The 57,100-nt window shown below is 63.2% G+C and carries 49 protein-coding genes and 1 pseudogene (1 of these 50 cut by a window edge); 27 read left to right on the top strand and 23 right to left on the bottom strand.

The genetic code is table 11. The features are described from left to right. A protein-coding gene (locus HHL14_RS30445) for a bestrophin-like domain (RefSeq protein WP_169501314.1) crosses the window boundary here: on the top strand, positions 1-767 show its 3' portion. 40 nt of this gene lie to the left of the window's left edge; the window shows 767 of its 807 coding nt (coding positions 41-807); its start codon lies beyond the left edge, outside the window; the stop codon is at positions 765-767. Then, positions 764-2,050: a cation:proton antiporter gene (locus HHL14_RS30440; RefSeq protein WP_169501313.1), complete on the top strand. Its 1,287-nt coding sequence runs from the start codon at positions 764-766 to the stop codon at positions 2,048-2,050. Before HHL14_RS30445 ends, HHL14_RS30440 begins: the two co-directional genes overlap by 4 nt. Positions 2,051-2,098: 48 nt before the next feature. Here HHL14_RS30440 and HHL14_RS30435 read toward each other — a convergent pair whose 3' ends face one another. Then, a complete protein-coding gene (locus tag HHL14_RS30435; protein WP_169501312.1) occupies positions 2,099-2,443 on the bottom strand; it encodes a hypothetical protein in 345 nt (114 codons plus the stop codon). Positions 2,444-2,725: 282 nt separating this feature from the next. Between HHL14_RS30435 and HHL14_RS30430 the strand changes: the two genes are divergently transcribed. Together HHL14_RS30430 and HHL14_RS30425 are read left to right on the top strand one after the other, a co-directional pair. Next, positions 2,726-3,004: a DUF1488 family protein gene (locus HHL14_RS30430; RefSeq protein WP_169501311.1), complete on the top strand. Its 279-nt coding sequence runs from the start codon at positions 2,726-2,728 to the stop codon at positions 3,002-3,004. Positions 3,005-3,019: 15 nt separating this feature from the next. Then, complete coding sequence (locus tag HHL14_RS30425; RefSeq protein WP_169501310.1) at positions 3,020-3,811, top strand: phosphate/phosphite/phosphonate ABC transporter substrate-binding protein; 792 nt, start codon at positions 3,020-3,022, stop codon at positions 3,809-3,811. A 34-nt stretch (positions 3,812-3,845) separates the two neighbouring features. Here the strand turns inward: HHL14_RS30425 and HHL14_RS30420 are convergent, their stop codons facing one another. The 4 genes from HHL14_RS30420 to HHL14_RS30405 all read right to left on the bottom strand — a co-directional run bounded on the left by HHL14_RS30420 (position 3,846) and on the right by HHL14_RS30405 (position 9,672). Next, positions 3,846-5,915 (bottom strand): acetyl/propionyl/methylcrotonyl-CoA carboxylase subunit alpha, encoded by a 2,070-nt coding sequence (locus tag HHL14_RS30420; protein WP_169501309.1) that lies wholly within the window; start codon positions 5,913-5,915, stop codon positions 3,846-3,848. Between the two features lie 52 nt (positions 5,916-5,967). Next, positions 5,968-6,756, bottom strand: coding sequence for an enoyl-CoA hydratase/isomerase family protein (locus HHL14_RS30415; protein ID WP_169501308.1), 789 nt, complete (start codon positions 6,754-6,756; stop codon positions 5,968-5,970). A gap of 55 nt (positions 6,757-6,811) precedes the next feature. Continuing rightward, a complete protein-coding gene (locus tag HHL14_RS30410; protein ID WP_169501307.1) occupies positions 6,812-8,419 on the bottom strand; it encodes a carboxyl transferase domain-containing protein in 1,608 nt (535 codons plus the stop codon). A 71-nt stretch (positions 8,420-8,490) separates the two neighbouring features. After that, the gene (locus HHL14_RS30405) at positions 8,491-9,672 is read right to left on the bottom strand and encodes an isovaleryl-CoA dehydrogenase (RefSeq protein ID WP_169501306.1); all 1,182 of its coding nucleotides are present in this window, start codon (positions 9,670-9,672) and stop codon (positions 8,491-8,493) included. Between the two features lie 253 nt (positions 9,673-9,925). On the opposite strand from HHL14_RS30405, the gene HHL14_RS30400 reads away from it, so the two are divergent. The 3 genes from HHL14_RS30400 to HHL14_RS30390 all read left to right on the top strand — a co-directional run bounded on the left by HHL14_RS30400 (position 9,926) and on the right by HHL14_RS30390 (position 13,389). Next, positions 9,926-10,714, top strand: coding sequence for a TetR/AcrR family transcriptional regulator (locus HHL14_RS30400; protein WP_169501305.1), 789 nt, complete (start codon positions 9,926-9,928; stop codon positions 10,712-10,714). Positions 10,715-11,242: 528 nt separating this feature from the next. After that, entirely contained in the window at positions 11,243-12,022 is a 780-nt protein-coding gene (locus HHL14_RS30395; protein WP_329601762.1) for a DUF72 domain-containing protein, read from the top strand. 248 nt (positions 12,023-12,270) lie between these two features. After that, entirely contained in the window at positions 12,271-13,389 is a 1,119-nt protein-coding gene (locus tag HHL14_RS30390; RefSeq protein ID WP_329601761.1) for a 3-deoxy-7-phosphoheptulonate synthase, read from the top strand. A 239-nt stretch (positions 13,390-13,628) separates the two neighbouring features. On the opposite strand, the gene HHL14_RS30385 is transcribed toward HHL14_RS30390, so the two are convergent. Next, entirely contained in the window at positions 13,629-13,907 is a 279-nt protein-coding gene (locus tag HHL14_RS30385; RefSeq protein WP_042324988.1) for an HU family DNA-binding protein, read from the bottom strand. 348 nt (positions 13,908-14,255) lie between these two features. Here HHL14_RS30385 and HHL14_RS30380 point away from each other — a divergent pair, with 348 nt between their 5' ends. After that, the gene (locus HHL14_RS30380; RefSeq protein WP_206002594.1) at positions 14,256-14,687 is read left to right on the top strand and encodes a hypothetical protein; all 432 of its coding nucleotides are present in this window, start codon (positions 14,256-14,258) and stop codon (positions 14,685-14,687) included. 284 nt (positions 14,688-14,971) lie between these two features. Next, positions 14,972-16,945, top strand: a complete 1,974-nt coding sequence (locus HHL14_RS30375; protein WP_169501304.1) for a putative bifunctional diguanylate cyclase/phosphodiesterase — start codon at positions 14,972-14,974, stop codon at positions 16,943-16,945. Positions 16,946-17,060: 115 nt separating this feature from the next. Here the strand turns inward: HHL14_RS30375 and HHL14_RS30370 are convergent, their stop codons facing one another. Next, positions 17,061-17,774 (bottom strand): DUF899 family protein, encoded by a 714-nt coding sequence (locus tag HHL14_RS30370; protein ID WP_169501303.1) that lies wholly within the window; start codon positions 17,772-17,774, stop codon positions 17,061-17,063. 328 nt (positions 17,775-18,102) lie between these two features. Between HHL14_RS30370 and HHL14_RS34025 the strand changes: the two are divergent. Then, positions 18,103-18,285 (top strand): annotated as a pseudogene (locus HHL14_RS34025) (LysR family transcriptional regulator); the annotation flags it as partial. A 53-nt stretch (positions 18,286-18,338) separates the two neighbouring features. Here HHL14_RS34025 and HHL14_RS30360 read toward each other — a convergent pair. Then, positions 18,339-18,944: a peroxidase-related enzyme gene (locus HHL14_RS30360; RefSeq protein ID WP_169501302.1), complete on the bottom strand. Its 606-nt coding sequence runs from the start codon at positions 18,942-18,944 to the stop codon at positions 18,339-18,341. A 235-nt stretch (positions 18,945-19,179) separates the two neighbouring features. Between HHL14_RS30360 and HHL14_RS30355 the strand changes: the two genes are divergently transcribed. The 7 genes from HHL14_RS30355 (at position 19,180) to HHL14_RS30325 (ending at position 26,787) form a co-directional block, all read left to right on the top strand. Then, positions 19,180-19,596: a cupin domain-containing protein gene (locus tag HHL14_RS30355; protein WP_169501301.1), complete on the top strand. Its 417-nt coding sequence runs from the start codon at positions 19,180-19,182 to the stop codon at positions 19,594-19,596. A 707-nt stretch (positions 19,597-20,303) separates the two neighbouring features. Beyond that, positions 20,304-21,323, top strand: coding sequence for a DedA family protein/thiosulfate sulfurtransferase GlpE (locus HHL14_RS30350; RefSeq protein WP_169501322.1), 1,020 nt, complete (start codon positions 20,304-20,306; stop codon positions 21,321-21,323). A gap of 435 nt (positions 21,324-21,758) precedes the next feature. After that, positions 21,759-21,962: a hypothetical protein gene (locus tag HHL14_RS30345; protein ID WP_169501300.1), complete on the top strand. Its 204-nt coding sequence runs from the start codon at positions 21,759-21,761 to the stop codon at positions 21,960-21,962. Positions 21,963-22,274: 312 nt separating this feature from the next. Beyond that, positions 22,275-23,066 carry a gamma-glutamyl-gamma-aminobutyrate hydrolase family protein gene (locus HHL14_RS30340; protein ID WP_169501299.1) on the top strand — a complete coding sequence of 264 codons (792 nt, stop codon included), beginning with the start codon at positions 22,275-22,277 and terminating at the stop codon, positions 23,064-23,066. A 34-nt stretch (positions 23,067-23,100) separates the two neighbouring features. Continuing rightward, entirely contained in the window at positions 23,101-24,435 is a 1,335-nt protein-coding gene (locus tag HHL14_RS30335; RefSeq protein ID WP_169501298.1) for a glutamine synthetase family protein, read from the top strand. 55 nt (positions 24,436-24,490) lie between these two features. After that, a complete protein-coding gene (locus tag HHL14_RS30330) occupies positions 24,491-25,939 on the top strand; it encodes an aspartate aminotransferase family protein (RefSeq protein ID WP_169501297.1) in 1,449 nt (482 codons plus the stop codon). Positions 25,940-26,052: 113 nt separating this feature from the next. Beyond that, positions 26,053-26,787 carry an alpha/beta fold hydrolase gene (locus HHL14_RS30325; protein ID WP_169501296.1) on the top strand — a complete coding sequence of 245 codons (735 nt, stop codon included), beginning with the start codon at positions 26,053-26,055 and terminating at the stop codon, positions 26,785-26,787. An 80-nt stretch (positions 26,788-26,867) separates the two neighbouring features. Here the strand turns inward: HHL14_RS30325 and HHL14_RS30320 are convergent, their stop codons facing one another. The 4 genes from HHL14_RS30320 to HHL14_RS30305 all read right to left on the bottom strand — a co-directional run bounded on the left by HHL14_RS30320 (position 26,868) and on the right by HHL14_RS30305 (position 31,221). Next, complete coding sequence (locus HHL14_RS30320) at positions 26,868-28,058, bottom strand: MBL fold metallo-hydrolase (RefSeq protein ID WP_230413277.1); 1,191 nt, start codon at positions 28,056-28,058, stop codon at positions 26,868-26,870. A gap of 129 nt (positions 28,059-28,187) precedes the next feature. Then, entirely contained in the window at positions 28,188-29,534 is a 1,347-nt protein-coding gene (locus HHL14_RS30315; RefSeq protein ID WP_169501294.1) for a metal-dependent hydrolase family protein, read from the bottom strand. Between the two features lie 23 nt (positions 29,535-29,557). Then, on the bottom strand, positions 29,558-30,343 hold the full coding sequence (locus HHL14_RS30310) for an alpha/beta fold hydrolase (protein WP_169501293.1): 786 nt from the start codon (positions 30,341-30,343) through the stop codon (positions 29,558-29,560). Continuing rightward, the gene (locus HHL14_RS30305; protein WP_169501292.1) at positions 30,340-31,221 is read right to left on the bottom strand and encodes a fumarylacetoacetate hydrolase family protein; all 882 of its coding nucleotides are present in this window, start codon (positions 31,219-31,221) and stop codon (positions 30,340-30,342) included. The genes HHL14_RS30310 and HHL14_RS30305 overlap by 4 nt, the downstream gene beginning before the upstream one ends. A gap of 148 nt (positions 31,222-31,369) precedes the next feature. On the opposite strand from HHL14_RS30305, the gene HHL14_RS30300 reads away from it, so the two are divergent. Continuing rightward, positions 31,370-32,083 carry a FadR/GntR family transcriptional regulator gene (locus tag HHL14_RS30300; protein WP_169501291.1) on the top strand — a complete coding sequence of 238 codons (714 nt, stop codon included), beginning with the start codon at positions 31,370-31,372 and terminating at the stop codon, positions 32,081-32,083. Between the two features lie 56 nt (positions 32,084-32,139). Here the strand turns inward: HHL14_RS30300 and HHL14_RS30295 are convergent, their stop codons facing one another. Further along, a complete protein-coding gene (locus HHL14_RS30295) occupies positions 32,140-36,594 on the bottom strand; it encodes an autotransporter outer membrane beta-barrel domain-containing protein (RefSeq protein WP_230413276.1) in 4,455 nt (1,484 codons plus the stop codon). Positions 36,595-37,283: 689 nt separating this feature from the next. On the opposite strand from HHL14_RS30295, the gene HHL14_RS30290 reads away from it, so the two are divergent. Then, complete coding sequence (locus tag HHL14_RS30290; RefSeq protein ID WP_169501289.1) at positions 37,284-38,015, top strand: DUF2278 family protein; 732 nt, start codon at positions 37,284-37,286, stop codon at positions 38,013-38,015. 110 nt (positions 38,016-38,125) lie between these two features. Here the strand turns inward: HHL14_RS30290 and HHL14_RS30285 are convergent, their stop codons facing one another. From HHL14_RS30285 to mdlC, 5 genes are all read right to left on the bottom strand, one after another. Beyond that, on the bottom strand, positions 38,126-39,262 hold the full coding sequence (locus HHL14_RS30285; protein WP_169501288.1) for a porin: 1,137 nt from the start codon (positions 39,260-39,262) through the stop codon (positions 38,126-38,128). Positions 39,263-39,472: 210 nt separating this feature from the next. Beyond that, the gene (locus HHL14_RS30280) at positions 39,473-40,885 is read right to left on the bottom strand and encodes an MFS transporter (protein ID WP_169501287.1); all 1,413 of its coding nucleotides are present in this window, start codon (positions 40,883-40,885) and stop codon (positions 39,473-39,475) included. A gap of 181 nt (positions 40,886-41,066) precedes the next feature. Then, on the bottom strand, positions 41,067-41,990 hold the full coding sequence (locus tag HHL14_RS30275) for a ketopantoate reductase family protein (protein ID WP_169501321.1): 924 nt from the start codon (positions 41,988-41,990) through the stop codon (positions 41,067-41,069). A gap of 26 nt (positions 41,991-42,016) precedes the next feature. Beyond that, positions 42,017-43,468: an aldehyde dehydrogenase gene (locus tag HHL14_RS30270; protein WP_169501286.1), complete on the bottom strand. Its 1,452-nt coding sequence runs from the start codon at positions 43,466-43,468 to the stop codon at positions 42,017-42,019. Positions 43,469-43,502: 34 nt separating this feature from the next. Beyond that, positions 43,503-45,170, bottom strand: coding sequence for a benzoylformate decarboxylase (gene mdlC, locus HHL14_RS30265; protein WP_169501285.1), 1,668 nt, complete (start codon positions 45,168-45,170; stop codon positions 43,503-43,505). Between the two features lie 104 nt (positions 45,171-45,274). Here mdlC and HHL14_RS30260 point away from each other — a divergent pair, with 104 nt between their 5' ends. Next, the gene (locus tag HHL14_RS30260; protein ID WP_169501284.1) at positions 45,275-46,192 is read left to right on the top strand and encodes a LysR family transcriptional regulator; all 918 of its coding nucleotides are present in this window, start codon (positions 45,275-45,277) and stop codon (positions 46,190-46,192) included. Between the two features lie 334 nt (positions 46,193-46,526). Here HHL14_RS30260 and HHL14_RS30255 read toward each other — a convergent pair whose 3' ends face one another. Continuing rightward, a complete protein-coding gene (locus HHL14_RS30255) occupies positions 46,527-46,745 on the bottom strand; it encodes a hypothetical protein (RefSeq protein WP_169501283.1) in 219 nt (72 codons plus the stop codon). Positions 46,746-46,848: 103 nt separating this feature from the next. On the opposite strand from HHL14_RS30255, the gene HHL14_RS30250 reads away from it, so the two are divergent. Further along, positions 46,849-47,313, top strand: coding sequence for a hypothetical protein (locus tag HHL14_RS30250; RefSeq protein WP_169501282.1), 465 nt, complete (start codon positions 46,849-46,851; stop codon positions 47,311-47,313). Between the two features lie 19 nt (positions 47,314-47,332). Continuing rightward, entirely contained in the window at positions 47,333-48,733 is a 1,401-nt protein-coding gene (locus HHL14_RS30245) for an alkaline phosphatase family protein (protein ID WP_230413275.1), read from the top strand. A 146-nt stretch (positions 48,734-48,879) separates the two neighbouring features. Here HHL14_RS30245 and HHL14_RS30240 read toward each other — a convergent pair whose 3' ends face one another. Beyond that, complete coding sequence (locus tag HHL14_RS30240) at positions 48,880-49,026, bottom strand: hypothetical protein (RefSeq protein ID WP_169501281.1); 147 nt, start codon at positions 49,024-49,026, stop codon at positions 48,880-48,882. Between the two features lie 91 nt (positions 49,027-49,117). On the opposite strand from HHL14_RS30240, the gene HHL14_RS30235 reads away from it, so the two are divergent. Together HHL14_RS30235 and HHL14_RS30230 are read left to right on the top strand one after the other, a co-directional pair. After that, positions 49,118-50,128 (top strand): DUF2891 domain-containing protein, encoded by a 1,011-nt coding sequence (locus tag HHL14_RS30235; RefSeq protein ID WP_169501280.1) that lies wholly within the window; start codon positions 49,118-49,120, stop codon positions 50,126-50,128. A gap of 91 nt (positions 50,129-50,219) precedes the next feature. Beyond that, complete coding sequence (locus tag HHL14_RS30230; RefSeq protein ID WP_169501279.1) at positions 50,220-51,461, top strand: cystathionine gamma-synthase family protein; 1,242 nt, start codon at positions 50,220-50,222, stop codon at positions 51,459-51,461. A gap of 64 nt (positions 51,462-51,525) precedes the next feature. On the opposite strand, the gene HHL14_RS30225 is transcribed toward HHL14_RS30230, so the two are convergent. The 3 genes from HHL14_RS30225 to HHL14_RS30215 form a co-directional block, all read right to left on the bottom strand. Further along, the gene (locus HHL14_RS30225; protein ID WP_169501278.1) at positions 51,526-51,882 is read right to left on the bottom strand and encodes a BON domain-containing protein; all 357 of its coding nucleotides are present in this window, start codon (positions 51,880-51,882) and stop codon (positions 51,526-51,528) included. Positions 51,883-51,989: 107 nt separating this feature from the next. Beyond that, complete coding sequence (locus HHL14_RS30220) at positions 51,990-52,595, bottom strand: LysE family translocator (protein ID WP_268966664.1); 606 nt, start codon at positions 52,593-52,595, stop codon at positions 51,990-51,992. Positions 52,596-52,722: 127 nt separating this feature from the next. Next, positions 52,723-53,313 carry a hypothetical protein gene (locus tag HHL14_RS30215; protein ID WP_169501276.1) on the bottom strand — a complete coding sequence of 197 codons (591 nt, stop codon included), beginning with the start codon at positions 53,311-53,313 and terminating at the stop codon, positions 52,723-52,725. A gap of 196 nt (positions 53,314-53,509) precedes the next feature. On the opposite strand from HHL14_RS30215, the gene HHL14_RS30210 reads away from it, so the two are divergent. From HHL14_RS30210 to HHL14_RS33875, 3 genes are all read left to right on the top strand, one after another. Next, on the top strand, positions 53,510-54,199 hold the full coding sequence (locus HHL14_RS30210; RefSeq protein ID WP_329601759.1) for a cysteine hydrolase family protein: 690 nt from the start codon (positions 53,510-53,512) through the stop codon (positions 54,197-54,199). Between the two features lie 61 nt (positions 54,200-54,260). Further along, positions 54,261-55,421: an IS30 family transposase gene (locus HHL14_RS30205; protein ID WP_169501274.1), complete on the top strand. Its 1,161-nt coding sequence runs from the start codon at positions 54,261-54,263 to the stop codon at positions 55,419-55,421. Between the two features lie 168 nt (positions 55,422-55,589). After that, positions 55,590-56,252, top strand: a complete 663-nt coding sequence (locus HHL14_RS33875) for a glutathione S-transferase family protein (protein WP_169501273.1) — start codon at positions 55,590-55,592, stop codon at positions 56,250-56,252. Positions 56,253-57,100: the final 848 nt, after the last annotated feature.

The following is a 57,100-nucleotide window of genomic DNA, read 5'->3' as shown; positions in this document are numbered from 1 at the left end:
TGTTTCTGATTTCGTTTGGCGTGTTGTCCTGCGCGAGCTATTTCGGTGCCCTCGTGATCGCGCGCTTACGTCGTCCCGAAGCGGGCGGTGCCGAAGACGTGCGGATGATCCTCGGCGCGACGCTCACGCTGCTCGGCCTGATCATCGGCTTCACGCTGTCGATGGCGATCGGCGGCTACAACACGCGTCAGAGCAACGAGGCGGCCGAGGCCGCGGCGATCTCGACCGCCTTCAACCGCGCCGACCTGCTGCCCGCCGCCGAGACGAGCGAATTGCGCTCGGTACTCACGCGCTATCTCGACGCGCGACTGCAGTTCTACCGCGCTCACGACCGCGTGCAACTGCAGAACGTCGACGCGCAAACGAAGCGGCTCTCGCACGAGATGTGGAGCGTCGCCGTGCGCGGTGCCGCCGCGCAGCCAACCCCGCCCACCACGCTCGCGGTCGCCAGCGTCAACGACGTGCTGACCTCGTATTCGAACACCCAGGCCGGCTGGCGCAACCAGATCCCGGTCGCCGCGTGGGCGCTGATGGTCGCCATCGCGATCTGCTGCAACGTGCTGATCGGCTACAGCGCGGGCAACCGTCGACACCGCGCGTCGCTGATGGTGCTGCCGTTCGTGATCTCCGTGTCGTTCACGCTGATCGGCGACGTCGACGTCCCCGGGCGCGGCGCGATCCGCGTGGCCCCCGTCAATATCGAACGCGTGGCCGGCCTGCTTGGCTCGGCGAGCGTGCCCTCCGCTCCGACCTCTATCGCACCATGAGCATCTTCCAGATTACCGGTGCGCTGTTCACCATCGTCGCGCTGTTCGGCGTCATCAACTATCGCTTCATCAAGTTGCCCGACACGCTCGGCATTACCGCGGTCGGGCTCGTCGTGTGTCTCGGCATTTCGGCGCTCGGCTTCTACTATCCGGCAATGGCGATCGCCGCGCGCAAGATCGTCGAGCAGATCGATTTCGCCGACATCGTATTTCACGGGCTGCTGAGCCTGCTGCTGTTCGCCGGCGCGCTGCACGTCGATCTCTCGAAGATGCGCACGCAGCGGCGCGCGGTGCTGATGCTCGCGACCATCGGCGTGCTGATCTCGATCGCGGTGGTCGGCTTCGGCTTCTACTATGCGGCGCAATGGCTCGGTCATCCGGTCAGCCTGATGTGGTGTCTCGCGTTCGGTGCGCTGATTTCGCCGACGGATCCGATCGCGGTGCTCAGCGTGCTCAAGCGCGCGGCCGCGCCGGAAAGCCTCGAAACCAAGATCACCGGCGAGTCGCTGTTCAACGACGGGACCGCGGTCGTCGCGTTCGTCACGCTGGTCGGACTCGCGACCGGCGCGAACGAGTTTTCGACCAGCGCGATCGCCTTCGACCTGTTGCGCGAAGTGGCCGGCGCGCTGGTGCTCGGCGCGGTGCTCGGCTTCGGTGCGTCGCTGCTGCTGCGCGGCATCGACAGCTATCCGGTCGAGATCCTGATCACGCTCGCGCTCGCCACCGGCGGCTACAGTCTCGCCGAGGCGCTGCACGTGTCGGCGCCGCTCGCGGTCGTGATCATGGGGCTCGTGATCGGCAATCACGGCGCGCTGACCTCGATGTCGGAGAAAACGCGCGGGCATCTGTTCAACTTCTGGGACCTGCTCGACGAGTTGCTCAATCTCGTGCTGTTCGGGCTGATCGGGCTGGAGATCATCGCGCTGTCGCTGCATATCGAGATCGTCTGGCTCGGGCTCGCGGCGATTCCGGTGGTGCTGCTCGCGCGCGGCATCAGCGTCGCGATCCCGCTGCTCGCGCTGCAGAACTTCCGCCGCCTCAATCCGCACTCGACGGTCGTGCTGACATGGGGCGGACTGCGCGGCGGCATTTCGATCGCACTCGCGCTATCGCTGCCCGACTTTCATGGACGCGAAATGTTCATCGGCGTGACCTACCTGGTCGTCGTGTTCAGCTTGCTGGTTCAGGCCACCACGCTGGGGCCGCTGATCCGCCGGCTCAATTTCTCGCGTGTGCCCGCGAAGCCTGCGCCGGCGGCGCTGCCACCCACCGCCAACGAGTGAAGTCGAACGGGGCGATGACGGCGCTCGCCGCCTGGCGGCGTCACGTCATTACGTCATCGCCAGCAGGAAACGCGCGACGATCGTAAAGTGGAGACTTGCGCAGATCGACAGCAGGGTCGCGAGCGTCAACATCAGCGTGAGCGCGCCGGACATGGAAAGCCATGCGAGGCCCGCGAACTTGATGGGAAAATCTCCGACAAAGCAGAGGTGGACCGCGCGTCGACGGTGCATGACAAGCGGTAGCCCCGCCCGGATTGCGCGCCGGATGACGCATGGCCTCGCGCAGCGCGCAGTAGCAATAGCAGCCACAGCAGCCTTAAACACTTTTATCGCAGCGCTTAATGCTTTTTTAGCACCGTTTTTTCGTGCCTTTTTCAGCCCTGATTTAAGCATCTCCTGAGCAGCGCCGTCTTTCCCGTCGGCCCGAGGTGCGCTTCGGCAAGTCCGGCGGCAGCTTCGGTCGTCCTCGGCTTCCTTTCCGGCTACGGTTCCTCAGCGTGGCCCTGGCCCCGGCTCGTTGCGAGCCGCCCGGCCGGCTTCTGGCGTGCTTTCAGCCAGCCTCCGGTTTGCCGCGCGCGGCGGCACTGGGCATTTTGCCGTCAATGCCGGTTCTCCCACATACCTGGCACGCGCGGTTTGTCATTCTGTAGATTCGGGCGTCCGAAGGAGTTCGCCATGTCGGTCTATGTCGATGAAGGGTTCCGGCCCTGTGTGACGGAATGCGCGACAGTCGCGTTCCGCGTGTGCTGCGACGATCGTGCGCAGGTTTTCGAAGTCAGCGCCGACGCGCTGGTGGCGTTCTGCGGCGCGGCGAGCCGGCGCAAACAGGATCTGCTGGCCGCGTTCGAGGGCGCGCAGGAGGACATCCTGTCGGTCGCCGCGGAAAAATGGCAATTCATGCCGACCGAATCGGTGCAGCTCGGTCTCGACGAATTCAGGTTGGTCAGGCATTAGGGCAAAATCGCGTCCATGAACTGGATCGCCGCCCTGCCGATGTACAACGTCACACCCGCGCTCGACCTCGAATGGCGCGAGTGGCTCGACGACGTGCTGCGGCGGGTCAAGCCCGCCTGCCGCATCGTCGAACCGGACGAAGAGCTGCACGGCTTCTGGCGGCGTCCGAACCTGCTGATCTCGCAGACCTGCGGTTATCCGCTGATGCAGGGCCTGCACGAACAGGTGCAGTTGATCGCGACGCCCTGCTTCGACGCGCCCGGCTGCGATGGCGCCCATTATTCGAGCGTGCTGGTCACGCGCGCCGACGCGCGCTTCGACACACTCGCCTCGTGCCGCGGCGCGCGCGCCGCCTACAACGAGGACGATTCGAACAGCGGAATGAACGCGTTTCGCCACGCGGTCGCGCCGCTTGCGCGCGCCGGCATGTTCTTCGGCACGGTGCTACGCACCGGCTCGCATCTCGGCTCGCTGCGCGCGCTCGCCGACAATCGCGCGGATGTCGCCGCGATCGACTGCGTGACCTTTGCTTTCGTATCCGACGTGCTGCCGGAACTGGCGCGACGCGTGCGTGCGATCGGCACGACGGCCGCGTCGCCGGGCTTGCCGTTGATCGCCGCGGCCAACGTGCCGCACGCGACCGTCACTGCACTACGCGACGCGCTGAACGAAACCCTCGCGATCCGGCCTGAGCGCGCAAAACGTCTGCGTTTAACGGGTTTTTCGACGCTGCCGCTCATCGACTATGCGCGTATCGGCGAACTCGAAAGCGAAGCGCGCGCGGCGGGTTACGCGCGGCTCGCGTGAGTCGGTTCACAACCACCCCACGCGCACCGTCAGATCACTGCACGTCCAGCACCAGTAGCTGCGCACCGTCGGTGACCTGATCGCCCACCGCATACAGCACCTCGGTCACCGTGCCCGCGGTCGGCGCGCCGATCGTGTGCTCCATTTTCATCGCCTCCATCACGAGCAGCGGCGTGCCCTTCTCGACCACCGCGCCCGGCTCGACCAGCACCGCGATCACCTTGCCCGGCATCGGCGCGGTGAGACGGCCTTCGCCGCCTTCGGCATCGGCCGCATGCGCGAGCAGGTTCTGCCATTCGAACGCGAGCGCTTCGCCATGGCAGAACACGTGGAACCGGTCGCCGTCGACGAACACACGACCGCTCACGCGCGCATCGCCGATCGTCGCGCGGAATTCGTGCGCGCCCGCGCCGGCCGACCACGTGAACGCCTCGCGCACGCCGTCGTGTTCGAGCGTTTGCGCGGGCGTTTGCGACGAGGTCTGCCCACCGCCGTTGCGCGCGAAAACGACCGTGAACGCGGCGGCGCCGTCGTCGTGCGCGGCGTCGTCGATCATGCGCCAGCCGAGCGTTTGCGTATAACCGCTATTGAGCCGCCAGTGCGACAGCGCATCCCACGGCGACGCGCCATGCGCGGTGCCGCCCTCGCGCGTGAGCAGCGCCGCGCACGCCAGCGCGAGCGCTTCCCTGAACGGCTTTTTCCCCGGCGCAAACAGCGCATCGTGATGCCGCTCGATCAAGCCAGTGTCGAGATCGCCGCTCGCGAACGGCTCGCTCGCAACGATGCGCTGCAGAAACTCGACGTTCGTATGCGGCCCGACCACCTCGCACGCATGCAGCGCCCGAGCGAGCCGTGCCAACGCCTCTTCGCGCGTCGCGCCGTGCACGATCAGCTTCGCGATCATCGGATCGTAGAACGGCGTGATCGTGTCGCCCTCGCGCACGCCGCTGTCGATGCGCACCGGCGCCTTGCGGCCCGGCTCGCCCAAACCGGCCGCGTCGATCGCGAACTCGACGCCTTCGGGCATGCGCAGATGCTTGAGCGTACCCGTCGACGGCAGGAAGCCGCGCGCCGGATGCTCGGCGTAGATGCGCGCCTCGATCGCGTGACCGTCGAGCTTCAGTTGCTGCTGCGTGAGCGGCAACGGCTCATCCGCCGCGACCCGCAACTGCCATTCGACGAGGTCCTGCCCCGTCACCATCTCGGTGACCGGATGTTCGACCTGCAGGCGCGTGTTCATTTCCATGAAATAGAACTCGCCGGTCGGCGTCATGATGAATTCGACCGTGCCCGCGCCGACGTAGTTGACCGCGCGCGCGGCAGCCACCGCCGCTTCGCCCATCGCGCGCTTCACGTCCGCATCGAGCCCCGGCGCTGGTGCTTCCTCGAGCACCTTCTGGTGACGCCGCTGCACCGAGCAGTCGCGATCGAACAGATAGACCGCGCCGCCGTGCCGATCGGCGAACACCTGCACTTCGACGTGACGCGGCCGCATCAGATACTTTTCGATCAGCACGCGATCGTTGCCGAAGCTGCTTGCCGCTTCGCGCTTGCACGACAGCAACGCTGCCGCAAAGTCCGCGCTGCGTTCGACCACGCGCATGCCCTTGCCGCCGCCGCCCGCGCTCGCCTTCAGCAGCACCGGATAACCGATCGCGTCCGCTTCGCGCTGCAGCAGTTGCGGGTCCTGGTCGTCGCCATGATAGCCGGGCACGAGCGGCACCGCGGCCGCGTGCATCAACGCCTTGGCGGCGGCCTTCGAGCCCATCGCAGCAATCGCCTCGACCGGCGGTCCGATAAAGACGATGCCGGCCGCCTCGCATGCATGCGCGAAGTCTTCGTTCTCCGAAAGAAAGCCGTAGCCCGGATGCACGGCCTGAGCGCCGGTCGCGCGCGCGGCCTCGATAATGCGCTCGATGCGCAGATAGCTTTCCGCCGCGGTCGAACCGCCGATATGCACCGCTTCGTCGCACGCGGCGACGTGTTTCGCGTTGGCGTCCGCGTCCGAATAGACGGCCACGCTCGCGATGCCGAGCCGTTTGCAGGTCGCGGCGACGCGGCAGGCGATCTCGCCCCGGTTGGCAATCAGGATCTTGTTGAACATGAGGGTCTCGATGAAATAGGCGGTAGCGCGCGATGGTGATTGGTGAGGCGCGTCAGTTGCGCCAGCCCGGCGAGCGCTTTTCGAGGAACGACGCGACGCCTTCACGGCCTTCCGCGCCGGCCCGCGTTTGCGCAATACGCACCGCCGTATCCGCGATCAGCGCTTCGTTCAACTCGCGGCCCGCGATGTCCTGCACGAGCCGCTTGCATGCGCGCACCGCTTGCGGACCGTTCGCGCACAGCGTTTGCGCGAGTTGCGCGACGGTCGCGTCGAGTTGCTCCGGACTGCTCACCGACTCGCTGACCAGACCGAGGCGCAGCGCCGTCGCGCAGTCGAACGCTTCGGCGCTGACGAAATAGCGCCGCGCAGCCTGCTCGCCAAGCGCGCGAATCACGTATGGCGCGATCGTCGCAGGAATCAGGCCGAGCCGAGCTTCGGACAGGCAGAAGTGCGCGGAATCCATCGCGACGACGATATCGCACGCGGCGATCAGGCCCATGCCGCCCGCGTACGCATCGCCGTTCACGCGCGCGATCACCGGCTTGTTGCAGCGATACACGGCCGACAGCATGCCGGCCAGCCGCATCGCGTCGGCACGATTTTCATCGTCCGAGTAGCCGGCCATCTTCTTCATCCAGTTCAGGTCGGCGCCCGCGCAGAACGCCTTGCCGCTCGCGGCAAGCACGACCGCGCGGATGTCGTCGCGCGCGTCGAGTGCGGCAAACGCGGCGGTCAGTTCCGCGATCATCGTTTCGTTGAACGCGTTGCGCACTTCCGGACGATTCAACGTGAGCGTCGCGACCTGGCCGGCCACCTCGAGCTTCAGCGTTTCGTATTGCATGCGTCGCACTCCCTTGCGTCGTGTCGTTGCGTCATACGTGATGGCATCGCCGCGCTCACATTCTGAACACGCCGAAGCGCGTGTCTTCGATCGGCGCGTTCATGCTCGCCGACAGACCGAGACCGAGCACGTCGCGAGTCTGCGCCGGATCGATCACGCCGTCGTCCCACAGCCGCGCGCTCGCATAGTACGGATGCCCCTGATGCTCATATTGCTCGCGGATCGGCTGCTTGAACGCCTCTTCTTCTTCCGCGCTCCAGTTGCCGCCCTTCGCTTCGATGCCATCGCGCTTGACGGTGGCGAGTACCGAGGCCGCCTGCTCGCCGCCCATCACCGAGATGCGCGCGTTCGGCCACATCCACAGGAGGCGCGGCGAATACGCGCGACCGCACATGCCGTAATTGCCCGCGCCGAACGAGCCGCCGATGATCACCGTGAACTTCGGCACCTTCGCCGTCGCCACCGCCGTCACCATCTTCGCGCCATTACGCGCGATGCCTTCGTTTTCGTACTTGCGACCCACCATGAAGCCGGTGATGTTCTGCAGGAACACGAGCGGAATCTTGCGCTGGCAGCACAGCTCGATGAAGTGCGTGCCCTTCAACGCCGACTCGGAAAACAGAATGCCGTTGTTCGCGATGATGCCGACCGGATGGCCCCAGATATGCGCGAAGCCGCACACCAGCGTGGTGCCGTAACGCGCCTTGAATTCGTCGAAGGCCGAGTCGTCGACGATACGCGCGATCACCTCGCGGATATCGAACGGCTTGCGCGTATCGACCGGAATCACGCCGTAGAGGCTCTGCGGGTCGTAGCGCGGCGGCTTCGGCTCCTGCAGCACGAGCGGCGCCGCTTTCGCGCGATTCAGGTTGCCCACGATGCTGCGCGCGATCGCGAGCGCATGCGCGTCGTTCTGCGCGAGATGATCGACCACGCCCGACAGCCGCGTATGCACATCGCCGCCGCCGAGGTCTTCCGCGCTGACGACTTCGCCGGTCGCGGCTTTGACCAGTGGCGGCCCGCCGAGAAAAATCGTCCCCTGGTTCTTCACGATGATCGATTCATCGCTCATCGCCGGCACATACGCGCCGCCCGCGGTACACGACCCCATCACGACGGCGATCTGCGGAATGCCCGCGGCCGACAGATTCGCCTGGTTGTAGAAGATGCGGCCGAAGTGATCGCGATCGGGAAACACGTCGTCCTGGTTCGGCAGATTCGCGCCGCCGGAGTCGACCAGGTACACGCACGGCAAGCGGTTTTCGCTGGCGATTTCCTGCGCGCGTACGTGCTTCTTCACGGTCACCGGATAGTAGGTGCCGCCCTTCACGGTCGCGTCGTTGCAGACGATCACGCACTCCTGCCCGGCGATGCGGCCGATGCCGGTGATCACGCCGGCGCCCGGCGCGTCGTCGTTGTACATGCCGTACGCGGCGAGCTGCGACAGCTCGAGAAACGGCGTGCCCGGATCGAGCAGTTGCGCGATACGCTCGCGCGGCAGCAGTTTGCCGCGGCTCGTGTGCTTGTCGCGCGCGGCCTGGCCGCCGCCTTGCGCAAGCTGCTCGATTTTCGCGCGCAGATCGGCGACGAGCGCTTCGAGCGCCGCCGCGTTCGCGCGAAATTCGTCGGAGCGCGGGTTCAGCTTTGATTCGATGATCGGCATGTCGTGGCTTCTCCGGAGTGCCGTTTTTCTGAAGGCTTTAGAGGCTCGTAGGGGCTCGCGCCCGCGCCTGCTTACAGCGTCTCGGCGAACAGCTCGCGGCCGATCAGCATGCGGCGAATCTCGCTCGTGCCCGCGCCGATTTCATAGAGCTTCGCATCGCGCCACAGACGCCCGACCGGATACTCGTTGATATAGCCGTTGCCGCCGAGAATCTGGATCGCCTCGCCGGCCATCCACGTGGCTTTTTCAGCGGTGTACAGAATCACGCCCGCGCAGTCCTTGCGCACCTGGCGCACATGCTCGTTGCCGAGCGTGTCGAGCTGACGGCCGACCGCGTACAGATACGCGCGGCACGCCTGCAACGTCGTGTACAGATCGGCGACCTTGCCCTGGATCAGCTGGAATTCGCCGATCGACTGGCCGAACTGCTTGCGGTCGTGGATATACGGCACGACCGCATCCATCACCCCGACCATGATCCCGGTCGGGCCGCCCGCGAGCACCGCGCGCTCGTAGTCGAGGCCGCTCATCAGCACCTTCACGCCGCCGTTCAACTGCCCGAGGATGTTCTCTTCCGGCACTTCGACGTCCTGGAACACCAGTTCGCCGGTGTGCGAACCGCGCATGCCGAGCTTGTCGAGCTTCTGCGCGACGGAAAAGCCCTTCATGCCCTTCTCGACGATGAACGCGGTAATGCCGCGGGAATTCGCTTCGGGATCGGTCTTCGCATAGACGACCAGCGTGTCGCAGTCCGGGCCGTTGGTGATCCACATCTTGGTGCCGTTCAGCACATAGCGATCGCCCTTTTTCTGCGCGCGCAGCTTCATGCTGACCACGTCCGAGCCGGCGTTCGGCTCGCTCATCGCGAGTGCGCCGACGTGTTCGCCGGACACCAGCTTCGGCAGATACTTCTGCTTCTGCGCGTCCGTGCCGTTGCGGTGGATCTGATTCACGCACAGATTCGAATGCGCGCCATACGAGAGCCCAACCGATGCCGACGCGCGCGAGATCTCTTCCATCGCGATCATGTGCGCGGTGTAGCCCATGTTCGCGCCGCCGTATTCCTCGGCGACCGTCATGCCGAGCACGCCGAGATCGCCGAACTTCTTCCACAGGTCCATCGGAAACTGATCGGTCCGATCGATTTCCGCCGCGCGCGGCGCGATTTCTTTGGCGGCGAACGATGCAATGCTGTCGCGCAGCATTTCGATCTCTTCGCCGAGCGGGAATTGCAAACCGGGCAGATTGGGCATGGCGGTGTCTCCAGTGTTCGTGGGCGGCCGTTCGTCGCCTGACGACGCGGCGCGAATCATGAATCGTGTCAACGCGCATTTCACGCCAGATTGACGTTAGCGTCAATAGATATTTTTGAGTGTTACTCAGAAATTCGACGAAACCACCCGATGGGCATGATTCGGTGCTAGGATCGCGTTCATCGGGTATCGAAGCATGATTGAAGCGTTCTGCTTTACCCTCCTCGCTGAAACAAATCTGAATTCGACTCATATGATGGCTGCCGAACAGGCCGGACTCCCCGCGTCGCGCCGCCAGCCGGCCGGACGCAAGTCGCAGCAGCGCGTGAAGGAAATTCTTCAGGCCGGCCGCGACGTGTTCTCCGAAAAGGGCTACGAACGCGCGACGACCGCCGAAATCGCGCAGCGCCTCGGCATTTCGGAGGCGACCGTGTTCAGCTACTTTCGCGGCAAGCGCGAGCTGTGCGCACGCGTGATCGGCGACTGGTACGACGAGATCATCGGCGCGATCGAGGCGGGCCTGCCGCGCGACGGCAGTGTGCGCCAGCAGTTCGCGTTCATCGTGCGCATGCATCTGCGGCTGATGCTGGTGAACGGCACCGATCTGTGCGCGCTGGTGCTGTCCGAAGGGCGCGCGCGCCATCACGAACTGAATGAAGCGCTGACCGAATTGCAGCGCCGCTATACCGCGCCGCTGATGCGCGTGCTCGCGCAGGGCCAGCAAAGCGGCGAGATTCGCACGGACATGCCGCTGCGTCTGCTGCGCTCGATGGTGTTCGGGCCGATGGAGCACGTGCTGTGGGACGCGACGCTGACGAGCCGGCAGATCGATATCGACGCCACCGCCGATCAGCTGATCGACGTGCTCTGGACCGCGCTGACGCCGCCGGACCTGGCGCTCAACGCATTGCAGCGCTTCAGGATGGATGTCGCGGAAGCGAACCGGCGCTTCGAAGAGGCCAGTGCGGCGGCTGACGCAGGCAGCGGCAAAGCCGAAGCCACCGGCACGGGCAAGGCCGCGCGCCGCACCAAAAACGGCTAATCTACGGGCTTCCCCGCCGCAGTCGACCGCAGACGAAGGAGAGCCCAAGTGCCCGCAGCGAAAAGCGCGAAACCCGGCAAAACGCGAAGCGAGAAGGCAGCCGCGGAGCCAGGCGTGAAAGCGGCCGCGAAGGTCGCGGTGAAGTCGCCGGCGAAGGCAACCGCAAAATCACCGGCAAAAACGGCTGCGAGGCCGCCTGCGAAAACGCCCGTGAAGCCGCCCGCGAAGGTAGCAGCCAAGTCCGCTGCGAAGCCGTCGGCAAAGACACTCGCCAAAGCGCCCGTGAAGTCCGCCGCAAAAACGCCTGCCAAGGCGATAGACAAACCACCCGCAAAGGCAGCGCCGAAGCCGCCTGCGAAGTCCGCCGCGCAGCCACCCGAAAAAGCTGACACCAGGCAGGCCAAGGCCAGAACAAAAGCCGCGCAAGCTGCTCCCGCGTCGAGTGCCGCGAGCGAAACCGCCACGCCCAGTGAGACCAAAGCCGCCACCGCAAGCACCCACACCAAGCCCAAAACCACCGCCTCGCACATCCGCATCGGTATCGGCGGCTGGACCTACGCGCCATGGCGCGGCCCGTTCTATCCGGACGGCCTCACGCAAAGCCGCGAACTCGAATACGCGAGCCGGCAACTGACCTCGATCGAAATCAACGGCACGTTCTACGGTTTGCAAAAGCCGGCCAGCTATCAGAAGTGGGCTCAGGAAACGCCCGACGATTTCGTGTTCTCGCTGAAAGCGCCGCGCTATGCGACGAACCGCAGAGTGCTCGCCGAGGCCGGCGAAACCATCGAGCGCTTCTTCGCGAGCGGCGTGCTGCTGCTCGAGCAGAAGCTCGGACCCATCAACTGGCAGTTCGCGCCGACCAAAAAATTCGACCCCGACGATTTCGAGGCCTTCCTGAAGCTGCTGCCCGAGAGCATCGAAGGACAGTCGATACGGCATGCGGTCGAGGTGCGTCACGAGTCGTTCAGGACACCGGAATTTATCGCGCTCGCGCGCCGCTACAAAGTCGCGATCGTGCTCGCGGCCGACAGCGACTATCCGCAGATCGCCGACCTCACCGCGCCGTTCGTGTACGCGCGCATCATGGGCACCCGCGAAACGGAAGCCCACGGTTATTCGACTAAAGCGCTCGACGCCTGGGCCGACCGCGCGCGCCAGCTCGCGGCCGGCACCACGCCGAACGATCTGGAAACCTGCGCCGCGCCAGCCGTCAGCGCGACCGCGCGCGACGTCTACCTGTACGTGATCAGCGGCTTCAAGGAACGCAATCCGGCCGCCGCGATCGCCCTGCTGCAAAGGCTCTGAGCCCGCACGCTGCCCGCCGGCATGCCGGCGCCCGGCGCGAGTGTCATAATCGCGCCAGCGCAGCCGTGCGCGATCCGCTCAGCCCCTCGCCAGACTTCGCATCGCGTGTGATGCGAAGTCATGCGAAACCCCGCCGAGAACCCGCACGGCGCACGTCAAACCCATGCAGCGCCCGCGCGCGTTAGTCGCGACGGGGCGCGCAGGCAGGCGGCCACGCCGCCTCCCCCACACCGATTGCGGAGAATATCTTGAGCGCCCTCGACAACCCGTTGCACGATCAGGAAGTCGGCTCGGCCGACGCCACCCAGGACACCACGCGCATCGACGACGTGCGTATCGGCGCGGTCCGTCCGTTGATTTCGCCCGCGCTGCTGCAGGACGAACTGCCGGTGCCGCCCACCGTGCAGACGCTGGTCGAAAAGACCCGCGCGGAAATCGCCGACATTCTGCACGGCCGCGACGACCGCCTGGTGCTGATCACCGGCCCGTGTTCGATTCACGATCACGACCAGGCGATCGAATACGCGCGCAAGCTGAAGGCCGCCGCCGATCACTACAAGGACGATCTGCTGATCGTGATGCGCGTGTACTTCGAAAAGCCGCGCACGACGGTCGGCTGGAAAGGCTATATCAACGACCCGCGTCTCGACGGCAGCTTCCGCATCAACGAGGGCCTGCGTCTCGCGCGGCAATTGCTGCTCGACATCAACGGCCTGGGGCTGTCGACCGCGACCGAATTCCTCGATCTGCTAAGCCCGCAGTACATCGCCGATCTGATCGCGTGGGGCGCGATCGGCGCGCGCACGACCGAGAGTCAGAGCCATCGGCAGCTCGCTTCGGGCCTGAGCTGCCCGATCGGTTTCAAGAACGGCACCGACGGCGGCGTGCAGATCGCGGCGGATGCGATCGTCGCGGCGCGCGCGAGCCATGCGTTCATGGGCATGACGAAAATGGGCATGGCCGCGATCTTCGAAACGCGCGGCAACGACGAAGCGCACGTGATTCTGCGCGGCGGCAAGAAAGGACCGAACTACGATGCCGCATCGGTGCAGGCCACCTGCGACGCGCTACGTTCGGCGGGACTGCGCGAACAGGTGATGATCGACTGCTCGCACGCGAACTCGAACAAATCGCACACGCGGCAGATTGAAGTCGCGCAGGACATCGCACGGCAACTGGCGGAGCACGAGCGCCGCATCATCGGCGTGATGCTCGAGAGTCATCTGGAAGAAGGCCGTCAGGATCTGAAGGCCGGGGTGCCGTTGCGTTACGGCGTGTCGATTACGGATGCCTGCGTGAGCTGGGCGCAGACCGAGCCGGTGCTCGCCACGCTCGCCGAGGCCACCCGCAAGCGTCGCGCGGGCTGACATCGCGGGGCTGCCGCGCACTACGGCAGCGGCTCCAACCATTCGATGCGATCGACGAGGATAGAGCCTGAAAAAACGCCTGGCCGGATCAGCCAGGCACACGCGCCGCGCCAACGTTCGGCAAACCCGCATGGCCGAAGTTGGGCAGCGCGTGATTCCTCACGCCCGACGTATCGCTTGTGCGCGCCTGGCCTGCGCTGCGCACCGCGAATGCTCCGTCCGGCGTAAAGCGCGTTGCATTACGACGCGTTGACGGCTTCCTTGAATGCCTTGCCCGCGGTGAACTTCACCGTCTTGGCTGCGGCGATCTGGATTTCCGCGCCCGTCGACGGATTGCGGCCCACGCGTGCTGCGCGCGCGCCGGTCGAGAAAGAACCGAAACCGACGAGTTGCACCGTATCGCCGCTCACGACGGCCTTGGTCACCGCTTCGACGATCGCGTCGATGGTCTGGCCGGTGGCCGCTTTGCTTTCGCCCGTCGCTGCGGCGACTGCATCAATCAGTTCCTGTTTGTTCATAGCACTTCCCGTATGGTAATCATGGAATCGGCGCCCTTCTGAGGCGCCGGGACCGACACACTAACGCATAGCCCCACCTTCGCGCAAACCCTTGGTGTAAGGCTTGTATCAACGCCGACGCGCCAATTTGACGTTTTTGCGACGCAAAGTGCCATAAGAATCGTGGGCTTATGTGCGCGCGCCGCTTCGCACGCGTTGGCCTCGCATCACAATCCGTTGCAATTTCAGTGCTTTAGAGCCGGCCCGCGCGTGTGCCGGCGGGCTTTGCACACGACGGTGGCGCCGACTGCGGCAGCAGGCGCGGACTTTGCGGCTCTTAGCACAAGTTAACCTTCGCAAGCATAAAAAATGAAAAATCGTCGCTTCGCCACCCACGCGGCACGCCTTATCCAGAGTCTTATCCCGCCCTTCATACTCCTCACCGCGCTTGCCCCGCGCGCCGCCAGCGCGGCCGATAGTGCGGGCGACGGCGCGTGTGCGACCCTCGTCGGCGCCACCCGCTCCGGCGCCGCGCAAGGCTTTTCGTTGCGCGACGGCGAACCGGTCGACCTGGTCGGCGGCACGAAAACGGTCCACGGCACACTACGAGTATTCAGCGACGGCGACGCTTTTCGCGCCTACTGGCAGCCCGATCGCAGCGTGGAAAAATATGTGCTCGCGAACGCCGGCACGGAGGCGGTGCGGCTCGTCTCGACGCCCCCGCAAGGCGCGCCCGCGCCGAACGGCCAGCCCGGCACCGCGATGCCGCCGCAACGCGTGCTGTCCTGCCCCGCGCTTTGAGCGTGCGCGGCCCTCTTCCCTGATTCGTTTTTCTTGATTCGTTTTGCTTGACTCGCTTCCCTTTGCGCGCGATCAACCGCCGCAACAATTCGGCACAAACGACGGATTACGCGTCGCAGAGCCTTTGTCACAAGGTAGTACTTACCGCATCCATATATCCCAAAAATCGGAGAGGCCAGCGACTTCTCCGCCCCTCTTTTTAGCCGCCTGTCGCGCACTCAAGTTAATTCGCATAAAGCCGATATCAAAGCAGCGCTTAGCGCGCAAACGATAAAGGGGCGGTAATGGTCTGGCTGGCAAGATTGAAGGAGACGCTATCGGTCGAACAACGCGACCCGGAGCTGATGCGTGCGCAGTTGCAGGCATTCAGCCGGCAGATTCCGCTTCTCTATTTCATCCTGCTCGTCAATACGGCAGCGGTTGCGGCCACGCATCTGGACAGCGCGCCGGCGTGGCTGTCGCTGTATCTTCCCGCGCTGCTCGGCATGTTGTGTCTGCTGCGCTGCGTGCGCTGGTGGCGCGTGCGCCATCGTTCGCTGACGGCCGAAAAAGCGGTCCGCGAGATGCGCCACCTCACCTGGCTCGCCGCGCTGTTCGGGATCGCATTCAGCGCGTGGTCGCTGCTGCTGTTTCCGTACGGCAGCGCGTATCAGCAATCGCAAGTCGCGTTCTATATGGCGACGACGCTGGTCGGCAGCGTGTTCTGCCTGATCCATCTGCGCGTGCCGGCGTTGCTGTTGCTGTGCATCGTGATCCTAAGTTTTTCGGTGTTCCTCGTGTTCACCCGCTATCCGGTGTTCATTGCGATGGCCGTCGACATGACGCTGGTCGGCGTCGCGCTCGCGGTCGTGATCCAGCTCTACTGGCGGACCTTCGCCGATGCGATTCACGCGCAGCGCGAGCTGCAGGCGAGCCAGCACAACACCCAACGGCTCAGCGACGACAACTACCGACTCGCGAGCATCGACAGTCTGACCGGCCTGCCGAACCGGCGCAGTTTTTTCGCGTCGCTGCGCGCGATGGCGGAACAGACGCGCGCGACCGGCGGCGGCTTTAACGTCGGACTGATCGACCTCGACGGCTTCAAGCAGGTCAACGACATCTACGGTCACGCGAGCGGCGACCTCGTGCTGCAGGAAGTCGGCACGCGACTGCTGTCGCTCGGCGAGGGCGGCCTGCTGTTCGCGCGACTCGGCGGCGACGAATTCGGCGTGCTGGTGTGCCACAAGATGTCGAACGACGCGCTGGTCGAACTCGGCCAGCGTATCTGCGACGCGCTCAGCCAGCCCTATCAGGTCGCGGACAACGTCGCCGAACTGTCGGGCACGATCGGTTGGGCCGCGTTTCCCGAAGCGGCCTCGACGGTGACCCAGGTGTTCGAGCGTGCTGACGCCGCGCTCTACGTCGGCAAGGAAAACCGCCGCGGCAAGCCGGTGATCTTCTCGACCGAACACGAAACGCGCATGCGCCGCCTGAGTCTCGTCACGCAGGAGTTGCGCCACGCGGACCTCGAAACGGAGCTGTTCCTCGAATTCCAGCCGATCTACGATCTGCCGACGCATCGCCCGATCGGACTCGAAGCGCTCGGCCGCTGGCATAACGCGCGGCTCGGCATGGTACGCCCGGAAGAATTCATTCGGATTGCAGAGCGTACCGAACTGATTCTGGGCATCACCGACGTGCTGCTGCGCCAGGCGCTCGCCGAAGTCGCGTACTGGCCGGCCGATCTGTATCTGTCGTTCAATCTGTCGGCGGTCGACATCTCGACGTCGGCGCGCGCGCGGCGTCTGATCGACATCGTCGCGGCGAGCGGCGTGTCGCCGCATCGCGTGACGTTCGAGATCACCGAGACCGCGTTGACGCGCGACTTCGAACAGGCAGCAAGCGCGCTGACGATGCTCAAGCAGGCCGGCTGCCGCGTGTCGCTCGACGACTTCGGCACCGGTTATTCGAGCCTCAGCTACGTGCACCGGCTGCCGTTCGACGCGATCAAGATCGACCGTAGCTTCGTGACCGACGTCGACTCGAACAGCGCGTCGAAGAAGATCATCAAGTCGGTGATCGATCTGTGCCGCAACCTCGGGCTCGAATGCGTGATCGAAGGACTCGAAACGCCGCTGCAGGCCGAGGTCGTGAAGGCGCTCGGCGCACATGCGGTGCAGGGCTATCTGTTCAGTCTGCCGATGCGGGCAAGCGCGGTCGGCACGTTTTTGTGGGCCGCGCTCGCGCATCGGCGGGAGACGGAAACGCAGACTTAGCAGGCGCGCAGGTGGAAGCGGGATTGGCGCGACTCGTACAGTGCGCCGCTGCTGTGCCGCTGCTGGGCAGCTACCTCGCTGCGCGCACGCCGGCTGTTACATCGGGTGTTGCGCTTCAGTACGCGAGCTTCGGATACCAGTCGGTGCCGCGCCCGCCCGGCGTCATGTCGAGGATCGTCCAGAGCGGCATCAGATCGGGCGCACCGCGCGGGTCCTGCCCGGGATCGGCGGTCGACGGCCCCATTTCTTCGGCCCAGAAATGCCGCACGACGCCGCCCCTGCGCGTAAATACGTTGACCGCCGGATTGTCGTCGCCGGTTGGATCTTCGGCCGCGTAATCGCGATTGAACGTATTACCGGCCGACGAATAGATCCGCAGATGTTTCCACCCCCGCTCCTGCTTGAACGCAAGCAGCTTGTCGAGCGGCGAGCGGCCGATCACCGCGAACGCGACGCGCTGCAGGATGTCGGGCATTTCGCCGTCCCACGCGCTCAGCAGCACCGTGCACATCGGGCACGGCCGCCCGCGCTGCGGGCCGAACATCCAGTTGTAGGTGACGAGCGTGTCGTGCGCGCCGAACATCTGCGACAGCGTAAGCGGTCCCGCTTCGCCGTCGAAGCGATAATCCTCGGGCACGATGCCGCCCGGCGGCAGCGCGCGGCGCTGGACCGCGACCCGCTCGATCTGGCGGCGCAACTCGATTTCCTCGGCCAGCAAGTCGTTGCGCGCGCGGCGATACTCCGCGCTCTCGCCCGGAAAACGTGGCGGCAGATTGGCCAGTTCGCGGGCTGGTTTCAGCGTTGGCGTCGATGCGTATGCGTCATTCATCAGCTATCTCCTTGTGAGAAATCCTGCGAAAAACGGACGAAAGCAGGCAGCGCGCGAGCGTGCCCGCCTCCTTATCTAACGACGAATGACGCGACGGGAAATCGACCGCTGTGGAGAAAAAATTTCGCGTCGCTTTGGCCAGCCCGCAGCGCGCGTTCCATAGCCCTTGCCTCGGCCCCTTCTGCCGCTTCTTCCTCGGCCCCTTCGCCGGCCCCCTCGCCACTGCATGCAAGGTATGCTTGCGCGACACGCCACGTCACGACGCACCACGCACGCTCACACCACGCGGCCCGCGCCTCGCGCGCGACGCGCCGCCCGAGGACCCGCCATGCCGCTTCGTCTGCCCCCACTGCCCGCGCTGCGCTTTTTCGAAGCGGCCGGCCGGCATCAGAGTTTCAAGCTCGCCGCCGCCGAGCTGAACGTCACGCCGAGCGCGGTCAGCCACGGCATCGTCGGGCTCGAGGAAGCGCTTGGCGTCGAGCTGGCTGCTGCCGCGCCTCGCCGCCTTTCGCGCGGGCGTGACGCAGACAATTGCCTGGGGTTCCGAAACAATCTCGGACGCGGCTATTTTTTCGGTGTATCGGCCGCGGCTTTCGGCACGCGCCCCATCAGATAGAACTCGTCGTTCGGACGCATCGAAATGACGTTGGCCATCCGGTTCGACAGGCCGAAAAACGCGGTAATCGCCGCGATGTCCCAGATGTCTTCGTCGCTGAAACCGTGTTCGCGCAATGTCTGGAAGTCGTTTTCGTCGACGCTGCCCGCCGCGCGGCACACCTTCAGCGCGAAATCGAGCATCGCCTTCTGGCGCCCGGTGATATCGGCCTTGCGATGATTAGTAGCGACCTGATCCGCGAGCAGCGGCGCCTTCTCGTAGATGCGCAGAATCGCGCCGTGCGCGACCACGCAGTACAAACAATCGTTCACCGCACTCGTCGCGACCACGATCATCTCGCGCTCGCCCTTCGTGAGGCCGCCCTCTTTCAACATCAACGCGTCGTGATACGCGAAGAACGCGCGAAATTCGTCGGGCCGGTGCGCGAGCGTCAGAAACACATTCGGCACGAAACCGGCTTTTTCCTGCACTTCGAGGATGCGGGCGCTGATATCCGCGGGCCACTCGGCCGGCTCGGGCACCGGGTAGCGGCTGATGGGCTGAAGCGTAGCCATGCGCTGTCTCCGTTATGGGTGTCGATATATGCGGGCCATTGTAGCAACCCCGTTCTCACGGACGCCGCACACGCCGTGCCTCCCATGCTCCATAACGTCCGATATCGCCGCTTCCGTCGCCACCTCGATCGCCTACACTCGTGCAGACCTGTTGCCGTTTCCAGTCCGACGGGCTTTCGGCAGGGATTGAGCCGCGCGGCGCGGGGCGGCGATCAGCAATCACCGAGGAGCGACCATGACCAACGTTACGCACGACGCGCGGGCTCCCGTCGTCAAGGTGCGCCCCGAACGGGCGATCGCGACGGCCCAGCGGCTGCCGTATTTCGTCGGCATTTCGGCGGGCACCGCGGGCACGACGGGGCTCTCGATGTACATGGTCGTGGTGCCGCCGGGCGGCCATGCCGAAGCGCACTTCCACGCCGACTACGAAACCGCGATCTATATGCTCGAAGGCCGCATCGAGACGCGCTATGGGCCGGGGCTGCGCGAGTCGGTGATCACCGAGCCGGGCGACTTCCTGTTCATTCCGCCGGGCGTTCCTCATCAGCCGTTCAATCTCGATGCGGGCGTCGCAGCGCGGGCGATCGTCGCGCGCAATCATGCGGACGAGCATGAACGGGTGGTGCCGTACGATCCGGCGGCGGAGGCCTGAAGCGGTTCGGCGCGCTGATTCGCCCGGCCGCTGACTCGCTGAGCCATTGGTCCATTCGGCCATTGGGTCACCGACTCACGGCCCGGCCGCCCCGCTTCCTCCGCTTCCTCCGCTTCCTCCGCTTCCTCCGCTTCCTCCGCTTCCTCCGCTTCCTCCGCTTCCTCCGCTTCCTCCGCTTCCTCCGCTTCAACCGCTTCAACCGCTTCAACCGCTTCAACCGCTTCAACCGCTTCAACCGCTTCAACCGCTTCAACCGCTTCAACCGCTTCAACCGCTTCAACCGCTTCAACCGCTTCAACCGCTTCAACCGCCTCCCCCGCTCCAACCGCCTCCCCCGCTCCAACCGTTCAACCCGGCGTTGTCAGCCTGCAACAACCCAACCCGTTGCCGGCGCTCGCGCGTACCGCCATTGCCTGCGCGCCGAATTGTTAAACCCGCACGCCCATTGCCGCCAGCCTCTTGCTCCGCGCGGCATTCCCCGCCGCGCTATCGCCTGGCCCCGCTCCGGCTGGCCCTGCCGACCCGCCAGTCTTACCCGCATCCTTCCACGGCCTTTCACAACGCCAACCCGCCACCTGTGCTTAAATCCGTGTTTCGCAAAAGACGCGCGCACCCTGCCCCCCGCACGGCCGTTCGTGTCGCCGGCCATCACCGGCCGGTCGCGGACGAATCCCGTTTTCTTTCATAGGCTTATCAGGAGCGCGGTTGTGTGGCATTTCCCGGTTGCTATTCCGGCCTCTCTCGGCGTGTGGGCCGTCTTCATGAGCGTGCTCGTCACCCAGCTCGGCATGCCGATTCCGGCTGCGCCGATGCTGATTCTCGGTGGCACGATGGCCGCGATGGGACAAACCTCGTACATCAACGTGATCTGCACGGCGGTCGGCGCGACGCTGCTCGCCGACTCGCTGTGGTTTTTCACCGGACGCGCGTACGGCCGCCGCCTGCTCAACTATCTCGTGCGCTTCTCGCTGTCGCTCGACACCACGGTACGCGTCGCGCGCAATACCTATGAACGCTATGGCGCGCCGATCCTGACGATCGCAAAGTTTCTGCCCGGTCTCGGGCTGATTTCCGCGCCGCTGCTCGGCACGACCGCGATCGGCGTCGGCGTGTTTCTGTGGTGGGATCTGGTCGGCGCCACGTTGTGGGCGAGCGTGTGGGTGATCGGCGGTGGCGCGCTGCACGATCAGATCGTGCAACTGATACTGAAAGTGCGGCAGAACGGCGGCACGATCATCGATACATTCGCGGTGATCTTCGCGGCGGTGCTACTGTATCGCTGGCTGCGTCGTTTGCAGTTTCGCCGTTGGCTCTCGCATACGCGTATTTCACCCGATCAGCTCGACGAGATGATGAAATCGAACGAGCCGCCGCTGATTCTCGATGCGCGCCCGGGCACCGTGCGCGAGAAGGAATCGCATCGCATTGCCGGCGCGCGTCCGCTCGATCTCGAGTCGCCCGATCCGATTCATCCGGAGTATCTGAAGCGGCCGATCGTCGTCTATTGCGTATGCCCGAACGAGGCGACGGCCAAGCGTATCGTCAAGCAATTGCATCGCAAGAATATTCATCACGTTCGCGCGCTGCGGGGCGGCCTCGATGCATGGGAAAAGCGCGGCTATCCGGTCGAGCCCTTGCCGCCCGACTTCAATACGGCGATGGCGCATATGCTCGAAGACAAAGGCGGCGAAGGCGAATACACGATACGCGCGCGGCTCGCGAAGTGAATGGAAAGCGAGCGGGTAATTGACGAAAAAGCGGAACGAAAAGTCGAGGCGAAAAGCGACGCAACAGACGCGCGAAACGTGAACAGAATGTGAATGGAAAGCGACTCAATCACGCAGCATCGCAATGATGCTGCGTTGTCCAACATATAAAAATAAATTGACGCCATTAATGGCTCGTATATCCTAGCTATTGGGCGATCGATATCGCGTGCGCCGTTCAGGCAAAACATCAGGCAGAACCGCATGAAAAATCTCATGCAATGAAACACGTTCTGCAATGCGCATCGTCAGGTGTTTTGCAGTACAGCGCTTTATAACGATCAACCCATGACCCGTTTCCGCACGATCCCTTGCAGATCGAAACGGGCCGCTCAATACCCTGCATACTCTTCTCAACAACGTCAATCGAGTGTCATCGTGAGAGTCCGAGGCCCCTTGGTGAACTGGAATCAAAGTCAGGCGCGTGGTATTTGCGCTGACGGCGCCAGCGCCGACGGCAGCAACGGCAGCCTTGCGTTTCGCCGCTTCCTGTCCGTCATCACAGTCCTGTCGCGTCGTTGCGTCCGACGCCGCAATGTCCTTTCCGCCCGCGCCTTCATCGCGGTGCGCACAGACGAAGTCGCTTCGCTGCTGCCGTAGCGCCTCTCTTCTTTTCGCGGTTCGATTCGGCCGCGTGTCCATCTTTCGGTTCGTTCATTTGCGCGCGTATTCCGTGGGCTGTCCGTTTGCGCCTGCGCATTTTGCACGCCACTGAACGTTTGCCGTCCGGCATGTCGCGCCCGATTACATCGAATCGCCTGTTCGCCTGAAGCGCGCGGCGCATCGTTGCGTTGATTCGCGCGGGCGTTGACTCGCCTTCGCGCTTTCCGCTCAAGGCCCGCGCCGTATTTAACGCTGCTCATTTCATGTCCGGCGTGGACTCGACACGTCTATTCGCTATACGAACCAATTATGCGAACCCAACCCCTCATCGCCATCACCGCCGATAGAACGATGATCGGCAGGCAGGCGTCACACGTCGCGGGAGAGAAGTACTTCGCCGCGATCGTCGACATATCGCAAGCGCTCGCGATGCTGCTGCCGGCATTCGGCGAACGCCAGTGCGTGGACGACGTGCTGAGCGTGGTCGACGGTCTGCTGTTGACCGGCAGCTATTCGAACGTCGAACCACACCGCTATGGCGGCGCATCGAGCGAACCGGGCACGCTGCACGACACCGCGCGCGATGCGACCACGTTGCCCTTGATACGCGCGGCCATTGCTGCCGGCGTTCCAGTGCTGGGCATCTGCCGGGGCCTGCAGGAAATGAACGTCGCGTTCGGCGGCAGCTTGCATCAAAACGTTCATGCACTGGCCGGCTTCGACGACCATCGCGAGAACAAGGCAGCACCGCTCGATACGCAGTACGCCGCATCCCATCCGGTCGCGCTGACGCGAGGCGGCCTGTTGTCTCGTCTTGCGCACGGTCGCGACGAAGCACGCGTGAATTCGCTGCACGGCCAGGGCATCGCGCGGCTCGGCGCCGGCCTCACGGTCGAAGCCGTCGCGGCCGACGGTCTGATCGAAGCCATCGGCGTCGCCGACGCCCCTGCATTCGCACTCGGCGTGCAATGGCATCCGGAATGGAAGCCTGCCGACGATGCGTTATCCACCGCGATCTTTCGCGCTTTCGGCGACGCCTGTCGCCAGCGCATGCACGCGCGCCACCACATCGCTGCCGCCATGCCGGCAACGCTCGCGTAACTCGACACGCGCCTTAAAAACAGAGAGAACAATCATGCACGACATCGACGAATTTCTGAAAAAACATCACGTCACCGAAATCGAAGCAATCATCCCGGACATGGCCGGCATCGCGCGCGGCAAGATCATTCCGCGCAGCAAATTCGAGTCCGGCGAATCGATGCGGCTACCGCAGGCGGTGATGATCCAGACCGTGACCGGCGACTATCCGCAAAGCGATTCGCTGACCGGCGTCACCGATCCCGACATGGTGTGCGTGCCCGACGCCAGCACGATCCGGATGATTCCGTGGGCGGTCGATCCGACCGCGCAGGTGATCCACGATTGCGTCCATTTCGATGGCACGCCGGTCGAAATCTCGCCGCGCGGCGTGCTGCGCCGCGTGCTCGATCTGTATCACGCGCGCGGCTGGAAACCGGTGATCGCGCCGGAGCTGGAGTTCTATCTGGTCGATATGAACCGCGACCCCGACCTGCCGCTGCAGCCGCCCGTCGGCCGCACGGGTCGCGCGGAGACCGGCCGCCAGGCCTATTCGATCGAGGCGGTCAACGAATTCGATCCGCTCTTCGAAGACATCTACGAGTACTGCGACGTGCAGGAGCTGGAAGTCGACACGCTGATTCATGAGGTCGGCGCCGCGCAGATGGAGATCAACTTCATGCACGGCGATCCACTGAAACTCGCGGACAGCGTGTTTCTCTTCAAGCGCACGGTGCGCGAGGCGGCGCTGCGCCACAAGATGTACGCGACGTTCATGGCCAAGCCGATGGAAAGCGAACCGGGTTCGGCGATGCACATGCATCAAAGCCTCGTCGATATGGAGACCGGGCGCAATCTGTTCACCGCCGCGGACGGCGAGCCGACCTCGCTATTTACCGGCTATATCGCCGGTTTGCAGAAATACACGCCGTCGCTGATGCCGATCTTCGCGCCATACATCAATTCGTATCGGCGGCTGTCGCGCTTCATGGCCGCGCCGATCAACGTCGCGTGGGGTTACGACAATCGCACGGTCGGCTTCCGGGTTCCGCACTCGGCGCCGGTCGCTCGACGCATCGAGAATCGTATTCCGGGCGTGGACTGCAATCCTTATCTGGCGATCGCCGCGACGCTCGCCGCCGGCTATCTCGGCATCACGCAACGCCTCGCCGCGACTGAACCGCTGGCCAGCGACGGCTACGCGCTGCCCTATCAATTGCCACGCAATCTCGAAGAAGGCCTGAGCCTGATGAGCGCCTGCGAACCGATTGCCCAAGTACTCGGCGAGAAGTTCGTGCGCGCGTATCTCGCGCTGAAAGAGACCGAATACGAAGCGTTTTTCCGCGTGATCAGTTCGTGGGAACGCCGGCATTTGCTACTACACGTGTGAATGCCGGTAGCGAATTCAAACCTGAATTGAAACCTCAAGAAAAGCCGGAGGCATCATGAGCTATAAGACCGAAGAACTTGCATTCGCAAACACGCCCGCCGCTCACCCGATGGCGAGCACGCCAGTACAGCCGGCGACATCGCGCAGCACCGCCGACTACCGCGCACTGGATGCCGCGCATCACATCCATCCGTTCTCGGATATGGGTGCGCTCAATCGCGCGGGCAGTCGCGTGATCGTCAACGCGCAGGGCGTGCATCTGTGGGACTCGGATGGCAACAAGATCATCGACGGCATGGCGGGACTCTGGTGCGTGAACGTCGGCTATGGCCGCAAGGAACTGGCCGACGCCGCGTACCGGCAGATGCAGGCGCTGCCCTACTACAACACCTTCTTCAAGACCACGCATCCGCCGGTCATCGAGCTGTCGGCGCTGCTCGCCGAATTGACGCCGGAGCCGTTCAGGCACTTCTTTTACTGCAATAGCGGCTCGGAAGGTAACGACACGGTGCTGCGCATCGTTCATCAATACTGGGCGACGCAGCGCCAGCCCGCGAAGAAATTCGTCATCGCACGCAAGAACGCCTATCACGGCTCGACGATCGCGGGCGGCACGCTCGGCGGCATGGCATATATGCACGAGCAGATGCCGTCGAAAGTCGAGAACGTCGTCCATATCGATCAGCCGTATTTCTTCGGCGAAGCGTCCAGCGATCAGACGCCCGAAGAGTTCGTGCTGCTGCGCGCGCGGCAACTGGAAGAGAAAATTCTCGAACTCGGCGCGAACAATGTCGCCGCCTTTATCGGCGAACCGTTCCAGGGCGCGGGTGGCGTCATCTTCCCGGCCGCGACTTATTGGCCGGAAATCCAACGCATCTGCCGGAAATACGACGTGCTGCTCGTCGCGGATGAAGTGATCGGCGGATTCGGACGCACCGGCGAATGGTTCGCGCATCAGCACTTCGGCTTCGAGCCGGATCTGATCACACTCGCGAAAGGACTGACGAGCGGGTATGTGCCGATGGGCGCGGTCGGTCTGCATGATCGCGTTGCCCGCGCGCTGATCGATCATGGCGATTTCAATCACGGACTCACCTACTCCGGGCATCCAGTCGCGGCCGCGGTGGCGGTCGCGAATCTGAAGCTGCTGCGCGACGAGAAGATCGTCGCGCGCGTCAAAGCGGATACCGGTCCGTACTTTCAGAAGAAGCTGCGCGACACCTTCGCCGGGCATCCGATCGTCGGCGAAATCAGCGGCGCGGGTCTGGTTGCCGGCGTGCAGCTCGCGCAGGAACCGCACACGCGCACACGCTTCGCGAATGGCGTCGACGTCGGGACGCTGTGCCGCGATTTCTGCTTCAACGGCAACCTGGTGATGCGTGCGAGCGGCGACCGGATGTTGTTGTCGCCGCCGCTCGTGATCAGCCGGCCGGAAATCGACGAGATCGTGACGAAGGCAAAAGCGGCGATCGACGCCACCGCGCGCGAACTCGGCATGCTGTAGCGTTCCTCGCGCCTCCCGCTCGCCGTCGATTCGCAATTCATCACCGCAACGGCACGGGGGGCGCTACACTGCACAACCTGGAAATCGCCACCCTACTCACACAGGACTCATCGATGCGCACGCAAATCGTCTTGCTCCCCGGCCTCCTCTGCGACGACGCTGTCTGGGTGGACCAGCGCGGTCCGCTGAGCGCTATCGGCGAGTGCTTCGTGCCCGACTACGGCATGCGCGACTCGCTCGGCGCGATGGCGGATCACGTACTCGAGTCGGTCGAGGCCGATCGTCTGCTGGTTGCGGGTCATTCGATGGGCGGCCGCGTCGCGCTCGAAATCTTCCGGCGCGCGCCGGATCGCGTCGCGGGACTCGCGCTGCTCGACACCGGCTATACGGAGCGTCCCGCTGGCGACGTCGGCGAAAGCGAGCGCGCGCAGCGCATGAAACTGCTGGACCTCGCGCGTACGCAGGGCATGCGCGCGATGGGCAACCAGTGGGCGCCCGGCATGGTTCATCCGGACCGCCTCGATGACAAGGTCTATCAGGCGATACTCGACATGATCGAACGGAGTACGGCGGACAAATTCGCCGCGCAGATCCGCGCGCTGCTCGATCGTCCCGACGCGACTGAGTTGCTCGACGAGATCAACTGCCCGACGACGCTCGTGTGCGGCCGCGACGACCGCTGGAGTCCGCTGGCACGACACGAGGAAATGCACGCGCGGATTCGCGGCTCACAACTGCGCGTGATCGAGCACAGCGGTCATATGTGCACGATGGAGCGCCCCGAAGAGGTGACGACGGTACTGCTCGAATGGGCGCGCTGGGCGGCGGGCGGCGAAGCAGCGCAATAAGCTGTTCGGCGTTGAGCGTTCCCAGCCGCCCATCAACGAGTGCCGGGCGGCTGCGCGTCAACAGCTACGGTTGTCGTTGCTCACGCCCGCTTGCGACCCACGCCGACTTGCATCAAATCTTCGCCGATGATGAGTTGACCGGAAAAGTTTCGTTGCGCTCGCATCAGATTGGCTCGCGGCGCATGGCCGGGGGCAATGTGAGAGAGCACCAGCGTTTTGGCGCCGGCAGCTTCGGCGACCTTACCCACGTCGTCGATGGACGTATGCGAACTGAGCAGATGCTGCTTGAACGCCATTTCCTTGTCGCCGACCGGTGGCGGAAAAAGTGCGTCGACCCACGTCGTATCGATCACTTCGTGCACCAGCACATCGGTGTTCCGGGCGAGCCTGACCAGGTTATCGCATGGCGACGTATCGCCTGAAAACGTGACGGACCCATCGTCCGTGTCAAACCGGAATGCAAACGCCGGCCAGATCGGAAAGTGATTCACGAGAGTCGCCGTGACGCGGACACGCTCGTCCTCATGAACCAGGAATGGCTCCATTTTGGGAACAGGCGTTTCGTTGGGACTTCTGAACCCGTTGATCGGCGGGATGACGATGTCGTGAACCTGCATCAAGTTACGCAGATCGGGGCGGTGTGCGTCGCGCAGACGATCGTTGATATCGAGCGCGTAAGCCTGATAGAGGTAGTTGGTCATGTCGACCGTGCCGGGCGTCGGGTTCTCCGGATTGACAACTGGCGGAGGCGCCGATGCCTTTTGACCAGGGACGTTGAAAATCGGCTCCATTTGCCCCCGCCTGCCGGGACCATAAATCTGCACCGGTTGCTTCACACCCGTCAGTCCGTCATACCAACCGTACAGAAAGAGGTTGAAATAATCGATGGTGTGATCCGAGTGAAGATGAGTGAGAAAGATGCCACGCAGGTTCTCCATGCCGGTCATGCCTGACACGGTATTAATAGGACCCAGCTCGGCCTGCTTGTAGCGCTTGCCGACACCATCGCCACAGTCCACGACATACACGGCATCTCCAACGACGACCGCGGAGGAGATACCTTCCCTGTCGCAATTCGGCCACCAGACAGGCCCTCCTGCCGTGCCGAGAAGCACGAGTCGCGTGTCGTGGTTTTGGGCCTTGCTGCGGGCTTCGGCCATCGACTGATTTCGCACATCGAGCTCCGCGGCACTGGCCGGCACGCCCATGAGAAGCGGCAAACCGGCCCCCGCCAGTTTCCAGCCCGCGCCCAGAAAGCCGCGTCGCGACATGCCCAACTCAAGGGCTTTACCAATGCAATCACACATCTCTACTTACCTCGGACGTTTGAACGAGCGCAGTCGCCCCGCGCTGAATGGGCTTCATAGCGCCGGGACGGAACGACATGTCCCGGCGGCTCTTCAGTGGACTGTCGCCTGGACTGCCTTCGTTACGCCTTCATCCCTCCTCGGCCCGTTGCCTTTTTCGGCGACGTGAACAGCACCCTCCGGGGCCTTCATGTCGTAGCAACTCTTGATCAGCTCGCCGTCTTTCATCACCAGGGAAATCTTCTCGGGGTCTTGCAGTACCTTGAGATCTTCGAGCGGGTTGCCGTCTACCAGAACGATGTCCGCGTAATACCCCTCGGCCAGCTGTCCGATGCTATCGGGCTGCATCATCAGTTCGCCACCGAGTTTCGTTGCCGACAGGAGTGCTTCCTTCGGCGTCATGCCAATGTACTTCACGAAGTACTCGAGATCACGGGCGTTCGTGGCGTGCGGCATCCACGCGAAACCGTAGTCGCCGCCAGGCAGAATCCGGATGCCGCGCTTGTGCATTTTAGTGAGCGTGTCCGATGCAACTTCCAGCTCTCGCGCATAGCCCATTCTGGTCGCGACTTCTTTCGTAATGCCCCATTTCTCCGCGTGATGGAGCGTGCTGACCAGCCAGCCGATGCCGGGAGCGACAAAATGCTTATCCTTGTTCGCTTCCAGCATGTCGAGCGCTTCCTCGTCCGCGAAGCTTGCGTGGAACACGAGTTCCAGACCGTGACGTACACACTGCTTGACCGACTCGCTCGAGCGGGCATGAGCCGCAACCCGCTTACCCGCACGTTTTGCTTCCGCAGCGAGCATCGCGATTTCTTCTTCCGAAAAGGGAGAAACCTCCGCCGGGATTCCCGCAATATATTCGCCCGACAGATTGATCTTCAGCTGATCGACACCGTATTTGATAAACATGCGCGCGGCTCGCCGCATCTCTTCCGGTCCACTCACGACCTCGCCAAAATTCAATTCACGAAACGGCATGTGCGGCAGCGTGTTGTCACCCAATCCGCCGAGCGTCGTAATTTCCTGACTGCCGGCGAGATAGCGCGGTCCGGGGAATTCGCCCGCGTTGATGGCATTGCGTAACACGACATCGAGACGCGGCTTTGCAGCGGCCGCACCCAGCGCGGAAGTGAAGCCCATTTCCAGGTAGCGTTTGGCCACCCTCACGCACCACAAGATATGTTCTTCAGGCGGCATGAATTGAATTGCCGATAACGAAGGCTGGTCATTCCACGAAAAGTGGGTATGTGCCTCGGTCATGCCCGGCATGATGAAGCGTCCGCGCCCGTCGATGATGTGCGCGCCGCTGGCATTCACGCTATCGCCATGCTTCGATACGCGGGTAATCCGGTTATCTTCGACCAGAATTTCACCCATATAGGGGTCAGCGCCAGTGCCGTCAAAAATATTGACGTTGATAAAAGCGATTCTGTTCATGTCTCCTCCGATAGGTGGGGGATTTACTGAATTGACTTGTAAAAGGCCTTGAGCTCTGTGGCACATTCGGCGGGTTTTTCGAAGGTCGTCCAGTGTCCGCAGCCGGCAAGGATCGTGACCTTGCTTCCGGCGATGCGCTCGCCCATTGCGGTGACTGCGGCGGGTTGACCGACACCGTCTTCATCGCCGGTCACCAGCAGCGTCGGCACGGCAATTCGTTCGACTTCCGCGGGCAGCGCACCGGCGAGCGCTTCGCAGCTTTGCGCGTAACCTTCCGGCGACTGCCGCATCACGCTTTCACGTATAAGCGCGATGGTGACCGGACGCTGCGCCTTCGTTTCGGCACTCGTCGCACCCTTGACAATGGCGTCGGCGATTTCCTGCACGCCCGCGATCCCCTTCTCGCGGGACAGCGCGGCGCGAGCCCGGATGCCCGGACGACCTTGCTCCGGCGGTGCCAGCAGCGGTCCAAACAGAGCAAGACTCTTCACGAGTTCCGGATATCTGATGGCCAGATGCTGCGCGACGATGGTGCCCATCGAATGCGCGACGATGTGCGCTTTCGACATGCCCAGTTCACTCAGTACTCCTGCGAGCGTCTCGACGTAAAGCTCGATGGACAGCGGTTGCGACGGGAGCGCCGAACGTGCGCTACCTGGCAATTCGGGACGAACGACTTTCATCCCATCGAACGCGGAAAGGACTGGCGTCCAGTTGTTCGACGAACCGCCGAGACCGTGAATACAAACCACAGCCTGCCCTTCGCCCTCGACCTCTACCGCGACGTTCCTGATCACATAGGTAGTCATTCGCCCACCTCATTTTCCAGTACGCCGACGTTCTCGATTTCAATGCGAATCACGTCGCCGGTCTGCAGGAATTTGGGCGGATTGAAGCCGATACCGACCCCGGCTGGCGTGCCGGTCGCAATCACATCGCCCGGTTGCAGTTCAATGCCGGCGGATAATGTTTCGATAAGCGTCGGAATGTCGAAAATCAGTTGTCGGGTGTTCGAGTTCTGACGCAACTCGCCGTTGACCCAGCACTTCACGTCGATGTTCTGACCATCGACTTCGTCCGCGGTGACGAGATACGGGCCCATCGGGCAGAAACCGTCCAGTGATTTGCCGATGAACCATTGCCGATGCAGCTTCTGCAAATCGCGGGCGGTGAAATCGTTGATGACCGTGTAGCCGAACACGTAATCCATCGCGTTGGCCTTGCTGATACCTCGCCCCGCCTTGCCGATCACCACACCGAGTTCTGCTTCGTAATCGAGCTGGCTGGCGACGCCGGCGTGGCGCGGAATTTTCTCGCCCGGGCCGATCACCGTGCTGGCCGGTTTCGTGAAGACAACGGGCGCTTCCGGCGCGTGTTCGCCATCTTTTGCACTGCTGTCGAAGCCCGACTTCTGGAATTCGGCTGCGTGCTCGTGATAGTTCTTGCCCACGCAGAAGATATTGCGTCGCGGCCGGTCGATCGGCGCGAGAACCGTCGCGCTGCTCAACGGGCGGCCCTCGCCACGCGGCTGGAGATCGCGCTTGAATTCGTCGAAGCGCTGGACCAATTGGACCATATCTCCATTGAATTCCGAGGCCAATCTGGACACAGGCCAGAACACTGATTTATCGGTATCGACTAAAACGATAAGCGCGGTGCCATCTACACGGAGATTGGCAAGTTTCATAGAACGACTCCTGAAGTAGTCCAATTGGTTTTAGGTGGAAATACTGTAGAACCATATTGGATTACTATCAAGTGAGGGTTAACCAATACATCTACCAATTGGTACTCCTTGTGATATGATTCTCACGATGAAAACCGGGAGTATTCAAATGGGCGATGTCGAGGCGAAGAGCCCTGTACGAGCAGCCGGCGCGAAGGCGCTGGCGGCTTATCTTCGCGATGAAATTGCATCGGGTCGCCTGGGTGACGGCGTCAAACTTCCCGCTGAACGTCAGTTGAGCGAGCAGTTCGGCGCATCGCGCGGCGCTGTCAGGCGCGTCTTGCAGGACCTGAAAGACCGTGGCCTGATCACGCAGGCAGTGGGCAGCGGGACCTTTGTGCGTCCCGGCGCGGCAAAAGCACTGCCGGCACCGGAGATCGTCATTGACGAGATAGCCGGGACGCAGACGAGCCCTGCCGAACTGATGGAAGCGCGACTCCTCATCGAACCGCTGATGCCGAAGTTGATTGCGCGCAATGCGACATCGTCCGACTTCGCGCGAATGATGGAGTGCATCGAACGCTCGGAAGCGGCGCAATCGGTGGAAGAATTCGAGCGCTGGGACGGCGAGCTACATCGCACGTTCGCGCTGGCAACGCATAATTCGTTCTTCCTCAAGGTGCTGGAACTGACGAATCGCGTCCGCGAACAGGGCGAATGGGGTCGACTCAAGCGTCACTCGCTGACCCCGGAGCGGCGCAAGGAATATGAGGCACAGCACCGGGCGATTGTCGAAGCGCTACGTGACCGCGATGCGGATCAGGCGGGGGACGTGTTGACTGAGCACCTGCGGCAGATTCAGCGCAACCTGTTCGGTATGTGACACCGTCGGCCAACGGTGCGCGAAGCGCCGTTGATGTCGCCCCGGTTCCCCCGGCATCAGAACCGCCACGCCAGATCTCCGAAGATGCCCTGGTCCCGGAAGCCGCTGCCGAACTGGCCGTTATACGACACGCGCGCGGACAGATTACGGGTCAACGCCGTTCCGACGCCTGCCGACATCACGGCGCTATCGCGCGTGACCGGCACTCCGGCGACATTGAACGGCATGCTGCCTCGCAATGCCAGAACGGAAGTGGGCGTCGAATTGCCGTAGGCATGACGCCAACCCAGCGAGCCATTTACAACGAGTGTGATGCGGCCCAGCATCAATGCGGTCGATGCGCGTGCACCGAGCGTCGAGTACGCCATGTTGATCGTGTCGCCGCTTGCGGTGAGCGCAGCCGCATTGCCTTGCTCGCCGAATCTATCCACATGCAGGTTGACGTACGCCAGGTTCGCGAAAGGCTCGACCTTCACGTTATTCACGTCGAAGCGATAGCCGAGCTCGCCGAACACCTGCGCGGTGCCCGCATCGTAGCTCGCATCGAGGTGGTCCACGTAGCCGTCGAAAGCGACCGCCCGGCTGGTGCCGATGCGATGCCAGCTATAGCTCGCGCCGAGGCGCAATCCGAGCGCCCCCCATTGCGATCCGCCGTACACGCCAAGATGATAGTCGTCGCTCGAACCCGACGACATGCGTTCGTCCGCGTCGAACGTCGAATGGTCGTAGCCGCCGAATAGACCCGCGCGCCAGTTCCCGAACACCGGTGTATCCGCGCCGACGAACACGCCGCCTATCGACTGGCTGATTCGTGCCGCGTTGCCGTCGCCCGAAATCGAGCCCCAGGAACCGAAGCCGCGCGTCCACACGACGGTGTCTTGCGGGTTGCACGTCGTGTCGCCCGCGCGTGGATTGACCGCCGCGGTACGGATCGCCGCCTCGCTGGCGCCGACACCGCAGTAGGCATCGCGCAGCCGGTCGGTTGCCGCGTCGCGCGTTGCGCTGCTCTGCTCCAGCAGCACCGTCTTCGCCGACGCATGAATCTCGCCGGATAACTGGTCGAACGCGCCACGCGCGGCGGCATCGGTCGGCAACTCACCGATCGCCGCGCGCAGTGCGCTACCGGCAGCCAGCGAATCGAGCGCGCCGGCCGCCGCACGTTGATTGGGCGTCAGCGCGGCGGCCGCGAATTGACGAACCTGCTGCGCGCTCAGGTAGACGTTGTTCGCGTCGTAACTGTCCGCCAGCCGGTAGAACGCCGAGATGGCGGTGTCGCCGGCCAGCGTATAAGTGCCGCTGACGCCATCGGCCGCGGTCAGCACCGTATATCGCGCCGTTGGCAAGATGACGCCCGACGGCGGCCCGCTCACCTCGAGAATCGCGCCATTCGCAAGGGTCGCCTGGCCGTTGACCGTGATGCGATCCGATGCGGCAAGCCCGTCCCCGAGTTGCGCCGCGTAAGTCGATCCCGCCAGTTGCGAATAGGCGCCATTGACGGTGAGCGTGCCGACCGAATGGCCCGGAGCGATGGTTCCGCCGCCGCTGATCGTCGCGCCCGCCACGCTGCCCGTGCCCAACAACGTTCCGCCGCGGCCGACCGTGACCGCGGAGTTGACGAGCGCGCCGTCTACCTGCAGTTGACCGCCCTGAACGTTCGTGCCGCCGGTGTAGGTGTTCGTGCCACTCAACCGCTGGAGGCCAGCGGCAAGCGTCAGCCCTCCACCGCCCGCGATCGTGCCGCCGAAGTCTCCGCTGGCGGCCGTCAGCGTCAGGGTGCGTGCGCCGAGCGCCACGTTGCCGGCGCCCGACAGGCTGCGGATCGACTCGTCGGCCGCCGCGCCGGAAATATCGAACGTGCCGTTGGCCGTCACGCCACTCGACTGCGAAATCGAGCCGGCTCCCGCTAGCGCCAGCGTCCCGGCCGAAATCGTGGTGGCGCCGGTATAGGTGTTCACCGCGCTCAGCACCAGATTACCCGAGCCGGTTTTCACGAGATCCCCCGATGCCGTGCCGTCGCTCAGGGTTCCGGACAGCGTGCCGGTTAGCCCCGAATTGACGTTGACCGTCGGGTCACCGGACAGCCTGACTGCGTTGTTCAACGTGAAGCTATTGCCGAAGTCGAGTGTGGTGTTGGCCGCCATCGCCAACGTACCGGTTCCGAGCGCCGTCGCATTGCCAGGACTGAGGGTGCCGGCGTTCAATGCCGTGCCGCCGCTGTAGGTATTGGCGCCGCTCAGCGTGAGCACACCGGCGCCGGCTTTGGTCAGCGCGCCGCTGCCCGACAGCACGCCCGACCACGTCGCGCCGATGCCGTTGGTGTCGATGGTCGAGGTCGTGCCGCTCATCAGCGTGGCATTGACGTCCGTACTCAACGCCGGGCCAACGACCTGTATCGTTCCTCCGCCGAGATTGAAGGCGTACGTGCCGCCCAGATTGTTGTAATCGCCGGACAACGAACTTCCGCCGATCTGTAGCGTACCGCCCGCCAGGTTATACGTGCCGCTGCCCACCGCGGCGAGATACAGTCGCGACGCGTTGCCGACCGCAAAGACCCCGCCGGTCTGGTTGATCGTGCCGGTGCCTCCGCCGGGCGATGCGAGGTTCGAGCCGATGAACAACGCGCCGTTCGCGAGGTTGAAGGTGCCGCCGCTCAGGTTCAGCGTGCCGCTGCTCGACGTGCTGCTGGAGGCGTTGCGACCGAGCGTCACGAAGTCGGTGGTGGCGGTGCCGAACGTGACGGTGCCGCCCGCCAGGTTGTAGGTGCCCGTGCCGCCCTGATTGCCGATGTTCAGCGCCACGCCGGGCGTGCCGAACACGACGTTGCCGCCGGTCTGATTGACTGTGCCGGTACCGCCGAAGTCGCCGACCTGAAGCGCGTTGTTGAACGTGAGCGTGCCGCCGCTCACGCCCAGCGTGCCGGACAGCGTCGATCCGGGAACCTGCGCAGCCAGTGCGTTACCGAGGCCAAGCGACAGATAGTCGATCGTCGTGTTGCCGCTGGTAAGCGCGAGTCCGCCGCCGACCACGAACGCCGAGCCGCCCCGAATCGTGGCGCCGTCGATCGTCAACAGCCCCGCACCGGTTTTGACGAAGCTGCCATGCTGCGAGTTAGTTGCCGCGCCCGTGTTGACGATCATGCCGGAGAAAACGGTGCTCGTCCCGTCGATGCCGACGACGAGCGTGTTCGTGCCGTCGATTATCGCGCCGCCGCCCGACAGGTTCGGTAAGGGGACAATGGCAGTCGTGACGCCCGAGATATCGAAAGTGCCGTTGTTGACCATTCCGCTGGTCGAATTGATGCTGCCATTGCCCGTGAGTGCGAGCGTGCCGGCGGCGATGGTCGTCAGGCCGGTATAGGTGTTGGCATTGGTCAGCGTCAGCGTGCCGTTACCGGCCTTGGCCAGCGCGCCGCCGCCCGACAGCACGCCCGACCACGTCGCGCCGATGCCGTTGGTATCGATCGTCGACGTCGTGCCGCCAACCAGTGTTGCATCGACATTCGCGCTCAATGCCGAGCCGATGACCTGTATCGTTCCGCCGCCGAGATTGAACGCGTAGGTGCCGCCCAGACTGTTGTAGTCGCCGGACAACGAGCTTCCGCCGATCTGCAGCGTGCCGCCCGACAGGTTATAGGTGCCGTTGCCCGCCGCCGCGAGATAGAGTGCCGATCCACTGCCGACCGCGAGCGTCCCGCCGGTCTGGTTGATCGTGCCGGTACCAGTGCTGCCCGACTGGTTCGAGCCGATGAACAGTGTCCCGCCCACGAGGTTGAAGGTGCCGCCGCTCAGGTTCAGCGTGCCGCTGCTCGCTGGATTGCCTTGCGTGTTGCGCCCGAGCGTCACGAAATTGTTAGTGGTGCTGGTACCGACCGTGACGGTACCCCCCGACAGGTTGTAGGTGCCCGTGCCACCCTGATTGCCGATATTCAACGACACGCCGGGCGCGCCGAACACGACGTTACCGCCCGTCTGCGTGACTGTGCCGGTACCGCCGAAGTCGCCGACGTGAAGCGCGTTGTTGAATGTGAGCGTGCCGCCGCTCACGCTCAACACGCCCGACGAAGTCGATCCGGTCAGCGTAGCGTTATTGATGCCTAGCGAAAGGTAGTCGATCGTGGCGTTGCCGCTCGTGACCGCGAGTCCACCGCCCACCACGAATGCCGAGCCGCCCCGAATCGCGGCGCCGTCGATCGTTAGTGTTCCCGCGCCGGTTTTGATAAAAGCGCCCTGCTCGGCCGTTGGCGAAGTTGCGGTGCCCGCGCTGCTGATCGTCCCTGAGAAACTGGTGTTCGTGCCATCGGTACCAACGACCAGTGCCGTGTTAGCGGGAACCAGGATGAGTCCGCTACCGGAGAGGTTGGTCAGCTCCGTCACGGTCTGCGCGGATGCCGTCACCGATGAAACGCCGAGCAGCCAGATTGCGTGGAGGATGCTGAGACGGTTGAGCCGCTTGTGCCGCGTCGATAGCCGGGCTGGCAACGCGTCGCGCGCGTAGCGAGCATGAGCGTCCAAGGATACACAGCAATTCCACGCGACAGCCATGGCAGTCCCCTCGCTTATACGCCGGTGGCCCCTCGCCATGTCCGCCGTTACGAACTCCGCTCAGCGAGACAGTCCGATCTCCAGTCGATTTCGAAATGACCTCTTCTGGAATGACGTTACCTTGATCGTAGTGCAGCCAGGCTCTTTAAAAATGCCTGTTTGAGGGACTTGTTAAGAGTAGATACGGAGATTGAATTGTCAAGAAAAACGCAAAGTCATTCAAAGACAGACTGTTCAAAATTCGACACTGCCCGCGTCGATAGAACCTTCAATCGCAGAATCCACGAGTTGCCTCGAGCATGAGCCAGGCGAACGTCGCACTGACACGTGTGGCGCAGGCGTGGTTTGTGTAGACCCAACGTGCGGGCATTCGGCAATCCGGTAAGGAATTCCAATCGTGCCAAAGCAACCGCGGGAATCAAGGGAGGTCGAACGGAGTATTCGACCCAGGCCTCCCCGCAAAAATCTGAAGTTCGGCCTTATGTCTGAGGTAGCATCGACAACGCGCGAACGACGGGCTAGCGGCAGGATCGCGAGGGCTTGCCCGACGGGATCAGTCATCTCCCTCGGTCGACTTCCGCAGTCATCGCGGCATCGATCGATATGGTTCGTTATCCGTACTGTCTGCTTCCTCCCCACTTCGACAGGGCTATCCGGTCATGAACGAATACTGCATGTTCAAGGGAAAACTGCTGCGTGCCGCGCCTTTCAAGGATGCTTACGTCGGCAGTCCACACTATGTGATTACGATCAGCGGCAACGACAACAAGCCGTTCAATCTCGTCGTCAATTCGGCGTCGACCGAACCGGGCGAAGACGGCAACGACGACGTGTATTTCTATGCCGACCTCAACTTCGACGATCCGCTGACCGCCAAGCTGCAGGCGCTCGATCTGGGCCTCTATACAAGCGGTTTTCCACGGCTCGATTACTTCCAGGACAGCAGTCTGCTCGACCTGCACCGGATGCGGCCGATTCCGTACAAGGATGAAAACGGCAACCGTGCCGACGTCAACGACGTCATCGACGGGATCCTCAGCATCGACGAAAGCCAGCCGTCGCAAAGCCTGCCGTTCGACAACGGCAGCGGTCAGTTGCATAACCGGGACTTCTGGACCCCGACCACCGCAGGCATCGTGGTCTACGGTTTCGGTTTTCTGTTCGTGCCGAAACAGGACGGGCTGCACGAAACCCACATGAATCAGGGCAATCCGCGCGGCCCGCATTACAAGGAAAACGGCGCGTTCCAGGACGGCGCGGTGATCGTGCAGCGCGCCGATGGCTTTGCCGCGATGTTCACCGCGTTCCAGACTCAGTATCTGCCAACCAATGCGGGCGGTTTTCCGACGCCGGATGCGCGGCCGTTGCCGGATTACATTCGTGGCGGTTGAGTCGTCGGCTTATCGTGCCGAACTTCGCGCTGGGCTTCGCGATGGACTGGCGGAAGCACCGGCAATAACCAACGGCAACCACCAGCCGCAACGACAGGCCGCGCCCTCACTCAGAAGCTATGCCGCAGCCCCGCCATCAAACCCAGTTGCCCCGCGCCCGGCGCGGGCGTCGTCCCGCCGCCGCCCTGGCTCACCGTATAGGCCGCCTTGTCGCTATTCCACAGATACGCGCCCTGCGCATAGAGCGACGTGCGCTTCGACAGCAGATACGTGGTGCGTAACGCGGCAATCGTGCCGCGCGTATCGTTGCGGCTGTTGACGATGTGATACACGCCGCCATCGACGATGAACGCCGGCGTCACCAGATACGACGCCGTCAGATAGTACTGATCGGAGTGCACGTTCGGCGTGGCCGACGACACCGTGTCGACGCGTCGTCCGAGCCAGCCGCCGCCGAGCCGCAGATCGCCGATATGGCCGTAGCCGTTCAGTTGCATGCGCACGTCGGTATCGCTCGGGTTCGTGAAGGCGAACGACGCGGTGCCGTCGAACATGTTCGCCATCGCGCCCGGGCCGCCGTGCTGCTGATCGTAAGCCGCGGCGACGCCGTAGCCGTTGCGGTCGTAGCGCAGCATCGCCGACCACTCGCGGCAGGTCGGCCCGCTGCCCGCGGTCGGTCCCGCGCAGGTGCCCTGTCCCGGCGAATTGCCGGTGCCCGCCGCATCGCGGCCGAACGACCACGTCGCGCCGAGCGTGAAGCCCGCATAGCTGCCCTTGTAGACGATCGTGTTGTCGCTGCGCGAGCTCGGCAGATACTGATCGAACGACGCGGTGCCACCGTAGATGTCTGGGCCGAGCAGGTCCGCATCCGACAGCGCCCAGAACGTCATCGTGTATTGACGGCCGAAAGTCAGCGCGCCGTACGGCGTATTCAAGCCGACCCACGCCTGACGGCCGAACAGCCGGCCGCCCTGGTTCAGCGTGCCGTTGCGCATATTGAAACCGCTTTCGAGCGTGAAGATCGCAGCGATGTCGCCGCCCAGCGCTTCCGTGCCACGCAGGCCCCAGCGCGACGGCATCGAGCCGGTAATGCCCGGCATGCGCACCACGCTATCGCCCGCCGCATTCGCGTGCGACACATATTCGATCCCCGTATCGACGATGCCGTACAGCGTCACGCTGCTCTGCGCATACGCGGCTGTACCGATACCCGACAACATCAGTGCTGCGGCAATCCGTAGTTTCATAGTCTCCGTGAACCCTTATTGAAGGTTTGTTTTAGTTGGTAGGCCTGATCGAACAGGCGTGCGGCATCCGTGGCGCGCGCGGATGTTCTCCGCGCGGCCCGCAAAATTGAGGGGAAATTCGGATCGGGCGAAGCCGTCCTCGCGATGCGAACGCATCGCGAGAGACTGCGCTACGCCCAGGCCATGATCAGGCCACTGCTCAGCGTGAGATCAGCGCGCCCGCACGGCACCGCCGCGCGGAATATGTCGCTGCACGACCGCCAGCGCGATCATCACGACCGCCATCGCAATGCCGAGCATCAGCAGATAACCCGACGCGCCGCCCGCGGTAATCACCGCCGCGCCCGCGAACGCGCTCAGAATCGCACCGACGCGGCCGAACGCGAGCGCGGAGGCGGTGCCGGTGGCGCGCACGCCGGTCGTGTAGACGTACGCACACAGCGCGTACATCGTCGATTGCACCGCGTTGACGAACAGGCCGTGCAGCGCGAGACCGAAGATCATCAGCGTGGTGTGCTGCGTCGCGCTGACGCCGACCAGCATCCATGCGCTCGCCACGCCGCCCGCGCAGCACAGCAGCAGCGGCCAGCGCGAACCGTAGCGGCCAATTGCGAGCGCGCACAGCACCGCGCCGATCACGCCGCCGAGGTTGTACGCGCTCAGTCCATAGCCCGCGAGCGACACGCTCAGGCCTTCGCTCGTCAGCATCGACGGCAGCCAGCTGAAGGCTGCATACACGGCGAGCAGGCACATGAAGAACGCGCCCCAGATCGCGATGGTGTCGCGCGCGCGGCCATCGCGGAACAACGCGGTGAAGCCGACGTGTTGCTCCGCACCCTGCTCGCGCAAGTCGGTGAAAGTCGCGTCGGCCGACACGTCGCGCGCCATGCGGCGCAGCAGCTTCACCAGTTCCGGCCAGCGCTGCGGACGGCGCGCCAGAAAGCGCGGCGACTCCGGCAACGCGAACAGCAACACGACCGCCAGCACGAGCGGCAGCACGCCACCCGCGACGAACAGGCCGCGCCAGCCATACACCGGCAACACCTGACCCGCGAACAGACCCGCGACCATGCCGCCCAGCGGCACGCACAGAATCGTCGCCGTCACCGCGAAGGTACGAAAACGCGCGGGCGTGAATTCGGCGGTCAGCGTGGTCGAGGTCGGCAGCGCGCCGCCGATGCCCAGCCCCGCGATAAAGCGCAGTGCCGCGATGGCCGCGACGTTCGGCGCGAGACTGATCGAACAGGTCGCGACACCGAACACGAACACGCTGCCGATCACCGCCCAGCGTCGGCCGAAGCGATCGGCGAACAGCCCCGCGAACGCGCTGCCGATGCCCATGCCGATCAGCCCCGACGCGACCACCGGCGCAAACGCGTTGCGCGTGATGCCCCACTCCTTGATCAGCATCGGAATCGCGAAGCCGATCAGCTGACTGTCGAAACCATCGACGACGATCGACAGCGCCGCGAGCACCACCGCAATTTTCTGCAGCAGCGTATAGGGGCCGTCGTCGAGCGCATGGCCGATGTCGACCGCGCTGCCGCCGCGCGCGATGCCGGCGAGAGCCGCGTCGTCGCGCGCGGTCGAGGCCGCGGCCGAAGCGGGAGGAACGTAATTCATCAGCTTGTCTCCATGGTTTTTGCGCTGCGTGCGCATTTATCGATTCTTTGCTCGTCGGTATGGCCGGCGCGGCATGCGCGTGGCCTCTCCGATTCGCGCCCGAGCCATCACGTTCGTGCACGACTTCGGGCCCAGCATCCTTCCGGTCTTGCGCCGGATTCGTTGCGGATTCAGGCGCGCATTAACGTGAAGCGCGCGCGTCGACGAGTCTCACCAGGTGCAGCAGCGTTTCGGTGCACGGCGCTGAAACGCCCTCCGCGCGAGCCGCTTCGACCACCGCGCCGTTGATCGCCTCGATCTCGGTCTTGCGGCCGGCCAGCACGTCCTGCAACATCGATGGCCGATGCGCGCGATGATTCGCGAGCGCAAAGCGCACGTTGTCGACCACGTGCGCTTCGTCGAACGCGATCCCGCTCGCGTGCGCGACCGTCGCGACCTCGGCGACGATCTTCAGCGTCAGCGCCTCGCCATCCGGCACGTTCGACAACTCGCCGACCGTGCATTGCGTCAGCGCACACAGGCTGTTCAACGCCGCATTGAACGCGACCTTCTCCCAGATCGCGGACCACACGTTGGGGTCCGCGACGCAGTTCAGGCCGGCCGAATTCAGCGCATCGACGGCACGCCGCACATGCGCGTGCAATTCGCCGTCCGCGTTCATCAGACGGATTTCGCCCGAGCCGTGCGAGCTGACCTGCGCGGCGCCGGGTTTGTCGGCGGGCCACGTCGTCATGCCGGCCATCACGCGTTCGCGCGGCACGTGGCGCGCAATCCGCTCGACGTTGCCGAGACCGTTCTGCAACGACAGCACCGCCGTATGCTCGCCGAGCAGCGCTCGCGCCGACGTAAGCGCGGTTTCCGTGTGCATCGTCTTCGTGAAAACGATCAGCAATTCCGGCGCGGCAGTGGCCTGTTCGGGACGGCAGCCATGCAAAGCGCTGACCACTCGCGCGCCCGCATCCGTCGTCAGATGCAGGCCGTCGCGGCGAATCGCATCGAGATGCGCATCGTCGATATCGACGAGCGTGACGCGATGGCCCGCCTCAGCAAGCAGGCCGCCGAACAGCGAGCCCATCGCGCCCGCGCCGAGAATCGCGATATCCATAGCGTCACGCATCGTGATTTCCTCGCTTAGAACGGATAGTGACGCGGCGTGGTTTGCAGCGTGACCCAGCGCAGATCGGTGAATTCCGCGATCCCCGCCTTGCCGCCGAAGTGGCCGAAGCCGCTCGACTTCACACCGCCGAACGGCATCTGCGCTTCGTCGTGCACGGTCGGGCCGTTCACGTGGCAGATACCCGACTCGATGCGCTTCGCGACGTTCAACGCGCGCGCCGTGTCGCGGCTGAACACCGCGGCGGACAGGCCGTACTCGTTGTCGTTCGCGCAGGCGATCGCCGCTTCTTCGCCGCTCACGCGCACGATCGGCTTGACCGGACCGAACGATTCGTCGCGATAGATGCGCATTTCCGGGGTCACGCGATCGAGCAGCGTCGCGGGCATCAGCGTGGTGTCGCTCTTGCCGCCGCACACGAGCGTCGCGCCCTTCGCGAGCGCATCGTCGATCAACGCATTGCAGCGCTCGACCGTGCTCATGTCGACCACCGAACCGAGTACGACCGGCCCGTTGCGCGGATCGCCGAGCGGCAACGCGCTCGCGCGCGCCGCGAGTTTCTCCACGAATGCATCGGCAATGCTGTCGTCGACGATGATCCGTTCGGTCGACATGCAGATCTGGCCGGAGTTTGCGAAGGCGCCGAACACGGCCGCATCCACCGCCGCGCCGATGTCGGCATCGTCGAGCACGACGAGCGGCGCCTTGCCGCCGAGTTCGAGCACCGACGGCTTCAGATTGCGTGCGCAGGTCTCGGCGATGATGCGGCCCACGCGCGTCGAGCCCGTGAAGTTCACGCGCCGCACGGCCGGATGTTCGATCATCGCATCGACGATGCGCGCGGCGTCGGCCGGCGCGTTCGTGACGAAGTTCACGGTGCCGCGCGGCAGACCCGCTTCCTGCATCGCCTCGATGATCAGGCCATGCGTGGCCGGGCAGATCTCCGAGCCCTTCAGCACCACCGTGTTGCCGCATGCGAGTGGCAGCGCGATCGCACGGACCGCGAGAATCACCGGCGCATTCCACGGCGCGATGCCGAGCACCACGCCGGCGGCCTGACGCACGCCCATCGCGAGACTGCCGGGCACGTCGGACGGAATCAGCTCGCCGGCGATCTGCGTGGTGAGCGCGGCCGCCTCGATCAGACCCGCCGCCGCGAGATGTACGTTGAAGCCCGCCCAGATGCCCGACGCGCCGGTCTCCGCGGCCATCGCCGCGGCGAACGCATCGGCCTTCGCTTCGAGCGCGTGAGCGGCTTTGGTCAGCAACGCGCGACGCTCGCTCGGGCCGAGCGCGGACCACACCGGGAACGCCGCCGCGGCGGCGTCGACAGCGGCGACCGCATCGTCGACCGTGGCGGCCGGCGCGCGCGTCGCGACTTCGCCGTCGAGCGGATTGCGGCGCTCGAAGGTCGCGCCGTTACGCGCCTGCACCTGTTCGCCGGCAATCAGCATCGATACGTTTTTCATCGTTTCTCTCCTTGTTTCGAATCGGAAGTGCGCGTTACGCGACGACCACTTCGACGAGCGTCGGCCCCTGCTTCACGTCGGCCGCCGCGAGCGCGTCGCGCAACACGCCGGCGAGTTTAGCCGCTTCGTCCACCCGTTCGCCAGCGCAGCCCATGCCCGCGGCAATGGTCACGAAGTCGAGCCCCGGCAGATCCGTGCCCTGCACCGGCTCGTGCGGCGCGAAACCGAACACCGGCGCGAAGTCCTGCAGCGCCGCATAGCGCGTGTTGTTCAGGATCACGAAGGTTATCGGCAACTGCATCTGCACCGCGCTCCAGATTGCCTGGATCGAGTACATGCTGGAGCCGTCGCCGATCAGCGCGATCACCCGTTCGCCCGGCCGCGCGAGCGCGACGCCGACCGCGGCCGGCATGCCGTAGCCGAGGCCGCCGCTGTCCATCGTCAGGAACGTGCCGGCGCGCGAGATCGGCAGATAGGTCTGCATCACCGGCCGCGAGCTCGGCGCTTCCTCGACGACGATGCCGTCGGGATCGCGCACTTCGGCGAGCGTCTGCAACGCGAACGCGACCGACATGCGCTCGCCTTGCGCGGGCGGCAGCGCACGCGGCGGCACCGCGCGCGGCGCGGGGAATTCGCGCTCCTTCGGCGCGGCGCGCGCGAGCAGATCCAGCACGCCGAGCCGCACGTTGCCGACCGCCGCGATGCCTTGCGGCGTCCACGACGCCACCGCCGGATCGTCGATCAGCTGACACAGCTGCGCGCCCGGCGGCACATGCGGCCCCTTGCCTTCGACGTGATAGGTGAACGCCGGCGCGCCGATCGCGAAGATCGCGTCGTGCGCGCCGAGCAATTCGACGATGCGCTCGCGCATCGCCGGCAGGAAGCCCGCGAACAGCCGATGCGTTTCGGGGAAGCTGCAGCGCCCCGTCATCGGTGCCACGTAGACGCGCGCGCGATGCCGCTCGGCGAGCCGCACCACTTCAGCAGCCGCGTCGGCACGATCGACCGCGCCGCCGACCACGAACGCGGGCCGCTCGCACGCGTCGAGTACCGCGCCGATGCGCTCGAGCATCGCGGGATCGGGACGCATCACATGCGCGACCTCGCGATCGGGCACGCGTTCGGCCGGCTGATCCCAGTCATCGGCGGGAATCGACACGAACACCGGGCCGCGCGGCTCCTGCATCGCGATCGCGTAGGCACGCGCGATCGCGAGCGGCACGTCCTGCGCGCGCGCCGGCTCGATGCTCCATTTCACATAGGGCTTCGGCAGTTCGGTTGCCTGGGTCGCGGCGAGAAACGGATCGAACGGCAGGATCGAGCGGGCCTGCTGACCCGCGGTGACGACGAGCGGCGTGCGATTGCGAAACGCCGTGAAGATGTTGCCCATCGCGTTGCCGACACCGGCCGCCGAGTGCAGATTGATGAGCGCCGCGTTGCCGGTGGCCTGCGCGTAGCCGTCGGCCATGCCGACCACCACCGCCTCCTGCAGGCCGAGCACGTAGCGGAAATCGGTGGGGAAATCGCGGAACATCGGCAGCTCGGTCGAGCCCGGGTTCGCGAAGATCGACGTCATGCCGACGCGGCGCGCGAAGTCGATGACCGCGTCGCGCACGGTCCATGAAGCGATGCCCGACGCACCATCCTGAATGCGCTGTTCGACTGTCTGGGCGTGATTCTGCTGCGGCGCGCTGCCTGTCATACGATGTCTCCTGTCGTGTGAGCGCGTGAATTCGAACGGCCATTATCGCGACGACTGGGGTAACCGAAAATTGCCTAAATTGCAAAAAGGCATTACCTTTCGGCATGACTTACAACCTTCAGCAATTGCAGGCGTTTGCGACGATCGTCGCGAGCGGCAGCCTCGGGCGCGCCGCCGAAGCGCTGCACATCACGCAGCCGGCGCTGAGCCGGACTGTTCGCCGGCTCGAGGAACAGGTCGGCGCACCGCTGTTCGAGCGACACTCGCGCGGCATGCATCTGACCGCGGTCGGCGAGGCGCTGCTGCCGCACGCGATCCTGCTGCAGCGTGAAGCCGAGCAGGCGCGCGAGGAAATCGACGCGCTACGCGGCCTCGCGCGCGGCACGATCCGGGTGGGCGCGGTGGGCAGCATCACGAGCCTCGTGCTGCCGCTCGCGGTGAGCGGCGTGCTCGCGAAATGGCCGAATCTGCGCGTGGAGATCATCGAGGGCGTGTGGGACCGGCTCGCCGATGCGCTCGTCAAACGCGAGATCGATCTCGCACTGAGCCGGGCGATGCCCGACACCGACGAGATCACGGCGATCACCGATTGCCGCTGGGAGGACGCGAGCTACGTGGTGGCCGCGCTCGATCACCCGCTGCGGCGCAAGCCCGACCTCACGCTCGCCGACACGCTGAACGAGCGCTGGGCGATTCCGCCGCGCGGCACGGGGCCGTTCGAGCATATGCAGAGCGTGTTTGCGGAGCGCGGGCTGAGGCTGCCGAACGTGGTCGTCGAGACGCGCTCGGTGACGGCGTTAAAGAGCCTGGTCGCGCGTTCGGGTTTTCTGAGCTGGATGGCGTCGACGATGTACGTGACCGAAAGCAAGGCCGGCGTGTTCGATACGCTCGGGGTGCCCGGCGTGGTCGGACGGCGCACGCTGACCGCGTTCCGGCGGCGGCAAGGGATTCTGCCGAGTCCGGCGGTGAAGCTGCTGGAGCAGTTGAGGTTGTTGACGGCCGCGGGGATGGAGGGAGGATAGCAAGGTCACGCCTCCACCCGACGTCTTCCGCTTTCCGGATGCCGCTCGCGCGGCACTCATCCGTTTGAGTCGCGCTGCTGGAAAATCAGTGCGTTCGAAAAGCTCACCCTCATCACTTTTCGTCCCGGGATAATTCGAATTTTCAAATAATTCGCCGATGATTATCTATCGATTCAAATCCCGTATGTTTCTCCGCATTTCACGAGCAATCTTTCTGTTTTCAGTCTTTACAGACAAAACCAGAATGACAAATAGTCCGCCGCGCCGCAGCAAATCCGCCTCCGAATAAAGTCGTCAATTAGATTCTTTTGAAAACAGGCGGTCAATAGTGCGTTTACTTGATGGCACCCATATCGACGATCGGCAACAATTGCATCACAGAAAAGAAATCGGGAATCTGAGCCACGACACCCTTCCTGTTGAAGCGTGCACGACGACGAACTTCGCGCATACGCATCGACAAAGGGAAAATCCATGCTTCCTGAATAAATCCATGCAATGACATTGAGATAAGCGAAAAAATCCACACGACCAAAGAAGGCGGGGCAATCACGATGAACGGGATATATCTTCGGAGTCAGTTCGCGCGCACCTGTTTCGTGCGTTTTCCGCTAAATACGCACCTCAGTCGATTAATGCGAAATGCATTTTTCGTAATGACAGGTGTGATCGCATGTCAGTCGGCGTTTGCCGACAACGCGCCCGCATCGCAGCCGGCGGAATCGCCTTCCGTCATGATGAGCAGCGGCACGAGCGCCACGATCATGATCGCGGCCGCATTGGTTCTACTGATCAGCTGGATGACGGTGATCAGTGCGCTGCGCAAGCAGAACTGGAATCTCGGGCTTGCGTTATCCGAAGAGGCGGAGTTACCTGCCGGCACGCCACCACCCGCCGCGGGCCAGTTGCCGCCGATGGCGCCGAGCGCGTCGCGGCTCATTGCGCTGATGGGGTTGATCGTCTTCAGCACCTTCTTCATCGGCATCGGTTTCTACGTGATCTGGGCCTTGTGCAATGGGCGGCCGCTCGACGGCGCCAACGACGCGTGGAAATTCTTCGCAGCCGGGTCCGCGATGTTCCTGCCGTACGGCGCGAACAAGTTCGCCGACGCGTTCAAATAACGGATCGTGGAGATATGCGATGTCGACGATCCAGAACGTCAAGCGCCTGTTCGTCCTGATGCTGGAAAACCGCTCTTACGACAATCTGTTCGGCTGGTCGGACCTGCGCGGCTGGACACCGGACGGTGTGCCGACGCAAGCGGATGGACTCGTCGGCAAAGCACAATTCGGCAACGTGGACACGAACGGCCACGTGCGGCCGATCGCACCCGGCGCGCAGTACCGGCTCGGGTTCGATCCAGGCCATGAATTCTCCGACACGCTCGTGCAAATGTGCGGCCCGACGAATGCACAGGCCTATCTCGCGCAGGCGGTGAAGGATGCGGCCAATCTGCAGAATGGCCAGTATCCGCCGCTCGCGAAGAGTGCCAACGATCTCGGCTTCGCGTGCAGTCTCGCGCTATACGGCTACGACGTCCCGACCGGCATGCGTGGCTTCACGCCCGATCAGTTGCCGGTGCTGAACTTCCTCGCACAGCAATTCGCCGTCTGCGATCGCTGGTTCGCGTCGATGCCGGGACCGACGTGGCCGAACCGCTTTTTCGCGCTCGCCGGCACATCGTGGGGACTCGACCATTCGCCGAGCAATGGCACGACGATCGCCGCGAGTCTGTTCGATGGTTCGAAGTTCGGCAACGGCAGCGATTCGCTGCTCACACGTCTGACGCCGTCCGAATGGCTCGTCGCGCATGGCGACCTGCCGCAGTCGTGGTCGCTGCGAGGCGTGGACGCGCATCCCGGGCGCTTCCTGCATCACGTCGAACTGATGAACACGTTGCAAAGTGGCCGGCTCGGCGATACCTGCTTCATCTTCATCGAACCGACCTACAGCCCGATCGACAGCTTCCGCGGCGGAGAGTCGATGCATCCCTGCGGCGACGTGCGCAAAGGCGAAGCGCTCGTCGAGCAGATGTACAACGCGATCCTCGCGTCGCCGTATTGGGAAGAAAGCATCCTGCTGATCGTATTCGACGAACACGGCGGTTTTTTCGATCATGTGATTCCGGATCGCGACCACGTCCCCGACATGCCGCTACTGAAGCGCACGCCTCCAACCGCGCTGACAAAAAACGGCTTCCGGTTCGACCGGTATGGCTTTCGGGTTCCGGCGATCGTGGTGTCGCCATACGTCAAGCAGGCGACGATCGACCATGCGTTTCACGATCACCTGGCCATTGCCGCGACGCTCGCGAAGATCGCCGGACGAACCCATCCGCCGTTGCTCGACACCGAACGTTTCGCGATTGCGACAGATCTGTCGCCACTGCTGACGCTGACACAACCGCGCAAGGCGAGCGAAATGCATCCGTGCCCGCATGCATTGCCGATTGCGTCGGCTGCCGCGCCGACCATCAACAGTGGCGCAGCGGCGTTCAATACGTTGAACTGGCCCGTCCGGAATACGTATGGCGGCGCCTGACCGCTGGACTTGACAGCGCAACGCGGATTGAGCCGATAGAAAAGCACCGGCCGTGCGGATTCATTGCTCGTTGCTGCATCGAGCCGGATAGCCAGAAGTCTGCGCGACGTGAGCAGGTCGCGGCGCTACCTGCCGTCAATCGTGCGTCAATTCCCCCAAAAATCGGCTGGTTTCCACGCGATCGGCGAGCCGTCGAGCTTCGGCGGCTCGCCGACGACCATCACGACCGTAGATATCGCCATCTTGTAGGCCGGACTGCCGGAGCGGCCAGATCCGACCGCGCGAATCGACATGCATGGGACGCAATGGCCGACTGCTTTACTATTGCCGACGGTCCACACCATACTGTCATACCGTCCGCCCTCCGCCTCCAAGGACCCGCCGATGACCACCCTGCTCACCCACGATCTCGCGTCGAAATTCGCCAACGTCGCGCTCGCGCATCTCACCCGCGAATATCCGAACAAGCTCACCCACTCGCTCGCCGGCCCGCAGGACGTGCAAGGGCCGCGCGCGCTGCATCCGATCTTCTACGGCAGCTACGACTGGCATTCGTGCGTGCATGGCTACTGGCTGATCCTGCATCTGCTCGAACGCTTTCCCGACCTGCCCGAGGCTGCACGCATCGTCGCGGTGGTCGACGCGCATTTCACCGCCGAGAACGTCGCCGGCGAGCGCGCGTATCTCGATCTGCCGCACAATCGCGGCTTCGAACGACCATATGGGTGGGCATGGCTGCTCGCGCTGAGCGCGCAGCTGGAGTCGCTGAAGATCTCGGAGGCCGCGCGCTGGGCCAAAACGTTCGCGCCGCTCACCGAGGCGTTCGTCGACCGCTTCGAGGAGTTCCTGCCGAAAGCGACCTACCCGCTGCGCGTCGGCACGCACTTCAACATGGCATTCGCGCTCGCGTTGACGCTCGACTTCGCGCGGCAGACTTCGCGCGACTCGCTCGATGCGCTGATCGTCAACACCGCCGAACGCTGGTTCCTGAACGACGTCGCGTGTCAGGCATGGGAGCCGGCCGGCGACGAGTTTCTGTCGCCGTCGCTGATGGAAGCGGAGTTGATGCGACGCGTGCTGCCGCCCGCGCAATTCGCCGCCTGGTTCGGGCGTTTTTTGCCGGACCTCGGCGCGAAGAAACCGGCGACGCTGTTCGAACCGGTCACCGTCACCGATCGTAGCGACGGCAAGATCGCGCATCTGGACGGCCTCAATCTGAGCCGCGCGTGGTGCCAACGCTCGCTCGCGCGGGCGCTGCCCGCCGGCGACGTGCGCGCGAAGGTGCTACTCGATGCGGCCGAGCTTCATCTGCAAAGCGCGCTGCCGCACGTGGCCGGCGACTATATGGGCGAGCATTGGCTGGCGACGTTCGCGACGCTGGCGCTGGAGGCTTGAGGGTCGTCGAGCGGGACGCCGGGACTTCGCGGACTCTCGGTTACAGGCGATAATCGGCCGCAAAGCAATTGACCTGAAAAGCGGAGAAGGAATGGACAAGCAGGGTTTCACCACGGGTATCGTTCACGGCGACAGAATCGCGGGCGCCGAGCACGGCGCGTTGCGTCAACCGATTCATACGTCGGTGCAATATGGCTTCGAGCGCGTCGAGGACCTGATCGGCGTGTTCCAGGGCACGAAGAAAGGCGGCTTCAACTACGCGCGACAAGGCACGCCGACGACGGCCGCGCTCGAGCGCAAGATCACCAGCCTCGAAGAAGGCGTCGGCACGATCTGCTTCAGCACCGGCATGGCCGCGATCACCGCGACGTTCCTCACGCTGCTGCGCGCGGGCGATCATCTCGTGTCGAGCCGTTATGTGTTCGGCAACACCAACAGTCTGCTCGGCACGTTGCGCACGCTCGGCGTCGAAGTCACGACCGTCGATGCGTGCAACGTCGACGAAGTCAAGAACGCGATCCGGCCGAATACACGCATGGTGTTCGTCGAAACCATCGCGAATCCGGGCACGCAGATTCCCGATCTGCAAGGTATCGGCGACGTGTGCCGCGAGCGCGGCATCGTGTACTTCGTCGACAACACGATCACCTCGCCCGCCCTGTTCAAGCCCAAGGCGGTCGGCGCGAGCCTCGTGATCAACTCGTTGACGAAGACCATCGCGGGTCATGGCGCGGCGCTCGGCGGCGCGGTGACGGATACGGGCCTGTTCGACTGGAGCGCGTACCCGAATATCGCCGACGACTACCGACGCTCGGCGGCGAAGGATCAGGGGCTGCTGCAGATCCGCAAGAAAGGCCTGCGCGACATGGGCGCGGCACTGTCGTCCGAGCAGGCGCACACGATCGCGATGGGCGCGGAAACGCTCGCGTTGCGCGTGAAGCAAAGCAGCGACAATGCGCTCGCGCTCGCAAAGTTTCTCGAAGGACACAAGGCGATCGGCAATGTGTTTTATCCGGGCCTGAAGAGCCATCCGCAATACGAAGTGGCGCAGGCGCTGTTCAAGGGCGCGTCATGGCTGCTGTCGTTCGAATTGCTCAACGCGGATCGCATGATCGACGTCGTCAATGCGCTCAAGCTGCCGATCAAGGCGACCGGTCTCGGCGACACGCGCACGCTGATCATTCCCGTCGCGCCGACGATCTTTTTCGAAGCCGGTCCGGAAACGCGCAAGGCGATGGGCATTTCCGACGGCATGCTGCGCCTGTCCGCGGGGATCGAGGATATCGACGACCTGATTGGGGATTTTGAGCAGGCGTTGAGGTTGGCGGTGTAGTTTTGTTGCGTCTTGCGCGGGGCTGCGGAGGTGGCCTCGCTTGTTTGGCGGCTGGCGGGTTGGTCTAACGACTGTTCCGCACGGTCAACTGATTCGTCACCGACCGGACTCCGCGCACCGATCTTGCCGTATTACCGGCGAGCGCGATCTGCCTGGGCTCAGGCACCCATCCCGTGAGCGTCACGACACCGAGGCTCGCCCTGACCCGAATCCCTGATGCATCCACGTTCGGTGCCCGCCCAAGGGCGCTGCGGACGTCACGACTCACCGCACTATCCGGCCTGTTCTGAAGCCGCGATGTCGAGTGCGCCACCGGCTGCGCTGTCGCACCGACATTCGTTTGCGCGACAGCCGGGATCGAACCGCAACTCATGGTGGCCATCACCAGGATCGCGCAGATTTTGACGCTCGTGTCGCTCATATTCGTGCTCCCTTTGGGATTCGACGTCGCAGACTGTAGAACTCAGTACGAGTGGTTTGACTCATTCGGCATCATTTACCAGACCAGCAACAAGTCGGTAAGCGTCATCAGATTTTCTCTGTTGCCAGCTTCAGACCCAGCCCGACGAACAAGGCGCCCATGCTCCTGGTCAACCAGGCAGAAATAGCCTGGTTCCGACGAAATGCGCCTGTCATTCTCGCCGCAAGGAAAACGTAAGTGATGCTCATGGATATTCCGACCATATTGCCAGTCACGCCCAACGCAACGAGATGTTTCACAGGGCTCGGGTCGTGTGCGCTCATGAACTGAGGAAGCAATGCGATGTAAAAAAGAGCGACTTTCGGGTTCAGGACATCACTGAGAAAGCCTTGCCAGAAGATGAGGCGCAGAGCCTTTTTCCTGGTATCGCCGACAGGGAGGGCGACTCCGCTGGAGCGCAATGCTCCCCAGCCCAGGTAAATGAGGTAAGCCGCGCCCGCCCACTTTACGGCAGTGAATGCCGTCGCGGATGCCAATACCAGCGCCGAGAGACCCGTTACAGCCGCGAGCAGATGCACGTAGGAACCGAGGTTAATTCCGAACGCAGCACACAACCCTGCCGCACGCCCCTGAGCAATCGTCCTCCCGAGCAGGAACAACATATCGGGTCCGGGGACGAGAGATAGAACGAGGCTCGCACCAATGAAGAGCATGTATGTATGCAGGCTCATGTTTCTCTGGGTCAATGTCTGAGGGAAATTGACGATGAGTATAGCCGTCTGGGGGTTGGCCAGGAGCGCACAGTCGACATCAACTTCTGGACCGTCGGCAACATCCCTCTTATTTCTTCAGCAACGCACCGTAGTAGTCGGCAATATTGTTTTCAGAACCCTTTGTAATCCGGTTGAATGCTCGTGCCCACGGCCAGAAGTTCGTACCCGAGGCGGTTTGCAGCCCGGGAAAGCGATTTCCGCCGAGCGTGACCATACCCCATTCGCCTCCATGGTTACGGCGATACACCTCTCCCACGTAACTTCCAAAGCCCTTTGCAAACGACATGACTTGCTCGTCGGTAGGCTTAGGAGCGGTGCTGGTGTACGAGGAATTCAGCTGAGCCAAAACCTTCTCGACGTTCGCTATGCTCGCATCCGACCAGTCCAGTTTGACGGCGAATTGTTTTGCTGCGAAGTCGACAGCACCCTGCGCATAAGCTTGCGCCATCTGTTCGATCTTCGGATCAGGAGTGAAAGACGGGCTTGCGTTGCTGTCTGCAAAGTCAACGTCTGCGACCGCCAGGAGTGCCCAGGCGAGCAGTGCTGCTGTCACACGCTTTGCATCGATCCTCATTGAATCCTCACTTTGAATAGGCTGATCGTACGCAACCGTCACGATGCCTCGCACGTGACAAAACGGCTTTTTCTGCCATGTCAACGGCCGATTTCGGGAAACCTGAAGGTCTGTTGAGGGGTCGTTCAGGGGTAAACGCGTCGGGCACGAATCGGCCGATACTGTTGAAAAAGTCGCTAACCGTGTGTCTCGCGAGACTTTTGGGGGTCTTCTCACCCTTGACCAACATTCGCGGGCGGCTTGCGGGTCGATCTGAGAGGTCGATTTTATCGGTTGCTGATTGCTCAGGCCGCGCAGCGACTTTTTCAACAGTATCGGCCAAAAGCGGCCGGTCGACCGCTCCACCAATTTCGTTGACAATCTGGAACAGTTGCCCGCCTCAACAGACTTGGAGAGTCCGATGTTAGTTGCCCGTCCTTCTGCTGGTGCCGTGCTGCTACTGATTGATTTACAGCAAGCGATCGACCATCCGAGTTGGGGCGTGCGAAACAATCCCCATGCTGAAGAGCAAATTAGCAGGTTGCTTGCGCGATGGCGCAGCGAGGGTTGGCCGGTATGGCATGTCCGGCACGATTCCACCGACGCAAATTCTCACTATCGACCGGGGCAGCCAGGGCACAAATTCAAGCCAGAATTCACCCCGATGAATGGCGAGCCCGTTATCCCGAAGCAGACCAACAGTGCCTTCATCGGAACCGATCTTGAAGCCCGGCTCCGCAACGGTAACCTCGATACGCTGGTTGTAGTGGGTGTGATCACGAACAATTCAGTTGAGGCGACGGTTCGTATGGCTGGCAATCTTGGTTTCCAGACCTATCTCGTTGCCGACGGATGTTTCACGTTTGCCCGCACCGACTGGAGCGGGACCGCACGAAGCGCCGACGATGTTCACGCGATGTCCCTAGCCAACATGGACTCGGAATACTGCACCGTCACAACGGCAAATCTGTTGTTGAGTGACCAAAGTTGAGGGCGGATTCAACCGGTCGATGCAACACCTAGAATCTGCGTGATCAGCGGAGGTGTTGCAAATGAAGCAGCGACCGAGAATTTATTACTCCGAGACCCAGAGAGCGCTGATGTGGGACCGATGGCGCAAGGGCGATACGATTCATCAGATTGCCAAACTGTTTGATCGAGGCCATTCTTCGATTCAGCGGATACTATCGGAGAACGGTGGCATCCAGCCGCCGCAAAGGCACCGCGCACCACAGGCATTGACGCTCGCGGAGCGCGAGGAGATTTCCCGCTCTCTGGTATCCGGATTATCGATTCGATCGATAGCAGCCAGGCTGGGGCGCGCTCCTTCCACTATAAGTCGCGAGTTGCAGCGCAACGGAGGCAGCCAAGGCTATCGAGCAAGCCAGGCGGATGCATTCGCCTGGGAGCGGGCACGTCGGCCGAAGGTTTGCAAATTGGTGCAAAACCAGACGCTGGCGCGAGTTATCGCTGCAAAGCTGAATCTGCAGTGGTCCCCTGAGCAGATTGCTGGTTGGCTCAGACATGCTTATGCGGTCAACAAGGACTATCTGGTGTCGCACGAGACAATCTATCGGAGCCTCTATATTCAAGCTCGCGGCGCCCTGAAAAAGGAATTGCTCGAGCACTTGCGACGATCCCGAACCATGCGCCGGTCCCGTCATCACACACTGAAAACGGAGGGCCGCACGAACATTCGCGACGCCGTGTCGATCAGTGAACGCCCCGCGACGGCGGAGGATCGCGCAATACCCGGGCACTGGGAAGGCGACTTGCTCTATGGCAACGCGACGAGCCAGATTGCAACTCTCGTCGAACGTCAAAGTCGATTCGTGATGCTGGTGAAAGTGGCCAGTAAGGATTCTGAGGCTGTGGTTGACGCGCTGATACGACACGCCAACAAGTTACCTCGGGAGCTATATAAATCGCTGACCTGGGACAGGGGTTCGGAAATGGCCGACCACAATCGCTTTACTGTCGCAACCGACATTGAGGTCTATTTCTGCGACCCACAGCATCCCTGGCAACGCGGCTCGAACGAAAACACGAATGGGCTTCTGAGGCAATACTTCCCCAAGGGTACTGATCTATCTGCCTACTCACAGGCCAGGCTGGATGCCATAGCCAGGCGGCTCAACGAACGTCCCCGAAAAACACTAGACTTCGATACGCCGGCTGAGCGATTTAACCAAATCGTTGCATCGACCGGTTGAATCCGCAAGTCTGTGCTCGCTGCTCATTCGGCTCCGTGCGGCCAGGAAGGGACACTCGCCCTCTGCACATAGATCGTCGACAAATCTGCTGTGTGCGAACACCGATTGGCAGCGCCGAATTGGAGATCGCAGGCTTCGTTAAAATAAACTGTCGTATCCGCGCCTCTCGTGCGCGACTGGGGCGAAGCTGTGCCGACAACCGAAGTGGTGAAACTATACGGAGCCGCATGGAGTGTCTATGTGCGGATCGTCCGGCTTGCGCTGGAAGAGAAGCAGGTCAAATATGACCTGGTCGAAGTGGATGTCTTCGCAGAGACGGGGGTTCCGCAGGAGCATCTGAAGCGTCACCCGTTCGGCCGCATTCCGGCCTTTGAGCATGGCCATTTCCATCTTTACGAGACAGGCGCGATCGTTGGCTACATCGATGACGCTTTTCCCGGATGCAAACTGCAGCCGGCAGATCCTAGGGCCCGCGCGAAGGTAAACCAGATCGTTGGGATACTGGACGCCTATGCATACCGAACGCTCGTTTGGGACATATACGTGGAACGCGTGGTTTCAGCTCGCGAAGGCCGGATAGCCAATGAACACAAGATCGCCGCCGCGCTACCGCGTGCCGCTGTATGTCTATCTGAACTGACCCGGCTGTCCGACGACCGTGAGTTTCTGATCGGCGGTGATGTGACATTTGCTGACCTGTACGCCGCGCCAATGTTTGCCTGCTTCATGCAGGCACCGGAAGCCGTTTCATTAATGGAAGGGTATGAAAAATTGACCCGCTGGTGGCAGCGATTCGCCGCTCGCCACAGCATGTCCCGAACAGCGCCATGAGCAACTGCGTGCGGCACGCAACGGGCCGAGGTTGTGTGAAAACGCGTGCTGAATGAGGTTCTCAAAAAAATCGGCCCTCCAGATCGCGCTGTATTGGCTTGGCAGTGACTTGGGAAGGTTAAAACGACACCCGAAAACCGAGCACTTTTGCGTTCTCACACAACCTCGGCCAGAATTGGACACTCGACGGGAATCCCGGAATCGTAAACAATCAGGCGGTGGACCATGAGATGAGGTTAAATTCAAATCACGGCCAAATCCTGTCCCCACGCACGGACCCCATCCGCCAAACAGAATGGCCTGGACGCCTCCACCTCAAGGCGAGAGCAATGCGCCAATGTGGTTAAAGACAAGCCTTACTCTGCTCCATCGTTTGCTATGCGGACTTTTGGTACTAGGCGCGCTTGTGCCCATTGTGATGCAAGTACTTGACATTCCGATTCCGTTCGATACGTCTCGGACGTTTTCGCTATTTATCCTGACTGGAGGCGTGCTCGCGTTCACACACGCCTTGCGCACTTGGATTTTGCGCCTGCCTATCCCGACCCGATACTCCCAACCGGTGCCATATGGTTATCCAGGATGGCACAGCTTTCTCCAAGCCCAGTTTGCTACAGGATGTTTCCTGTTTTTCTTCGGTGCGCTGCTACTCCTGCTTTGAGTTGCAAACGTCGCCGAGTCTAATGGCCGCTTTGTAGAAAGATCGTTGTCTCTTATGGGTCCAGAGTGTGTGAAAACGCATTGATCGCCTAAACTGAATCAACGCACTGAGACCGGGTGACTCATGAAGCGATTCGTTGAAGGCGAAGACCGCAAGCAGGTCGCACTACTTCCCGAATGCGTTGATG

Source organism: Paraburkholderia antibiotica, from assembly GCF_012927125.1.
In the GTDB taxonomy this organism is placed as follows: Bacteria; Pseudomonadota; Gammaproteobacteria; order Burkholderiales; family Burkholderiaceae; genus Paraburkholderia; species Paraburkholderia antibiotica.
This window is presented reverse-complemented; position numbering and strand designations above follow the sequence as displayed.

What these genes read in the sequence shown, in the direction of transcription:
- HHL14_RS30430 (WP_169501311.1), top strand. Translation starts at nt 2,726, where the DNA reads ATGTCGGTCTATGTCGATGAAGGGTTCCGGCCCTGTGTGACGGAATGC.
- HHL14_RS30385 (WP_042324988.1), bottom strand. Translation starts at nt 13,907, where the DNA reads ATGAACAAACAGGAACTGATTGATGCAGTCGCCGCAGCGACGGGCGAA.
- HHL14_RS30330 (WP_169501297.1), top strand. Translation starts at nt 24,491, where the DNA reads ATGAGCTATAAGACCGAAGAACTTGCATTCGCAAACACGCCCGCCGCT.
- HHL14_RS30290 (WP_169501289.1), top strand. Translation starts at nt 37,284, where the DNA reads ATGAACGAATACTGCATGTTCAAGGGAAAACTGCTGCGTGCCGCGCCT.
- HHL14_RS30225 (WP_169501278.1), bottom strand. Translation starts at nt 51,882, where the DNA reads ATGAGCGACACGAGCGTCAAAATCTGCGCGATCCTGGTGATGGCCACC.
- HHL14_RS30285 (WP_169501288.1), bottom strand. Translation starts at nt 39,262, where the DNA reads ATGAAACTACGGATTGCCGCAGCACTGATGTTGTCGGGTATCGGTACA.
- mdlC (WP_169501285.1), bottom strand. Translation starts at nt 45,170, where the DNA reads ATGACAGGCAGCGCGCCGCAGCAGAATCACGCCCAGACAGTCGAACAG.
- HHL14_RS30250 (WP_169501282.1), top strand. Translation starts at nt 46,849, where the DNA reads ATGACAGGTGTGATCGCATGTCAGTCGGCGTTTGCCGACAACGCGCCC.
- HHL14_RS30380 (WP_206002594.1), top strand. Translation starts at nt 14,256, where the DNA reads ATGAAAAATCGTCGCTTCGCCACCCACGCGGCACGCCTTATCCAGAGT.
- HHL14_RS30320 (WP_230413277.1), bottom strand. Translation starts at nt 28,058, where the DNA reads ATGTCGCGACGCGGCTTTCTGGGCGCGGGCTGGAAACTGGCGGGGGCC.
- HHL14_RS30400 (WP_169501305.1), top strand. Translation starts at nt 9,926, where the DNA reads ATGATGGCTGCCGAACAGGCCGGACTCCCCGCGTCGCGCCGCCAGCCG.
- HHL14_RS30360 (WP_169501302.1), bottom strand. Translation starts at nt 18,944, where the DNA reads ATGGCTACGCTTCAGCCCATCAGCCGCTACCCGGTGCCCGAGCCGGCC.
- HHL14_RS30220 (WP_268966664.1), bottom strand. Translation starts at nt 52,595, where the DNA reads ATGCTCTTCATTGGTGCGAGCCTCGTTCTATCTCTCGTCCCCGGACCC.
- HHL14_RS30305 (WP_169501292.1), bottom strand. Translation starts at nt 31,221, where the DNA reads ATGAAACTTGCCAATCTCCGTGTAGATGGCACCGCGCTTATCGTTTTA.
- HHL14_RS30435 (WP_169501312.1), bottom strand. Translation starts at nt 2,443, where the DNA reads ATGCTTAAATCAGGGCTGAAAAAGGCACGAAAAAACGGTGCTAAAAAA.
- HHL14_RS30245 (WP_230413275.1), top strand. Translation starts at nt 47,333, where the DNA reads ATGTCGACGATCCAGAACGTCAAGCGCCTGTTCGTCCTGATGCTGGAA.
- HHL14_RS30300 (WP_169501291.1), top strand. Translation starts at nt 31,370, where the DNA reads ATGGGCGATGTCGAGGCGAAGAGCCCTGTACGAGCAGCCGGCGCGAAG.
- HHL14_RS30410 (WP_169501307.1), bottom strand. Translation starts at nt 8,419, where the DNA reads ATGCCGATCATCGAATCAAAGCTGAACCCGCGCTCCGACGAATTTCGC.
- HHL14_RS30270 (WP_169501286.1), bottom strand. Translation starts at nt 43,468, where the DNA reads ATGAAAAACGTATCGATGCTGATTGCCGGCGAACAGGTGCAGGCGCGT.
- HHL14_RS30420 (WP_169501309.1), bottom strand. Translation starts at nt 5,915, where the DNA reads ATGTTCAACAAGATCCTGATTGCCAACCGGGGCGAGATCGCCTGCCGC.
- HHL14_RS30440 (WP_169501313.1), top strand. Translation starts at nt 764, where the DNA reads ATGAGCATCTTCCAGATTACCGGTGCGCTGTTCACCATCGTCGCGCTG.
- HHL14_RS30260 (WP_169501284.1), top strand. Translation starts at nt 45,275, where the DNA reads ATGACTTACAACCTTCAGCAATTGCAGGCGTTTGCGACGATCGTCGCG.
- HHL14_RS30240 (WP_169501281.1), bottom strand. Translation starts at nt 49,026, where the DNA reads ATGTCGATTCGCGCGGTCGGATCTGGCCGCTCCGGCAGTCCGGCCTAC.
- HHL14_RS30375 (WP_169501304.1), top strand. Translation starts at nt 14,972, where the DNA reads ATGGTCTGGCTGGCAAGATTGAAGGAGACGCTATCGGTCGAACAACGC.
- HHL14_RS30405 (WP_169501306.1), bottom strand. Translation starts at nt 9,672, where the DNA reads ATGCCCAATCTGCCCGGTTTGCAATTCCCGCTCGGCGAAGAGATCGAA.
- HHL14_RS30275 (WP_169501321.1), bottom strand. Translation starts at nt 41,990, where the DNA reads ATGGATATCGCGATTCTCGGCGCGGGCGCGATGGGCTCGCTGTTCGGC.
- HHL14_RS30280 (WP_169501287.1), bottom strand. Translation starts at nt 40,885, where the DNA reads ATGAATTACGTTCCTCCCGCTTCGGCCGCGGCCTCGACCGCGCGCGAC.
- HHL14_RS30310 (WP_169501293.1), bottom strand. Translation starts at nt 30,343, where the DNA reads ATGACTACCTATGTGATCAGGAACGTCGCGGTAGAGGTCGAGGGCGAA.
- HHL14_RS30325 (WP_169501296.1), top strand. Translation starts at nt 26,053, where the DNA reads ATGCGCACGCAAATCGTCTTGCTCCCCGGCCTCCTCTGCGACGACGCT.
- HHL14_RS30355 (WP_169501301.1), top strand. Translation starts at nt 19,180, where the DNA reads ATGACCAACGTTACGCACGACGCGCGGGCTCCCGTCGTCAAGGTGCGC.
- HHL14_RS30235 (WP_169501280.1), top strand. Translation starts at nt 49,118, where the DNA reads ATGACCACCCTGCTCACCCACGATCTCGCGTCGAAATTCGCCAACGTC.
- HHL14_RS30415 (WP_169501308.1), bottom strand. Translation starts at nt 6,756, where the DNA reads ATGCAATACGAAACGCTGAAGCTCGAGGTGGCCGGCCAGGTCGCGACG.
- HHL14_RS30230 (WP_169501279.1), top strand. Translation starts at nt 50,220, where the DNA reads ATGGACAAGCAGGGTTTCACCACGGGTATCGTTCACGGCGACAGAATC.
- HHL14_RS30335 (WP_169501298.1), top strand. Translation starts at nt 23,101, where the DNA reads ATGCACGACATCGACGAATTTCTGAAAAAACATCACGTCACCGAAATC.
- HHL14_RS30205 (WP_169501274.1), top strand. Translation starts at nt 54,261, where the DNA reads ATGAAGCAGCGACCGAGAATTTATTACTCCGAGACCCAGAGAGCGCTG.
- HHL14_RS30340 (WP_169501299.1), top strand. Translation starts at nt 22,275, where the DNA reads ATGCGAACCCAACCCCTCATCGCCATCACCGCCGATAGAACGATGATC.
- HHL14_RS30425 (WP_169501310.1), top strand. Translation starts at nt 3,020, where the DNA reads ATGAACTGGATCGCCGCCCTGCCGATGTACAACGTCACACCCGCGCTC.
- HHL14_RS30315 (WP_169501294.1), bottom strand. Translation starts at nt 29,534, where the DNA reads ATGAACAGAATCGCTTTTATCAACGTCAATATTTTTGACGGCACTGGC.
- HHL14_RS30370 (WP_169501303.1), bottom strand. Translation starts at nt 17,774, where the DNA reads ATGAATGACGCATACGCATCGACGCCAACGCTGAAACCAGCCCGCGAA.